This is a genomic window from Nakamurella sp. UYEF19 (assembly GCF_040546275.1).
Lineage (GTDB): Bacteria > Actinomycetota > Actinomycetes > Mycobacteriales > Nakamurellaceae > Nakamurella.
The window spans coordinates 1-56492 of record NZ_JBEPNO010000030.1; the positions used below are offsets into that span (position 1 = coordinate 1).

55 protein-coding genes and 1 pseudogene (1 of these 56 running past the window's edge) are annotated in these 56492 nt (G+C 65.8%); 28 read left to right on the top strand and 28 right to left on the bottom strand.

Annotation, left to right across the window (positions count from 1 at the left end):
- Positions 1-733: 733 nt before the first annotated feature.
- A complete protein-coding gene (locus tag ABIB25_RS25730) occupies positions 734-1318 on the top strand; it encodes a DUF1269 domain-containing protein (RefSeq protein WP_354531380.1) in 585 nt (194 codons plus the stop codon).
- Between the two features lie 152 nt (positions 1319-1470).
- Here ABIB25_RS25730 and ABIB25_RS25735 read toward each other — a convergent pair whose 3' ends face one another.
- Positions 1471-1998 carry a TetR/AcrR family transcriptional regulator gene (locus ABIB25_RS25735; protein ID WP_354531381.1) on the bottom strand — a complete coding sequence of 176 codons (528 nt, stop codon included), beginning with the start codon at positions 1996-1998 and terminating at the stop codon, positions 1471-1473.
- Positions 1999-2101: 103 nt separating this feature from the next.
- On the opposite strand from ABIB25_RS25735, the pseudogene ABIB25_RS25740 reads away from it, so the two are divergent.
- The 7 genes and pseudogenes from ABIB25_RS25740 to ABIB25_RS25770 form a co-directional block, all read left to right on the top strand.
- Positions 2102-2230: pseudogene (locus ABIB25_RS25740) on the top strand (SDR family oxidoreductase); the annotation flags it as partial.
- A gap of 17 nt (positions 2231-2247) precedes the next feature.
- A complete protein-coding gene (locus ABIB25_RS25745; RefSeq protein WP_354531382.1) occupies positions 2248-2985 on the top strand; it encodes an SDR family oxidoreductase in 738 nt (245 codons plus the stop codon).
- Positions 2986-3087: 102 nt separating this feature from the next.
- Positions 3088-4059, top strand: coding sequence for an SDR family NAD(P)-dependent oxidoreductase (locus tag ABIB25_RS25750; RefSeq protein ID WP_354531383.1), 972 nt, complete (start codon positions 3088-3090; stop codon positions 4057-4059).
- A 320-nt stretch (positions 4060-4379) separates the two neighbouring features.
- Complete coding sequence (locus ABIB25_RS25755; RefSeq protein ID WP_354531384.1) at positions 4380-5468, top strand: amidohydrolase family protein; 1089 nt, start codon at positions 4380-4382, stop codon at positions 5466-5468.
- 71 nt (positions 5469-5539) lie between these two features.
- On the top strand, positions 5540-6538 hold the full coding sequence (locus ABIB25_RS25760; RefSeq protein ID WP_354531385.1) for an alpha/beta fold hydrolase: 999 nt from the start codon (positions 5540-5542) through the stop codon (positions 6536-6538).
- Positions 6538-7665 (top strand): MBL fold metallo-hydrolase, encoded by a 1128-nt coding sequence (locus tag ABIB25_RS25765; RefSeq protein ID WP_354531386.1) that lies wholly within the window; start codon positions 6538-6540, stop codon positions 7663-7665. The genes ABIB25_RS25760 and ABIB25_RS25765 overlap by 1 nt, the downstream gene beginning before the upstream one ends.
- A 115-nt stretch (positions 7666-7780) precedes the next feature.
- A complete protein-coding gene (locus ABIB25_RS25770) occupies positions 7781-8194 on the top strand; it encodes a Dabb family protein (protein WP_354531387.1) in 414 nt (137 codons plus the stop codon).
- Between the two features lie 75 nt (positions 8195-8269).
- Here ABIB25_RS25770 and ABIB25_RS25775 read toward each other — a convergent pair whose 3' ends face one another.
- The 3 genes from ABIB25_RS25775 to ABIB25_RS25785 form a co-directional block, all read right to left on the bottom strand.
- Positions 8270-8575, bottom strand: a complete 306-nt coding sequence (locus ABIB25_RS25775) for a hypothetical protein (RefSeq protein ID WP_354531388.1) — start codon at positions 8573-8575, stop codon at positions 8270-8272.
- 216 nt (positions 8576-8791) lie between these two features.
- Entirely contained in the window at positions 8792-9253 is a 462-nt protein-coding gene (locus tag ABIB25_RS25780) for a hypothetical protein (RefSeq protein WP_354531389.1), read from the bottom strand.
- 274 nt (positions 9254-9527) lie between these two features.
- Positions 9528-10319, bottom strand: a complete 792-nt coding sequence (locus ABIB25_RS25785; RefSeq protein WP_502919904.1) for an ANTAR domain-containing protein — start codon at positions 10317-10319, stop codon at positions 9528-9530.
- 361 nt (positions 10320-10680) lie between these two features.
- On the opposite strand from ABIB25_RS25785, the gene ABIB25_RS25790 reads away from it, so the two are divergent.
- Positions 10681-11724 carry a DUF998 domain-containing protein gene (locus ABIB25_RS25790; protein WP_354531390.1) on the top strand — a complete coding sequence of 348 codons (1044 nt, stop codon included), beginning with the start codon at positions 10681-10683 and terminating at the stop codon, positions 11722-11724.
- 281 nt (positions 11725-12005) lie between these two features.
- On the opposite strand, the gene ABIB25_RS25795 is transcribed toward ABIB25_RS25790, so the two are convergent.
- From ABIB25_RS25795 to ABIB25_RS25810, 4 genes are all read right to left on the bottom strand, one after another.
- Positions 12006-12362, bottom strand: coding sequence for an NmrA family NAD(P)-binding protein (locus ABIB25_RS25795; RefSeq protein WP_354531391.1), 357 nt, complete (start codon positions 12360-12362; stop codon positions 12006-12008).
- 76 nt (positions 12363-12438) lie between these two features.
- Positions 12439-13098 (bottom strand): TetR/AcrR family transcriptional regulator, encoded by a 660-nt coding sequence (locus ABIB25_RS25800; RefSeq protein ID WP_354531392.1) that lies wholly within the window; start codon positions 13096-13098, stop codon positions 12439-12441.
- Positions 13099-13580: 482 nt separating this feature from the next.
- Complete coding sequence (locus ABIB25_RS25805) at positions 13581-14807, bottom strand: MFS transporter (RefSeq protein ID WP_354531393.1); 1227 nt, start codon at positions 14805-14807, stop codon at positions 13581-13583.
- Between the two features lie 237 nt (positions 14808-15044).
- Positions 15045-15989 (bottom strand): NAD-dependent epimerase/dehydratase family protein, encoded by a 945-nt coding sequence (locus tag ABIB25_RS25810; protein ID WP_354531394.1) that lies wholly within the window; start codon positions 15987-15989, stop codon positions 15045-15047.
- Between the two features lie 126 nt (positions 15990-16115).
- Between ABIB25_RS25810 and ABIB25_RS25815 the strand changes: the two genes are divergently transcribed.
- Positions 16116-17042, top strand: coding sequence for a LysR family transcriptional regulator (locus ABIB25_RS25815; RefSeq protein ID WP_354531395.1), 927 nt, complete (start codon positions 16116-16118; stop codon positions 17040-17042).
- Positions 17043-17281: 239 nt separating this feature from the next.
- Here ABIB25_RS25815 and ABIB25_RS25820 read toward each other — a convergent pair whose 3' ends face one another.
- From ABIB25_RS25820 to ABIB25_RS25835, 4 genes are all read right to left on the bottom strand, one after another.
- Positions 17282-18562: a DUF998 domain-containing protein gene (locus ABIB25_RS25820; RefSeq protein WP_354531396.1), complete on the bottom strand. Its 1281-nt coding sequence runs from the start codon at positions 18560-18562 to the stop codon at positions 17282-17284.
- A 34-nt stretch (positions 18563-18596) separates the two neighbouring features.
- Positions 18597-19628 (bottom strand): aldo/keto reductase, encoded by a 1032-nt coding sequence (locus tag ABIB25_RS25825; RefSeq protein WP_354531397.1) that lies wholly within the window; start codon positions 19626-19628, stop codon positions 18597-18599.
- Positions 19629-19715: 87 nt separating this feature from the next.
- Positions 19716-20723: an alpha/beta fold hydrolase gene (locus ABIB25_RS25830; RefSeq protein ID WP_354531398.1), complete on the bottom strand. Its 1008-nt coding sequence runs from the start codon at positions 20721-20723 to the stop codon at positions 19716-19718.
- A 77-nt stretch (positions 20724-20800) separates the two neighbouring features.
- A complete protein-coding gene (locus ABIB25_RS25835; RefSeq protein WP_354531399.1) occupies positions 20801-23038 on the bottom strand; it encodes an MMPL family transporter in 2238 nt (745 codons plus the stop codon).
- Between the two features lie 328 nt (positions 23039-23366).
- Here ABIB25_RS25835 and ABIB25_RS25840 point away from each other — a divergent pair, with 328 nt between their 5' ends.
- Entirely contained in the window at positions 23367-24098 is a 732-nt protein-coding gene (locus ABIB25_RS25840) for a TetR/AcrR family transcriptional regulator (protein WP_354531400.1), read from the top strand.
- A 347-nt stretch (positions 24099-24445) separates the two neighbouring features.
- Here the strand turns inward: ABIB25_RS25840 and ABIB25_RS25845 are convergent, their stop codons facing one another.
- Positions 24446-25402: a GlxA family transcriptional regulator gene (locus tag ABIB25_RS25845; RefSeq protein ID WP_354531401.1), complete on the bottom strand. Its 957-nt coding sequence runs from the start codon at positions 25400-25402 to the stop codon at positions 24446-24448.
- Positions 25403-25472: 70 nt separating this feature from the next.
- Here ABIB25_RS25845 and ABIB25_RS25850 point away from each other — a divergent pair, with 70 nt between their 5' ends.
- Positions 25473-26735 carry an MFS transporter gene (locus ABIB25_RS25850; RefSeq protein ID WP_354531402.1) on the top strand — a complete coding sequence of 421 codons (1263 nt, stop codon included), beginning with the start codon at positions 25473-25475 and terminating at the stop codon, positions 26733-26735.
- 539 nt (positions 26736-27274) lie between these two features.
- Here ABIB25_RS25850 and ABIB25_RS29255 read toward each other — a convergent pair.
- Positions 27275-27808, bottom strand: a complete 534-nt coding sequence (locus ABIB25_RS29255) for a hypothetical protein (protein WP_502919907.1) — start codon at positions 27806-27808, stop codon at positions 27275-27277.
- Between ABIB25_RS29255 and ABIB25_RS29260 the strand changes: the two genes are divergently transcribed.
- Positions 27701-28198 (top strand): hypothetical protein, encoded by a 498-nt coding sequence (locus ABIB25_RS29260; RefSeq protein ID WP_502919905.1) that lies wholly within the window; start codon positions 27701-27703, stop codon positions 28196-28198. The two genes, ABIB25_RS29255 and ABIB25_RS29260, sit on opposite strands and share 108 nt — an antisense overlap.
- Before the next feature lie 597 nt (positions 28199-28795).
- On the opposite strand, the gene ABIB25_RS25865 is transcribed toward ABIB25_RS29260, so the two are convergent.
- Complete coding sequence (locus ABIB25_RS25865; protein ID WP_354531404.1) at positions 28796-29956, bottom strand: ISAs1 family transposase; 1161 nt, start codon at positions 29954-29956, stop codon at positions 28796-28798.
- A gap of 199 nt (positions 29957-30155) precedes the next feature.
- Here ABIB25_RS25865 and ABIB25_RS25870 point away from each other — a divergent pair, with 199 nt between their 5' ends.
- The 8 genes from ABIB25_RS25870 (at position 30156) to ABIB25_RS25905 (ending at position 40154) form a co-directional block, all read left to right on the top strand.
- Positions 30156-30821 (top strand): hypothetical protein, encoded by a 666-nt coding sequence (locus ABIB25_RS25870; protein ID WP_354531405.1) that lies wholly within the window; start codon positions 30156-30158, stop codon positions 30819-30821.
- 177 nt (positions 30822-30998) lie between these two features.
- The gene (locus ABIB25_RS25875; protein WP_354531406.1) at positions 30999-32003 is read left to right on the top strand and encodes a LacI family DNA-binding transcriptional regulator; all 1005 of its coding nucleotides are present in this window, start codon (positions 30999-31001) and stop codon (positions 32001-32003) included.
- Between the two features lie 88 nt (positions 32004-32091).
- The gene (locus ABIB25_RS25880) at positions 32092-32979 is read left to right on the top strand and encodes an aldo/keto reductase (RefSeq protein ID WP_354531407.1); all 888 of its coding nucleotides are present in this window, start codon (positions 32092-32094) and stop codon (positions 32977-32979) included.
- A gap of 95 nt (positions 32980-33074) precedes the next feature.
- Positions 33075-34025: an NAD(P)-dependent oxidoreductase gene (locus ABIB25_RS25885; RefSeq protein ID WP_354531408.1), complete on the top strand. Its 951-nt coding sequence runs from the start codon at positions 33075-33077 to the stop codon at positions 34023-34025.
- Between the two features lie 124 nt (positions 34026-34149).
- Positions 34150-35334, top strand: a complete 1185-nt coding sequence (locus tag ABIB25_RS25890) for a serine hydrolase domain-containing protein (RefSeq protein WP_354531409.1) — start codon at positions 34150-34152, stop codon at positions 35332-35334.
- Between the two features lie 391 nt (positions 35335-35725).
- Positions 35726-38068, top strand: a complete 2343-nt coding sequence (locus ABIB25_RS25895) for a glycoside hydrolase family 2 TIM barrel-domain containing protein (RefSeq protein WP_354531410.1) — start codon at positions 35726-35728, stop codon at positions 38066-38068.
- A 12-nt stretch (positions 38069-38080) separates the two neighbouring features.
- Complete coding sequence (locus ABIB25_RS25900) at positions 38081-38458, top strand: tyrosine-type recombinase/integrase (RefSeq protein ID WP_354531411.1); 378 nt, start codon at positions 38081-38083, stop codon at positions 38456-38458.
- 313 nt (positions 38459-38771) lie between these two features.
- The gene (locus tag ABIB25_RS25905; protein WP_354531412.1) at positions 38772-40154 is read left to right on the top strand and encodes a purine-cytosine permease family protein; all 1383 of its coding nucleotides are present in this window, start codon (positions 38772-38774) and stop codon (positions 40152-40154) included.
- A gap of 210 nt (positions 40155-40364) precedes the next feature.
- On the opposite strand, the gene ABIB25_RS25910 is transcribed toward ABIB25_RS25905, so the two are convergent.
- The 5 genes from ABIB25_RS25910 to ABIB25_RS25930 all read right to left on the bottom strand — a co-directional run bounded on the left by ABIB25_RS25910 (position 40365) and on the right by ABIB25_RS25930 (position 43913).
- Positions 40365-41186 (bottom strand): multicopper oxidase family protein, encoded by an 822-nt coding sequence (locus ABIB25_RS25910; RefSeq protein WP_354531413.1) that lies wholly within the window; start codon positions 41184-41186, stop codon positions 40365-40367.
- Positions 41126-41572: a multicopper oxidase domain-containing protein gene (locus tag ABIB25_RS25915; RefSeq protein ID WP_354531414.1), complete on the bottom strand. Its 447-nt coding sequence runs from the start codon at positions 41570-41572 to the stop codon at positions 41126-41128. Before ABIB25_RS25915 ends, ABIB25_RS25910 begins: the two co-directional genes overlap by 61 nt.
- Before the next feature lie 115 nt (positions 41573-41687).
- Complete coding sequence (locus tag ABIB25_RS25920; protein ID WP_354531415.1) at positions 41688-42248, bottom strand: L,D-transpeptidase; 561 nt, start codon at positions 42246-42248, stop codon at positions 41688-41690.
- A gap of 357 nt (positions 42249-42605) precedes the next feature.
- On the bottom strand, positions 42606-43325 hold the full coding sequence (locus ABIB25_RS25925) for a DUF305 domain-containing protein (RefSeq protein ID WP_354531416.1): 720 nt from the start codon (positions 43323-43325) through the stop codon (positions 42606-42608).
- An 81-nt stretch (positions 43326-43406) separates the two neighbouring features.
- The gene (locus ABIB25_RS25930) at positions 43407-43913 is read right to left on the bottom strand and encodes a hypothetical protein (RefSeq protein WP_354531417.1); all 507 of its coding nucleotides are present in this window, start codon (positions 43911-43913) and stop codon (positions 43407-43409) included.
- A gap of 236 nt (positions 43914-44149) precedes the next feature.
- Here ABIB25_RS25930 and ABIB25_RS25935 point away from each other — a divergent pair, with 236 nt between their 5' ends.
- Positions 44150-44404, top strand: a complete 255-nt coding sequence (locus ABIB25_RS25935) for an SHOCT domain-containing protein (RefSeq protein WP_354531418.1) — start codon at positions 44150-44152, stop codon at positions 44402-44404.
- 387 nt (positions 44405-44791) lie between these two features.
- On the opposite strand, the gene ABIB25_RS25940 is transcribed toward ABIB25_RS25935, so the two are convergent.
- The 3 genes from ABIB25_RS25940 to ABIB25_RS25950 all read right to left on the bottom strand — a co-directional run bounded on the left by ABIB25_RS25940 (position 44792) and on the right by ABIB25_RS25950 (position 46744).
- The gene (locus tag ABIB25_RS25940) at positions 44792-44965 is read right to left on the bottom strand and encodes a hypothetical protein (RefSeq protein WP_354531419.1); all 174 of its coding nucleotides are present in this window, start codon (positions 44963-44965) and stop codon (positions 44792-44794) included.
- 43 nt (positions 44966-45008) lie between these two features.
- Positions 45009-46106: a sulfite oxidase gene (locus ABIB25_RS25945; RefSeq protein WP_354531420.1), complete on the bottom strand. Its 1098-nt coding sequence runs from the start codon at positions 46104-46106 to the stop codon at positions 45009-45011.
- 230 nt (positions 46107-46336) lie between these two features.
- Positions 46337-46744: a DUF302 domain-containing protein gene (locus tag ABIB25_RS25950; RefSeq protein ID WP_354531421.1), complete on the bottom strand. Its 408-nt coding sequence runs from the start codon at positions 46742-46744 to the stop codon at positions 46337-46339.
- 104 nt (positions 46745-46848) lie between these two features.
- Here ABIB25_RS25950 and ABIB25_RS29265 point away from each other — a divergent pair, with 104 nt between their 5' ends.
- Positions 46849-46998 (top strand): DUF8730 family Cys-rich protein, encoded by a 150-nt coding sequence (locus ABIB25_RS29265; RefSeq protein ID WP_502919906.1) that lies wholly within the window; start codon positions 46849-46851, stop codon positions 46996-46998.
- Between the two features lies 1 nt (position 46999).
- Here the strand turns inward: ABIB25_RS29265 and ABIB25_RS25955 are convergent, their stop codons facing one another.
- Positions 47000-48118, bottom strand: a complete 1119-nt coding sequence (locus ABIB25_RS25955) for a flavin-containing monooxygenase (RefSeq protein WP_354531422.1) — start codon at positions 48116-48118, stop codon at positions 47000-47002.
- A gap of 252 nt (positions 48119-48370) precedes the next feature.
- Here ABIB25_RS25955 and ABIB25_RS25960 point away from each other — a divergent pair, with 252 nt between their 5' ends.
- Positions 48371-49063, top strand: coding sequence for a haloacid dehalogenase type II (locus ABIB25_RS25960; RefSeq protein WP_354531423.1), 693 nt, complete (start codon positions 48371-48373; stop codon positions 49061-49063).
- 199 nt (positions 49064-49262) lie between these two features.
- The gene (locus ABIB25_RS25965) at positions 49263-49565 is read left to right on the top strand and encodes a DUF427 domain-containing protein (protein WP_354531424.1); all 303 of its coding nucleotides are present in this window, start codon (positions 49263-49265) and stop codon (positions 49563-49565) included.
- A 369-nt stretch (positions 49566-49934) separates the two neighbouring features.
- On the opposite strand, the gene ABIB25_RS25970 is transcribed toward ABIB25_RS25965, so the two are convergent.
- On the bottom strand, positions 49935-50516 hold the full coding sequence (locus ABIB25_RS25970) for an RNA polymerase sigma factor (protein WP_354531425.1): 582 nt from the start codon (positions 50514-50516) through the stop codon (positions 49935-49937).
- 105 nt (positions 50517-50621) lie between these two features.
- Here ABIB25_RS25970 and ABIB25_RS25975 point away from each other — a divergent pair, with 105 nt between their 5' ends.
- Both ABIB25_RS25975 and ABIB25_RS25980 read left to right on the top strand, forming a co-directional pair.
- Complete coding sequence (locus tag ABIB25_RS25975) at positions 50622-51998, top strand: permease (RefSeq protein WP_354531426.1); 1377 nt, start codon at positions 50622-50624, stop codon at positions 51996-51998.
- A complete protein-coding gene (locus tag ABIB25_RS25980) occupies positions 51985-52368 on the top strand; it encodes an ArsR/SmtB family transcription factor (protein WP_354531427.1) in 384 nt (127 codons plus the stop codon). The genes ABIB25_RS25975 and ABIB25_RS25980 overlap by 14 nt, the downstream gene beginning before the upstream one ends.
- Before the next feature lie 4 nt (positions 52369-52372).
- Here the strand turns inward: ABIB25_RS25980 and ABIB25_RS25985 are convergent, their stop codons facing one another.
- Complete coding sequence (locus ABIB25_RS25985) at positions 52373-53809, bottom strand: DUF2254 domain-containing protein (RefSeq protein ID WP_354531428.1); 1437 nt, start codon at positions 53807-53809, stop codon at positions 52373-52375.
- A 62-nt stretch (positions 53810-53871) separates the two neighbouring features.
- Complete coding sequence (locus ABIB25_RS25990) at positions 53872-54744, bottom strand: ROK family protein (RefSeq protein WP_354531429.1); 873 nt, start codon at positions 54742-54744, stop codon at positions 53872-53874.
- 173 nt (positions 54745-54917) lie between these two features.
- On the opposite strand from ABIB25_RS25990, the gene ABIB25_RS25995 reads away from it, so the two are divergent.
- Positions 54918-55925: a cytochrome c oxidase assembly protein gene (locus ABIB25_RS25995; protein ID WP_354531433.1), complete on the top strand. Its 1008-nt coding sequence runs from the start codon at positions 54918-54920 to the stop codon at positions 55923-55925.
- Here the strand turns inward: ABIB25_RS25995 and ABIB25_RS26000 are convergent.
- Positions 55917-56492 carry the 3' portion of a glycoside hydrolase family 76 protein gene (locus ABIB25_RS26000; RefSeq protein ID WP_354531430.1) on the bottom strand. It continues 519 nt past the right edge of the window, so 576 of the gene's 1095 nt are visible here — the last part of the coding sequence; its start codon lies off the right edge, out of view; it ends in the stop codon at positions 55917-55919. The two genes, ABIB25_RS25995 and ABIB25_RS26000, sit on opposite strands and share 9 nt — an antisense overlap.

Sequence of the window (56492 nt, forward strand, 5' to 3'; positions counted from 1 at the left end):
GCTTTGACGAACCCGCGTTGGGGCTCAACCCCGCGACACCACCAGATCTATCGCGCAGAGGGAAGGGCCAGCATCTCAAGAAAGATCGAGGTTAGCGGCTGCCTGTCGTGCTGTTCGCTCTGCTCCAGCTGCGCACAGCCCGGGTTCAGGGCCAGCGGGACTGCGGTCGAGTAAATTCCCGCAGCCGATGTCGCCGAAAAGGGCATTGTTGCCAGTTTTCCGGTTGGCGAACCTGGAGTCCTGGAGGTGAGCGTGACGCTCGACGAGGTAGCGGCTACTGCGCGGCGACCTCGGACCAGACCGGTTGTGTTCCCAACTTCGCAGAGTGCACCCGCTTCCGTGCCGCTTGTCAAGGCGGCGGCCCAACCTACCAATTTGACCTGTTGATACCGACCCGCTGCCGCCCGGTGTCAAGAGGCAACTGACCCGGAGTGGGCCGTTTTGGTCATCACCTATGGGTGGGGAACCAGAATGGATGCCGCAACCCGTACCTGTGCAGCGAGCGAGCTCTGAGCCTCCGGCAGCTTCAGCCGACTGGTGGTCAGCGTCATCAACACCGTGAGTTTTCGGCCCCATTTTGGTTCCCATTGCGGGCCGCAAGGGTGATTGCCGATGGTGGATGTGCTGGTGCCTTGTCGGTCGGGTTCGATCCTGTGCCCGGGCCCATCGACTTGAATTTGTTTCGGGACCATGCTTGAGGAGTCAAAGTTTCTCTATAGCAGGGAGTTCCACCGTGACGTACAACAGCACCGTACTCATTTTCAGCCTGAAGGATGCGAGCCGCTCGCCGCGTCTGCTGGCCGAGCTGCGCCGCGATTCAGATGTTCGACAGGCGCTCATCGTGGAGCGCAGAATGGATGGGCAATTGCATGTGAGAGATGTTGACATTCCCCGTGGAGCGGGCGTTCCGGTGGTCACCGGTGGTGCGATCGGCGCTCTGATCGGCGTCTTGGGTGGGCCGTTGGGGATGCTGCTCGGCTGGTCGGTCGGCGCCCTGGGCGGGCTGGCGTACAGCGCGGTCGATTCCGACGAGGACGAGGATGGTCTGCACATCCTGTCGGCGGGTATCGCCCCGGGCGGCAACGTGGTGTTGGCCGAGGTCATCAACGATGTGTACCCCGCCGAACAGCGGGCCAAGGAGTACGACGGCAGCGTCGTGCGGGTGCCAGGCGACCAGATCGCCTACGAGGTCGAATCGGCCCGGGTGGCAGCAGAACTGGCCGCGGACGCCGCACGAAAGGCTCGGCACGAAAGGAAGTCCGCCGACTTCAAAGCCGGCATGCACCGCCTGTTCCACCACGACAAGGCCGATGCCTGAACCGCACCGGGTCACCCTTCGCAACAGATCCCCGGGTGGTGCAGGCACCGGGCCCCGAGTGTGGTGACCCGGTGACTTCGGCTCCGAGCCTGCCGCGGGCGGCACCCGTCGGTGAGGTCCGGGCGCCCAGGATCGCCGCGATGTGCCGTGGGCTATGCGGGCATGCGCGGCGTGAGGCAGTCCATCACCAGGTCCAGTAGGTGGCGCGATCGTGCTTCCCACCGGTCATCGGTGTCCAGCCGCCAGAGAAAGCCGACCAGCAGCAGCATCTCTTCCGCGTCGATGTCGTGGCGCACGGTGCCGGTCGATTGTCCCGCGTCCAGCAGGGTGCTCATGGCCCCGATGATCGAGTCGTAGCCTTCGTCGGCCAATTTCTGCCGGATCACCAGGTCCAGCGCATCGGCAAGGCCGTGCTTGATGCGGCCGTAGGAAGCCAGCCGGTCCAGCCATTCACGGATGGCGACCGGGGCTGGAAGCGCGGCCGCCAGCTGGGGGGCAGCTTCGATCAGCTCCTGGACGTCCTTTCGATGCACCGCCAGCACCAACGCCTCTCGGGTCGCGAAGTGCCGGTACAACGTCCCCTGCCCCACCCCGGCAGACTTCGCGATCGACTGCAGGGAGGCTTCCCCTGAGTGGGCCAGGGCCTTTCTGGCCGCGACCAGGATGCGCTCGCGGTTCATGGCTGCATCCGCCCGCAGCCCATGCGACACCTCAGTGCTCGACTCCGGTGAAGCCATCACTGATTCAGCCTTCCGCCGACGTCACCCTTGCCCGGATGACGCACACGTTGCTAAGCGGACAGTCGGAAAGGTCGGCGAGATCGCGAAGGCCGTGGCGTTTTTGGCCTCCGATGACTCAAGTTTCATCCACGGTGTCGAGCTGTTCGCTGATGGCGGACTGGCTCAGGTCTGAGAACAGGGAAAACGAATATGAGTGGAATCAGCAACAAAGTGGTGGCCATCACCGGAGCAAGCAGCGGCATCGGCGAGGCCAGCGCACTGCTGCTGGCCGAGCGGGGCGCCAAACTTGTCCTGGGGGCCAGACGCACCGAACGCCTGGCCATCCTGGCCGACCAGATCAGGGCGGCCGGCGGCGAGGCGGTGTTCCTGGGCATCGACGTCACCCGCCGCGATGACCTGCTGGCCCTGGTGCGGCTCGCGGTCGACACCTTCGGCCATCTGGATGTCATGATCAACAACGCCGGGGTCATGCCGATCTCGCCGCTGGATGAGCTACGCGTCGAGGATTGGGAGGCGATGATCGATGTCAACATCAAGGGTGTCCTGAACGGCATCGCCGCAGCACTACCGGTGTTCCGGAGCCAGCACCACGGCCACATCATCAACACCTCCTCCACTGCCGCACTCAAGGTGGTCCCGAATATGTCGGTCTACTCCGGCACCAAGATGGCGGTCCGAGCCATCTCCGAGGGCCTGCGGCAGGAGGCCGGTCCCCACCTGCGCGTGACGGTGGTGCTGCCGGGCATGACCTCGACCGAGGGCGCCGGAGGTGTCACCAATCCTGAGATCCGAGCCGGCCTGCAAGCCTCGCTCGACAGCATGGCGATGCCTGCCTCGGCGGTCGCCCGCGCCATCGCGTTCGCGATCGAGCAACCAGAGGAGGTCGACGTCGGCGAGATCGTCGTCCGACCCACGGCGCAGGCGTGATGACCAATGGTTGGGCTAAATGCGCCCGGCTTTGAATTAGCTTGTCTTTTATCTGGCGCAGCTCTTCGCACACAATGAACGAGGAATGAGGGATATAGCGCGATGACGCAAGGACATCTGATCTCCACCCGTTTCACCGCCTCCAGCACCGCGGATGATGTGCTCGAGGGGGTTGACCTCGCCGGTCTGCGGGCCATCGTGACGGGCGGGTCCTCCGGGATCGGGGTCGAGACCGCCCGGGCACTGACGGCCCACGGGGCGGCGGTGGTCCTGGCGGTACGCAACCCGGCGGCGGGCGACGCGGTCGCGCAGATGATCAAGACCTCCACTGGGGCGATCCGCCCGGAGGTCCGGGAGCTGGACCTGGCCGACCCCATGAGCGTTTATCGGTTCGTGTACGAGTGGTCCGGCCCGCTGCACCTGCTGATCAACAATGCCGGACTGGTCACCGGTGGCCTGGAACGAACCCCGCAAGGGTGGGAGCTGCAGTTCGCCACCAACCATCTGGGTCACCTTGCGCTCGCCGTCGGGCTGCACTCCGCCCTGGCCCGTGGAGCCTCCGAACGCGACGGAGCACGGATCGTGTCCTTGAGCTCGACCGCGCACATGCGCGCCGACGTGGATTTTGACGACCTGCACTTCCAGCGCCGCGAGTACGACCCGCAGATCGCCTACGCCCAATCAAAGACGGCGAACTCACTGTTCGCGGTCGAAGCAACCCGCCGGTGGGCAGGTGAGGGCATCGTCGCCAACGCCGTCAACCCCGGTGGGGTGGCGACCGGGTTACAACGGAATTTCACCATCGAGCAGAAGACGTCGCTGGACGCGGCCGAAGCCGCCGGCGTTTTCGCCTACAAGAGCGTCGAACAGGGAGCCGCCACCAGCATCATCGCGGCCATAGCCCCCGAGTTCGCTCATACCGGCGGCCACTATCTCGACGACGGGCGGGAGGCCTACACCGTCCCCAACACCGCCCAGCTCGCGCAGCACCCGCACGGTGTGAAGGAATGGGCGCTGAATCCCGTCACCGCGCAGCGTCTGTGGACGGTCTCTACTGACCTGCTCGGAATCTGACCCAGCCATGCACCCCAGCCATGCACCGCCGCTCGCGGTCGCAGACAAGGCGCCAGCAAAACCTGGTCGAAACGGTCTACCGCCCTTCGGCCAGGCGGGGTATGACATGGAACTTTCGGGCCGCATCGGCTCCTGGTGTGCTCGTCGCCTCCAGCGGCGTGCCCTTCGGCACAGTCAACCCCACGACATCCCCAGGCTGACGGGACTTTCGACCCTGCCAATGGCGTAAATGGTGTGCTCCACTCATTGTGACAGTACCGAGCATCGAGGACGACGTCCTATAAAAAATGTGGGACGAACAAACCGTTGAAGGGATTCTCATGACGCAACCTACCGGAACGAAGTATCGGGCCATTGTCGACACGCACCGGCACCCGGTCGGACCCAAGCTGCGCGCCAAAATGGCCGCAGTCGGCCTGTACGACCCGAAGAAAGAATTTCCGCAGACCAACCCGCAAGACTTCATCTGCTACCGCGATTTCGTGGATCTGGATTATGCGATGCCCAAGCAGCGTGCGGGCGGGGTGACCATCAGCATCGCCAGCAACGGTGGCGAGATCGGCTGGATCGCCGGTGACCTGCTCAAGGTCAGCACTGGCGAGGCCCTGAAGTTCCTCAACGAGGAGTACCTGGAGATCAAAGACTCCTATCCCGGCGAGTTCGAGCTGATGGCCAACGCTCACGCTCTGCAGGAGAGTTGCCGGCCGATCGTCGAGGACATGATCCGCCAGGGTGATGCCAAGGCGATCGCGGTGGCCTCGAGCTACGGCGACGGTAGCGACCGGACGTTCCTGGACAGCCCCCAGGCCGAATGGCTGTGGGAGTTCGCCGAGGCCAACGACATCGTCGTCCACATCCACCCGCCGATGCTCTCGCTCGGAAACGAAGCGCTCATGCAGTACCGCCTCAACGAGGCCGTCGGGCGCCCCTTCGACTCGACCGTTACCGTCGCCCGGATGATCGGCTCCGGCGTGTTCGACCGTCACCCCAAGCTTCAGGTCCTGATCGTGCATATGGGCGGGGAACTGCCGTCGATTCTGGGACGCCTGGATTTCACCTGGCAGCTCAACTACCACGGCGTCAGCAACCCCCCGGCGGGGCGGCCCTACACCAACACCAAGGCCCCGTCGAGCTACTTCAAGACCAACATCCTGGTCGACTGCATGGGATTCAACCCCATCGGACTGCAGGCTGCGATCCAGATGTGCGGGGTGGATCGGGTCGTCTTCGGGACCGACTACGGCGCCGTGCCCTACGGAGTGAAAGAACACGTGGAGATCGTCGAGCAGGTCGTTGCCAGCCCCACCGAGCGTGACCTGGTGTTCTGGGAAACCAGCAACAAGATATTCCACCTCGGCCTGGATCAGGCCGGCACCTCCATTCCCCTCGTCGTCGGCGCTTCCGCCTAGCAAACAAGGGCAAATCTGCCCAAATTTGTCGATGACAACGCGATGCAGCCTCGACAAGGAAGGAACGCACCATGAGGTCCACGAAAACCCGCCATGGTTCGCAGACCGGCCGGCTGGACTACCACGATCGGTTGGTCGTCGCGGCGGAGCTGGCCGAGCGGGGGTTGTACGAGCACTACCAGCTCGAGCCGACCCACCACATGGTCGCGCTGTCACGACTGGACATCCAGGTGCGGGTGACCCAGATCGGTTCCGGGCCACCGGTCCTCATCGTTCCCGGGAACACTGGCGACGGGTTTCCCTTCGCGCCGTTGATCCCGCACCTGCCCGGTCGACGGGTCATCATCCTCAACCGTCCCGGTGGTGGCCTGAGCGAGGGGATGGATCACCGGAGCATCGGATTCCGGGATCTGGCCGGCTACACCCTGTCCACGGTTCTGGACAGCCTGGGCCTGGAGCAGGTGCCGATCATCGCGCACTCGATGGGTGGACATTGGAGCCAGTGGTTCGCGATGGACTATCCGCAACGCGTGTCGGCGCTGGCGTTGCTCGGGGTTCCGGGCAACGTGCTGACCACGCAGCCGCCGCTGACGCTGCGGCTGGCTTCGGTCCGCGGCCTGAACCGACTGGTCGTCCCAGCCACCATCCCGCGCACGGTCGACAAAGCGCTGAGCGGGATGCGGGTCGTCGGGCATTCGGCGCAGAACCTGGCGCGCCTACCGGCCGCGATGGGGGAGTGCTACTTCGCCTTCGACCGGCTCCCGCACTACCAGATGTCCACCCGGACGTTGATGGAGGTGACGAACCGGCTGCGCGGATCCAAACCCGACGTCAGGATCACGCAGGCGCAGTTGGAATCAATCCATACGCCGGCAACGCTGCTGTGGGGTCAGAACGATCCGTTCGGCGATGTGCAGACCGGGCGGCGGATCGCCGAGCTACTGGGTGGCCGGTTCACCGAGCTGCCCGGGGGCGGCCACCTGCCCTGGCTCGACGATGCGGAGACCGCCGGAGGACTGGTCATGGAGCTCCTCCATACCGCTGAGCGTTCCGCCCACGACGTGCCGTGATGGACCCCACGCCAACCATGCACAGCGAAGCTTCCGTCGCGGACGAGGAGTCTGTCGACGGGACCAGCGAAATCGTTGCGCAGCAGAAGAAGTCGCACCGTCACCTGAGCCGTCGTGGACTACTCACCGCGGCCGGCGGCACCGCGGTCGGAGCAGTGGCCGTGGGAGCCGTCTGGTACGCCACCCGGGCTCCGACGCCGCCGGCCCAGGTGGCCCGGCTGATGCCGAGCAACGGAATCGTGCAGGCCAGCACCTGGACCACGCTGGGCACCATGGGCGGTCCGATCGCCAGCGCTCATCGGTCGCAGCCGGCGAACCTGCTGATGCACAACGGATCCGACGCCATCCTGATCGACTCCGGCGACGGAGCCGTTGACCAGATCCAGAAGGCCGGCATCGATCTGGCCAAGGTCGGCACCGTGATTCTCAGTCACCTGCACCTGGACCACACCGCCGGCCTCTACGGCGTCATCGGGCGGCGACTGCAGCAGCACATTCCCGGCGAACTGCGCATCTATGGGCCGCCGGGCACCGGCCAGGTGGTCAAGGAGATCACCGCCTCCCAGCAGTACGTGGCTGACCTGCTGAACACCGACTCAGCGGCGAAAAACCTGACCCCGACGACCGTGAAAGTGACAGAAATCACCGACGGCGCGGTGTTCACCGCCGGAGCGGCGAAGGTCAGCGCCACGACCAACTCGCACTACGGATTCAAAGACGGCACCGCCGATGCCGCCCGCTTTCAATCACTGTCCTACCGCTTCGACCTGCCCGGCCGGTCCATCGTCTACACCGGCGACACCGGTCCCAGCGCGAACGTCGACCGGCTGGCCGCCGGGGCGGACCTGCTGGTCAGTGAAATCATCGACGCCGACCAGGCGCTGGCCGATCTGCGGGCATCCCGCGCAGACATCCCGGCTCTGGCCAGCCATGCCCTGCTCAACCACTTCGCCGAGCAGCACCTGACCGCCCAGGCAGTCGGGGACCTGGCCCGCCGCGCCGGGGTCAAAGCCGTGGTCCTGACCCACAACCCGATGAACGACACCAGCTTGCAGAAGGCGGGCGTCACCCTCGCCGGTCTCTATCAGGGTCCGGTCGCCTTCGCCGCCGACCTGGACACCTACTGATCGCCGGGCAATCCCGCAACCGCGGGCGCAACGGTGCCGGCCTGACCTCGTTCGCGGCCAAGGCGCGCCATTCGCGGCAACGGCACGAAACAACCGATCGCACAAGGAGACTGCAATGATCTTCCACATCAACCGCTTGACGTTCAAATCCGATCTGACCGACCAGCAGCGCCAAACCGGACTCGACCTGCTCCGCAACGCCGGCCAAGCCAATCCCGCGGTGCGGTCCTACATTGTCGGACCCGACATCGGGGGGGAATTCGAGTGGGGCGCGGTTTATGTGCTCGAGGGCCTCGATGGGTACTGGGACTACTTGACCCATCCAGCGCACGTCACATCGGAAATGAGTGGCATGGCACTGATCGAGAAGTTCGAGGCCTTCGATGTGACTGACTCCGACGACCCTGATTTCAGCGACAAAATAGCGGAGCTGCAGGCCCGCAACTATCAGGAACACCCTGAACTGGCCGGCCTCGTTGCCCAAGTACCGTCGTTCACCGTCCCGGTGGGCAGCAGCAACCAGCAGTAGCGGACACAGAGGGGAACGGTTCAAGTCGGGCGCGGGTGAGCACTCGCCGTTTCGTCACGGTTGACGTGGTGTCCGTCAGAGTTCGGACGACAGCCAGATCTGGCTACGGAGTCTGCCGATCTGGCCGATCAGATCCTGATCGACGGGCTCGTTGTCCTCCAGGGTCCGGGCATGCCAGTCCAAGGCCGTCAGTTCAGTAATCAGGGGCTGGCGGTTAGAAGTGGCGCGCCAATGAGCATCGATGTGTTCGATGGCCAGATCAATTCCGTGCCGGTTCATCTGGTGGCGACCGGGGTGACGGATCGGTTTCGTGCCAGCCCAGCTGCGGCATCCCGTAGCGTTGCGGCGCGCAACGGATGCTGCCGTCGTGACGAGAGCCAAATCTGGGGACTGTGGGAATGGTGGGACCGAAACATGGTGATCCTCCGCAACGGGATGTCACCGATGATGTCCGGTTGCGGGCGTTGCGCCCTCGAAGGCCAGTAAACGACCATCGTCCGAACTGGCTGTTGACTCAGCCACTAGCAGCAAGAATAGCCTCGTCAAAGGACTTTTGACCCTTCCACCCCAGGCTTTCGACTGTCGTCGCCTCCATGATCACCCCAGGCGGGTCAGTGTCTGACGCGCCGCCGCCGCTAGTGTCACGCCCCGATCGTCGGCCCGATGTTGCAGCACGGTGCGGGCCGCGGAGAGCAAATGCCCTTCAGCGATGAGCACTCCCAGGGCCTGGTTGATCTGGGACAATTCAGCGATCCTGAGGCTGTTGGTGGGGTAGAGCCGGTTGGTGGGCGGCGGCAGGTGGCCATCCACGATTACCTGACCAGCGTCGCCGAATACGGCGCGGCTATCGGCGGCCAGCTCGAGGAAGGCGCCCCGGTGACCGGCGTACAGCACCACCTCGCACGCCGGGCCACCACGCGGCGTCGCAACGGTGACCAGCAGGGACGTCTCGGCCGTCGGAGAGTCGAGCGTGCTGAGCGTGACCGCGTCGTCCCCGAGGAAGATGGTCACGATCAGGCCGAGGAACGAGGGCACCGTGGCCGTGATGTCGTCGGTCAACACGGTCAAAATGGCGTGCAGGTCCGTGTACGGGTCATCAAGGGCGTCACTGAGAGTGGCGAGCTGACCAACTAAATCTGAGGAAAATCCCACGGCTTGAACTCCGGGTACGTCCCGATGCGCTGCTCGGTGTCGCCTGGACCTGGCCGACGCAAGCTGCGCCACGGCCGGAATGCGCGCAGTCTCGGTCTAGGTTCGGGACCCCGCTCGAACGCTGCAGCACAATGAACCTTACGCCGCCAGGCTCCTGGCCAGTGCATCCAGTCGGGAAGTTTCAGGGTTGGTCGGTGCGGCGGACCCGGGCGCGGGCTGCCGCCTGTTCCACAATGGTGGTTGCGACCTGAGTCAGTTTGAGGTGCTGCGTCTGACTCAAGGTTGTGAGTCGGGCGAATGCTTGGTCGGCGGTGTCTCCGCTGCGGCTGCGCAGGATGCCGATCGCCTGATCAATCACCGGGCGGCTGGTCAGCGCGGCCTGCAGCTGGGTAGCCAACCGGCGGGCCTGGGACAGGATCTGCGCATTCAGCACCGAGATCGCCGCTGGCACCGCGAACAGCTCGCCCAATTCCTCCGCACGGGCGTCGAAGACGTTCTTTCCGTGGGCATACACATTCATCGCACCGTGCACCCCGGCCGGTGAAAGCAGCGGCAACGACAGGACACTGTGCACCCCCAGTCGGCCGGCGCGAGGCCCGAACCGCGGCCATCGGGCATCCCCACCCAATGAACCGGACCGTACGGTGCGGCCGGTAGCGGCGGCGCTGATGCAGGGGCCCTCACCGATGCTGTACTGGATGTCGTCAATCTGCCGGACGAATTCGGTGCTCTTGACGATCACATCCGCGTGATGGGGTTCCAGCAACGTCAAACCGGCGCCGTCGGCACCGGGTATTGCTGCCACCGCCATGCCGGCTACCCGGGTCAGCAGTTCCGTCAACCCGAATGCCCCGTTCGACAGCTGCGACAGCTCAGCCAGACTCGCCGCCAGATCAGCGTCCTGCCGCTGCCACAACGGTCCAGGCTCGTCAAGACCGGTTCCATCTTCACCGGATGATTCGGGATGCTCCACCAGCTGTCTCCTTCGCTGCGCAGACCCGTATGCGCATCAGGGGTACCGGACGTGACTGCCGACGATCAGCGTAAAGCCAGCTCACACATGTCACACCCCTGTGGGTCCGTGATGCATAGACAAACCGGCCCCAATGAACGAATTGATAGGGGCCACTGTGGGGGGCTAGAGCTACGAAACGGTCGGGTGTTACTTGGATGCAGCCGAACCCCAACAGCCTGCCTGGAGCCGACAGCAGCCGCGTCGAGGCCGCCGAAGCCGTGAGCATCGCTCACCTTCGAAAACCACATCCCTGCAGCCGCCGACACTGCCGGCGGTCGATAGGCTGGCACCCTGTCCGCGCTCGGGTATCGCCGACAGGGTGATCGTCGTCGTTCTTGCCCGCGTGCTGTTGGTCTCCGGCGGGCACGCACCGGGGATGATTCTCGGCCTTCACATGGTGGCGGCCGAGCCTTCCCCGGAGCCTGGGAGACCTCCGCGGGACCGGCGGACCTGTCGCGGTGTCGAGCGACCTAGGTGGTCGGGGCTTTCGTCTCTGGTGGCTGAGGTTGGGGGCGGCCAGGCTCACGGCATGACAAGCCTTGGCAGCCGCGGCCCGCGCGGCCGGCACCCGAATTCATCTGCGCCGGTTTCCGAACGGTCAGATCCGTTGCTGCAGTTCGCGGGTGCAGACGACGAGCCGGTGGCCGGCCGGTGGTTGCTGTTGTCGCTGGCCGGGTTCGGGCTTCTGGCCGTGGTAGGCGGTGTCGTGATGGTGGCCGGCGGCAGCCCGGTCAGCCCGGACCGGGGCCTCGGGGTGATCGCCGCGATCCTGGCCATGACCAGCCTGGCGGCGACGGTGGCCTATCTGGCCGTGTTCGCCAGCCTGCACGTGTTGCCGACCGGATTTAGCCCGGTCCGCCATGCGGTGAGCGACTACGCCGTCGGTAGATATGCGCCGCTGTTCCGGGCGGGGTTGTATGTCAGTTCCGTGGCGGTCCTGCTCCTGGCCTTCGCTTTGATCCGCGGTGTCGGATCACCGCCGTTGGCCTCGCGCGACGTGGTGTATCTGTTGCTCATCCCGGTGGCCCGCATCGGAATGACGCTCTTTCCCACCAGTTTGGAAGGTGAGCGTCTGACCAGATCCGCTGTCGTGCATTATTTATGCGCTATCGCTGCCTTCACCTTGACCTACTTGGTCATCTCCGAAATGACGGTAAACCTGCGCAACCTCGATCCCGCGTCGTGGCTGGACAACCCGCTGCGATGGACCGCGTGGGCCGTCGCCCCTGAGCTGGTCTTGGTGATGGTCACTATGCTGCGGCCCCTGCGGAGGATCTTCGGTGTGTTCGAGCGATTGTTCCTGTTGACGACCAATATCTGGTTCCTTCTCGTTGCCATGGTGGTCATCGACGTGGTGGGCTGACACCACTCGGCGTCCCCGCAGACAAACTGGCTTGGTGGCCCGCAGTGCGCCGCCCGGTCGCAGCAGACCGCTGTCCGGACCGTCCACCAACCCATGCTCGACTGGATGACCGCACTGCCCCGCCGGGCCGGCAGCGCGCCCCGCTAATCGATTTGCTCAGCCTGTCTCCCGGCGGTCCTGGCCGGTAGGAAAGCGACGGGGTCATCCTGGGCGATTGCCGGCCACCCGGGGTTGTCGCAGCAGCTCCAGTCTGCGGGAAGCGATCCGAGGACTCCGGACGATCAGCGCGGCGGGAGGATCCCCTGCAGCGCAGCGCCGAATTGCTCCGGCGGTGCATCGGAGAAGCTGATGGTGCGGCCCAACGCTGCGCTGAAGGCCTCGGCGATTTCCTGGTGGGTGATCGCGGCCGGCCCGGTCAGCGTGTAGGTGGCGCGCTGGTGCCCGTCTTCGACGAGCGCGGCGGCTGCGACCTCGGCGATGTCGCGGACGTCGATGGCGCTGACCGTCGCGGTGCCGATCGGTGCGAAGAACATGCCCTGTTCGGCGATCAGCGAGGCGAACGCCAGGAAGCCCTGGAAGAACAGATTAGAACGCAGGAAGGTGTAGTCGAGGCCGATGTCACGGACGTGCCATTCCACGGCGGCGTGGTAGCGAAGGAACCGGACTGGTGAGTTCGATCCACGTGCCTACCGGGGCAACAGCTTGCTGTGATCTTCAGGTGCCCGACGGGTCCGGGAGGAGGCCGTTCAGAAGCCATCGGATGCTGGCCTGGAGAGCGTCCTGGGGATCTGGTGTCGGTGTCGGTTGGTCGGTGTTGTGGTTTGCGCCGCGGCGGCGGGTGCCACTTCGCTGCGGTGGTGGGGCCAGGAACGCGTCGGCGCGGACCACGATGAACCCGATGAGCATTCCGATCAGGCCGCGGAAGGCGTGTGCCTGCTGATGCAGTGGGAGGCCGGATTGGTTCAGTAGCGCTTGTATTTGTCGATGGAACGTGGTGGTGGCCGCTCCGGTGTCGGCGTCAGCGGCTGGGATGTGATGTTCAGCCACAGATGCGGAGGCCAAGACTTCGAAGAGGGTGGGGTTTTTCGCGCCGGCTCGGTACGTGTTCATCAGCAATTCGGTGAGTTGGTCCTGCCATGGCTGGCCCGGGTCCGGCGGCGCCACCTGCGAGAGGGACCAGTCGGCCATCATGACCAGCAGTGTCGCCTTGCTGGGGATGTGGTGGTAGATCGACATGGCCTCGACGCCCAAGTCGGCGGCGATCCGTCTCATGGTGACGGAGTGAATGCCTTCGGCTCGGGCCAGGCCGACCGCGGTTTCCACGATGAGGTCCCGGGACAGTGCGACCCGGCCGCGAGGTGCCGGGTCCGGCATGTGTGCCGATGAGAGGACTGATCCGGTGGTATCCCGATCTTCCATGGGCGTGTGGTTCCCGCTCGCTGCTGTCCTACACGTCCAGGCCTGCTGAGGACACAACAGTGACGGAGCCTTCATATGGCCGTGATATCGGAACGTTGCATTTCTAAGTCAGTTGCAGATGCGCGTATGGATGCGCTCCGGTTCTGCAGCGTGCGGTGAACATGTGGAGCTCGCCGTGATGTCGGCCGCGAGGGGCTCACCCCGGCGGCCGGTGTCAATTCCCTGTAGGTGGGCGATGCCGACGACCACTGATCCAGGTTCGCCGGCGGCGGCGAGAATGGTGTTGATCCGGTTTAGTCTGGTACGGGCTGCTGCGGCGTCGATGCCCGGGATGGAGCCCGGGAATTCATCGCCGCTGTGCCTGATAACCAGGTCTTAGGCGCGCAGCACGGTAATGAAAGCGTCGGCCACGCGTCGCAGCAGTTGGTCACCTGCGTCTACCGAGCAACTTCTGGGACGACGGGCGCGGTTGGGTGCGTGCGGGTTCCCTGCGGGAAGGCGTGCTGTCGTCCCGCCACGACGGTCAAGATGGTGGGGATCATGATGGCCGCGGACGCCCAGGGGATGGACAGCACCCCGAACCCGGTGAGCAGGAGCGCCCCGAACATTCCTCCTGCCGCGATGCTCAGGTTGAACACGGTCACCACCAACGCCGTCACCCCGTCGGTGCCCGCCGCGCGGATTCCGGCGGTCACGAACAGGGTGGCCGAGCCGCCGAAACCCAGTCCCCATGCTGCGACACCCAGGTAGAAGATTGCGGGACTGACGAAGGCGAGCCCGAGAACGGCGGCGCTTGCGCCGAGCAGGCAGCTGCTGACGAGCATCAGCCGGCGGTGGTGTGGGTCGACGAATTGCCCGGTCACCCAGATGCTCAGCAGAGCCGCGATCCCGAATACGAGCAGCACCCATTCGATCTGTCCGGCGCCGGCTCGGCTGGCCAGCGGCTCGATGTAGGTATAGAGCAGGTTGTGGGCGGTGATGAAGCCGGCGATGACCCACAGGATGGTCTGGACGCCGGGGGCACGGAGAATGGACGGGAAAGACATGTGCGCGCTTGGTGGTTCGGCCGCCAGGTTCGGCACCGAGGCGAGGACCCAGCCGATCAGCGCCAAGGACAGCGCCGTTATCATCCCGAACGTTGCGTGCCAGCTGGTCGCGTCGCCCAGGACGGTTCCCGCGGGCAGTCCCAGGGATAGGGCCGCAGGCGTGCCCGCCAGGGCGATCGCGATGGCTTTGCCCCGTGCCTTTTCGGGGACCAGTCGCGCTGCGATTCCGCCGATGTTGGACCAGATCAGACCTGCGGCCACTCCGGCAGGGAACCGGGCGATGAGGATGATGGTGAAGTTGTTCTGAAAGGCGATGACCAGGTTGGCTGCTGCGAACACGCCCAGGGCCCAGACGAGCAGGGTGCGGCGGCCGATGTTCTTCAGAGCAGCGTTCAGCGGGATTGCCGTCAGGGCGGTCGCGAGGGCATAGACGGTGATGGTCTGACCGGTGACCGATGCTGGCAGGCCAAGACTTGCGGCCATTTTTGGTAGCAGGCCCGCGGGCACCGTTTCGTTCAGGATGGCCAGGAAGCCGGCGGTGAACAGGGCGAGCAGGCTAGGTAGCGGCAGCGTGCTCTTGGCTGTGGTTGGACCGCCGTCGTGCGCGAAAGTCAACATGGTGGTATTTCTCCTTGCGTGCGGAGGTGACACGGCGTGGCGTGGCGAGTCGGAGCCCGGTCGGTGCCGCCGTCGGTGGCAGAGGAGTTCAGCAGGTAGCTGAAGTCCCCTGCCACTGCCAGCCCGCGGCCCGGCAGGGCTACCAACGGCCCCGCGTCCGTGCAATCCGGAGATGACCCTTTATCCGACGATCTCGGTCCTCGGGGGTGTCGTTGCGTGAGCTCGGCCCTCTCGAGGTCAGCGGTGTGCGGATGTGGTCTCGAGCTGTCGGGATTGCCGCAGGGTGTTCAGGGCCGCGGTCCGGGAGATGACCGGCCGGTAGCCGAGGTCGGTGACGGCTTTGTCGGTGCGCAGGGTGCAGGTCTGCCCGATGAACCAGCGCGCCGGGACCGGAACGACTCGGTCCGCGGTGGCCAGGTCGATGTCGGGGATCGGGGTGTCGACGCCGTAGATGTCGAACACGGTCTGCATGAACTCGCGGAATTCCGCGGGCTCCTGGTCGGTGATGAAGTAGGCCTGGCCTGGCTTGCCGCGCCGCCAACCCAGGAGCAGGCCCTCGACGACGTTGTCGACGTAGGTGATGTCGGTCGTGTGGCGGCCGCCGCCGATCCAGGAGAACTGGCCCGCCTGTGCGAGGGCGGAGAAGATTTCGGTGACGGGGCTTCCGATGCCCCAGACAAATTTGGGGCGGATGGACACGGTGGTGAAACCGACGGTGTTGGCCTCCAGCACCAGCGCCTCCTGCTGCGCCTTGACTGCGCAGTAAGGTGCCGGCGAGTCCGGCCGAAGCGGCGCAGTCTCATCGATATCGATGAGCGGGTCGCCGGCCAGCAGCGCCGCCTCGCTGCCGCAGTTCACGAAGCGGGCCACCTTGGCATCGCGGGCGACTTGCAGTGCGGCCCGGGTCCCCTCGACCGTCACCAGCTGGTGCTGGGCGAGGTCGGCGTCCAGATCGGTCTCGGCCGCCAGGTGGAACAGCACCTCGCTGCCCGACACGCCGCCGCGCCACGTTCCAGGCTCGGTCAGCACCCCCGGCACCGGCGTCGCACCCAAAGCCGCGACCGTATCTGCTGACGTCGCGCTCCGGACCAGGGCTCGGACATCGTGCCCCTCGTCCACCAGCCGGCGGATCAATACCTGCCCGATGAACCCCGACCCGCCGGTGACAAAAACTGTGGCCATTTCGAATCTCCTGAGTTGTTGGTGTGGAGCACCCGATGCGGGCGCCCGAGGTATTCAGCAATCAGCGGCCGTCAGACGTTCCCATCGCGAGATTGATAGTTTTTAGCTTTGCCATAAGATCTGCGCATGACATCCCTTCGCGCGCTCGAATGTCTGGTCGCTGTTGCTGACTGCGGCTCGATCACCGAAGCCGCACGCCTGATCCATCTGACCCAACCTGCGGTCTCGCACCAGCTGGGCGAGCTGGAACGGGAAACGAACACCACGCTGCTCAACCGCCGTCCACGCGGGGTGAGCCTGACCCCCGCAGGCAACGCCGCCCTGCCGCATGCCCGTCGGGCCCTCGAGGCCGCCGCGTCGGCCATGCAGTCTGCTCGTGCGGTCGGCCAGGGCGCGGGTGGAACTCTGCGCGTGGTGTGCGCCCAGAGCCTCACCGTGCCCCTGGTCGCCCCGGTCCTGCGGGACTGGCACCGCAGACACCCGGACGTCGTCGTCAGCCTGCGGGAGTCGGCGGTGCTCGCCGAGCTGCTCGGCTTCATCGACACCGGGGCAGCGGACATCGTGCTGCTACCCGCCCCGGTCCCGCAGGGCTACGTGACCAGGATGATCGCCGAGGAGGAGATCGTGCTGACCGCACCCCTGGACCATCCTCTGGCCCGATCGGGCCCCGTCCATCTGCAGGAAATCGACGGCGTGGCGTTGGTGCATTTCGCGCCCGACAACGGACTGCGCGAGTGGTTGGACCGCTCCCTCGCCGAAGCCGGGGTGCGGCCAGAGCCGGTGATGAGTACCTCGATCACCTCGGCCGCGCCGCAACTGGCCGCCGCCGGAATGGGCGTCTCCATCACCCCGGTGAGCGCGGTGACTGCCGGCCTTCCCGCGACCATCCGGTCGTTCTCACCGAAGTGGGTCAGGCAACTGCTCGCGGTGACGCAGGCACAACCGGATCCGCTCTCCGCCCGCTTCATCACCGACCTCCACACCCGCGGCGTACGCGTCCCCCGGGACGTTCTCCGACAACTTGACGGCAGCGACCGCCGCGCCGGCGCCTGATCGAACCGGCGCACGAACAGAAATGCCCAATCTGGCACCGAGTTGACCTGTAGCCGACTGCGACGGCGCCAGCGGTCGCGTAGACCGGCTCAGGCAGGCTGGAAGCGGTCCCCTCCGGCGGGCCACATCCCGGGCAGACGAACCTCCATTCACCTCCGAGGTGGCGCCGCCGGGTAGTGGGAACCGGACGGCAGTTGATGAGCCAACCGACAGGGTGATCGTGCGTGATAGCTGAGCTGTCATCGGTGGCCTACAGCCGCCGGAACACGGCTGTTTCCCGTCGACCACGTGGAAGCGGTGACGGTGGTCCAGATCAACACAGAGGCGATGAAGATTCGCTCGAAAAGCCCGAACAGGTCAGTGGTCGCCGCGGCCGCGATGAACAGGACAAGGGTGGCGGCGGTGCTCACGGCAAGGATGCGCAGCACCTGAGGTTGACGGACGGTCCTGCTGATGGTGAGAACCGCGCCGGCCGCAGCACAGAGGAAGCCAACGAACGCAATGATCAGGTGAGCGGTGCCTGCCACAGTGGAATGGGTGGTGTCCAGCGACCCGGAGGACACATCGGTGTGGACTCCAGACAGAGCCGCCGACGAAGCCGCCCACACGACCAGGAATCTCACCCCCACCTTCTGGCGGCTGGTGGCGGCCGTGGCCGACAGCAGGACGGCCAGGGCGGCGCCGCCGATGCCCCGAATCACGAAGTTGATATTCATCAACACCGCGTACGGGCCAACGCCGAGATCGCTCTCCGGCTGGTGGAGGACGTTGTAGTGCGGGGGAAGTAGTTGCGCGACCACGTCCAGAACGACGTACAGCGCGACGCTGGTGAGAACAGTTGCGCGCAGGACGGTATCGCGGCGGCTCAGCTGGGTGATCATGGCGCTACCTTCATTCTGTGGGTGATCAGCGGGAGTTTTCCTGTTTGTTGTCGACGTCGCTGTCGGAGTCGATGCCGGAAGGAACGACCGGCAGATGCGGGCCGGGGTCTGGCCGCACCCGGGCACGGATCTCGTTTCCGAGCCGATCGAAGGACCGCCGACCATCTCCCACGCTCGGGCGACACCGACCAGGAAGCAGACGACGACAAGTACTGCGATCGTCCGTGCCGCCCCGCCGTCGTTGGGATCCGTAAGCAGCTGCGCTCCCATGATCAGTTGAATGACGAATATGGTGCCCAGCCCGGCCAGGAACAGAAGGTCTCGGGCGTCCGGCCAGCGGAGGGCCCGGACGCGGATCATGGACAGCAACGACCCGATGACGAAGGTCAATCCGAGTATTGAAACGGTCAGCGTGGCGGGGCCCAGCTTCTCATCTGGTATCAGCGCAAACAACGACACGGTCAGCGCGTTGGTGAATGATGTCAGCGACGCCGACGCCCGCACCCGATGCAGCTGGGTGTCACCGCGTTCGGACAGCCGCTCCTGCGATACCGATATAGCGACGAACAGCAGACCGATCAGTGCGCCGGCAACGCCGGCGCTGCCTTGGAAGAAAACCTTCACATCGTCTGGGGTCACTGGTGAATCCTTCGTCAGCTACCGGCACGGCAGATCAGCGTCGGCGCAGTGCTGGGTCGAGCAGGGCGGGCGGGGTGTCGTTCTTCTCCGCTGCGGCGAGATCGACGCCTGGGGCGACGATCGCATCGATCGCGTCGAGCACGTCGGCGGGCAGCGCGGTGTCGGCGGCGGCGAGTTGGGAGTGCAGGTGGTCGATGGTGCGGGGACCGATGATGGCGGCGGTGACCCCGGGGTGCGCGGTGACGAAGCCGAGGGCGAGTTGGATCATCGTCAGACCGGCGAGTTCGGCGACTTTCGCCAACTGCTCGACGGCGTCCAGCTTCGCCCGATTGGCCGGGATGGTGGTGTCGAAACGCTGCGGCATGAACGCCGAACGGCTGGTGGTGACCTCCCGCCCCTCGCGGACCGCACCGGACAACCAGCCTGAGGCCAACGGGCTCCAAGCCAGCACGCCGAGGCCGTACTCCTGGGTGACGGGAAGGACGTGGGTTTCGATGCCGCGCTGCAGGATCGAGTAGCTCGGCTGCTCGGTGACGTACCGGCCGAGGTGGTTCGCCCGGGCGGCCCACTGCGCCTGCACCACCCGGTAGGCCGGGAATGTCGAGGAGCCGAAGTAGCGGATCTTCCCGGCCCGCTGCAGGTCGGTCAGTGCTGAGAGGGTTTCCTCGTCGCTGGTGGCCGGGTCCCACCGATGGATCTGGTAGAGGTCGACGTGGTCGACGTCCAGGCGTCGCAGGCTGTTGTCGACCTCGGTCACCAACCAACGGCGGGAGCTGCCCTGCTGGTTGCGCTCGTCGCCCATCGGCATGTTCGCCTTGGTGGCCAGCACGATGTGGTCGCGGCGGCCGGGCGATCCCGACCTCAACGCCTTGCCGACCATTTCCTCGGACTGGCCTTGGCTGTACATGTCGGCGGTGTCGATGATGTTGATGCCGCCCTCCAACGCGGCATCAACGATGGCGGTGACCTCGTCCTGGGTGGTGCGACCGATCTTGCCGAAGTTCATGGCGCCCAGTGCGAGAGTGCTGACCTGGACGCCGGTGCGGCCCAGAGTGCGGTACTGCATGAAAGTTCCTCCTCGATTGATGAAGCGAGTTGTGTATCGGTTCCGGCCAGTGGTGAACCGGGTGACCGCCGATCAGCGGCGCCCGGTTCAGCCAGTGGTTGCGTGTTCGATCAGCTGGACCGTCAAACCCTGCTGGTCGAGGTAGATGTAGTGACCACTGTTGTGAGCCGTTGCCAGCGTGCTGCGGCTGGAGAGCTGCGCCAGCTGCTGCTGCCCGGTGGTCCAGATCTGCTGGAGTCGGGTGGCGTACTGCGGAAGCACGGAATAGATGGGCTGTCCGTGTTGTACGACCGTCATGCGCAGGCTCCCCAGCGACGAGATCGGCGCCCCGGAATACACCAGCTTCTCGGTGTTCATCGCTGCGGAGGACAGACCGCCCACCTCTGCCCGGGCTTCGCCCGCCGGACCGGTGGCCGTGGCCGGGATCAGCGATTCGATGGCGCCGCCCACTGACGGCGCACTGGCGTCCAGCAGCACCAGGGCCGCCAACCGCGGCAGGTATTGGTGCGCGAACTCGGTCGCGATGAGACCGCCGAGAGAATGCCCGACGAGCACCACCTTGCCGTCCACTCCGGCCGCTTCCAGCACGCCGTCAAGTAGCGCCGCGGCGCTTGACAGGGATTGCTGCGCAGCTGGTGCCGGGCTTGCCCCTTCACCCGGCCGGTCGTAGGAGCAGACTCTCATGGTCTTGCTCAAGGTGGTCTGCAGCGCGGTGAACTTCGTCAACGGATCCTGCTCGCCGGCCACCAGCACGATCGTCGGCTCCCTCGATGGCGCTCCCGTGCACAACACATTCACCCACTGCGACCCCACCCGCAACCGGCTGGCCACCCCAGGGAGCGATGCGGGATGCGGAGGCGACCCGGTGACCGGGCCCGAGTTCGGCGCCGCGTTGACCGACGGCGTGCCGGCACGAGCGCCGGCGGCGGTCGGCTCGGTCGACATCGGCGCCGAGGATGTCGGTGTCGTCGAGCTCTGCTGCGCCGAGGTCGAGGACGTCCCGCAGCCGGCGAGTCCGGCGAACAGCAGTGCGGCGGCGGTGAGAGCGAGGGCGGGGTGCCGCGCAATGCGACCTTTCTGACGGATCTGAATCATGACTGTTTCCGTTTCTGACGATATGTGAACTGAAGAGGGGCCCTTGATGACTGCGGGATGGCGGTCCGTTTCAAATTTCAGTGGCGACGGGCGCTCTCCAGTTCTGGTGGGGTGGCCGATATCATTTCGTCGGCTTCGATCGCCATTTGCGGAAGAATTTTGTCCAGTCGTTTCGGTAGGTTCCAGTTGGCCGGCCCGATGAGGTGCATGAGCGCCGGGACCAGCAGGCTCCGCACCAATGGCGCGTCGACCAGGACGGAGAACGCCAGACCGAACCCGAATTCTTGGAGTTGCCGTTCGCCGCCGAGCAGGAATGACCCGAAGACCAGGACCATGATGACTGCGGCCGCGGCGATCACCCGTCCGCTCTTGGCATGTCCAGTGCGAACGGCCAGGCCATTGAGTTGGTGTGGGCGGTGAGCCAGGTCCCGCATGTCGGGGCCGGTCGTCGGCTGTCCTGCCCGCCATTCCTCCCGCATCCGCGAGACGAGGTACACCTCGTAGTCCATGGACAGCCCGAACAGGACGGAGAACATCAACACCGGCAGGAACGAATCGATGGGTCCAGCGCCGGAGAGCCCGAGCAGCGATTGACCGAAGCCCCAGTTGAACACGGCGTTCATCGCCCCGAGGGCCGCGCCGATCGACAGCAGGTTCATCACCGAGGCAACCAGCGGGATCAGCAGGCTACGGAACACGATCATCAGCAGCAGGAAGGCCAGCAGCACGACGACGGCGACGAACAGCGGCAACTTGCCGGACAGGGTGCGCGAGAAGTCGATGTTGGAGGCGGTCTGTCCGCCGACGTGCACAGTGAGCCCGGTTCCGCGTTGTGCGGCGGGTATCAGGTCCTGACGTAGGTGCTCGACCAGATCCACGGTTTTCCTGTCCTGCGGGCCGGTGGACGGATACACGGTCGCCAGGGTCACCCGCCCGTTCGGACTCGGCGTCGGCGGCGTCACGGCGGTGACCCCCGCGGTGTGGGCGATACTCGCTAGCAGCGAATCGAAAGCCTGGGTGTCCGCCGGAGATCTGATGTCGGCGACGAGAGCGAGCGGTCCGTTCACGCCGGGGCCGAATCCCTGCGCGAGGGTGTCGTAGGCCTGTCGGGTGGTCGATCCGTGCGCGTCCGTTCCGGAGTCCGATGATCCGAGCCGCAAGGTCAGCACTGGCAGGGCGATCACCAGCACCGCGACCAACGATCCGACCGCGACGAGGACCTTGCGCCTTTCCACCAGTGCAGCCCAGCGGAGCCAGAAGCCGGTGCCCTCCTGCGGAACCGGACCTCCGGTGAGCTGGGTCCGTCGTTCGCGTCGGGACAGCACCTTCGGGCCCAGGAAGCCGAACATGGCGGGTAAGAAGGTGAGGGACGTGGCCATGGTCGACGCCACCGCGATTGCCGTGGCGATCGACATGCCGCCGAGAAAGCCGACCCCCAAGGTCAATTGGCCCAGTAGGGCGATGCACACCGTGATGCCCGCGAACAGCACGGTCCGCCCCGACGTCGACACGGCCTTCACCGCGGCGTCGTGGTAGGAGGCGCCTGCCTTGACCGCTGTGCGGTGCCGCGAAATGATGAACAACCCGTAGTCGACACCGACCCCCAGCCCGATGAGAACGGCCAGATCAGTGGCGATGGAGGGGATCTTGAGCAGATGGGTCAGCACGGCGGTGACCGACAGGCTGATCACCAGCGCCAGGCCGGTGGCCAGAAGTGGCAGCAGGGAAGGGAACACCGCCCCCCCGAAGACCAGCAGCAGAACGACCAGGGCGGCGATCACACCGACGGAGACGGACAGGCCGGCGCCGTCGTCCTCTGTGTTGCCGATGGCACTGCCACTGAGCGAGACCTCGATGGTGGGTGTGCTGGCTGAATTCGCGGCCGCGATCAACGCGGTCACGTCAGCAACCGCAGGTGTCGCGCTGTTCCAGGTGACCGTGGCGAAGGCGGTGGCGCCGTCGGCGCTGATCTGCCCCGCCCCACCGGCGGCGTAGGGCGAATCGATCGCGGTCACGCCTGGTACGCCTGCCATCTCGGTCAGCGCATGGGTGACGGCGCCCCGCGTCTGCGCGGAGCTGACAGTCGCGCCGCCGATGGTGTGAATGACCATCTCGTCGCCTTCCCCGGCCGCGGCGGGAAAGTTCGCATCCAGCAGGTTGTAAGCCAGCTGACTATCGGTACCGGGCAGGGTGCTGTCGAGGTCGAACTTGCTGCCGACGGCGGTGGACACCGCGAACATGGCGACGAGGGCGAGCAGCCATCCGGCGACGACCCGCCTGCGGTGCTCGAAACACCAGTGAGCCAAACGGGACATGAGGTTCCCTCCAGGGTGCGGTCAGGGTGCGGTCAGGGTGCCGTCGTCGCATCCGCGGCTAGGACTCGTCCGCCTTCTCGGCCGGCAGCGTAGGACTGCAGGCTCGTTCTGCGGTAACGCTTTTCGGTGCACCGGCACCCGGATCGACCATCCCGGAGCACCGGTAGGTGTAGGCACATTGAGCTGACCTCGCCGTGCGCGATGAATGCGGTACGACGGTCCTACGCATCCCCGGGCCAACGTGCCGGGCGTATCGCGGTTTTCGCTCTACCGAAACGACGATAACACGTCCGTAACTGCGATACAAGTTTCGGGTATCATGGTTTCCATGACCGATGCACGCACACGACTGCTCGACGCGGCCGAACAGTTACTCACCGCCTCGCCCGACAGTGACATCGCGATCCGCGACGTCTGCCGGATCGCGGGCGTCGGGCTCCCAGTGCTCTACCGGCAGTTCGGCGACAAGGCCGGCCTGCTCAAAGCGGTCGTCGACCACGGCTTCGACCGCTATCTGGAGGTGAAACGCCATGCCAAGCCTTCGGCGAACCCGGTCGAAGACCTGCTCGCCGGCTGGGACAGTCACATCGAATTCGCCGTCAGTCACCCCGCGGTCTACCGGTTGATGCTGTCGCCCACTTTCGACCAGGTCCCCCGCGCAGCCAGCGAGTTGATGCGCATCCTGCGAGCCGCCCTGGAGCGCGCAGCCGCAGCCGGCCTGCTCGTCGTCGACATCGACCTGGCAACCCAACAGATCATGAGCGCCGCCATCGGCGTCTCCCTCGGGCTCGTCGTGCAACCGGAAAACTTCCGCGATCCGACGTTGTCACGTCAGGTGCGGGATGCCATCCACCGTGACTTGTTCATTCCCGGCGCATTCTCGCACAGCCCGCGCGCGCCTGCCACGATTGCCTCCGCGGCAAACCAGCTCGGGGCACTCATTGGCGAGCAAGCGTCCCTGCCCCTGACTGATCCCGAGCAGGCGCTCCTGCGCCAATGGTTGCGTACCCTAGCCGGCGACAGCCCGACAAAGCTCATGTCTGGCGATGCACACTTGTGAGCGAGTCGGCGGGAGGGTTTTCACGTCAAGCGGGATCTGAGTGAACAATGCGAGAGCGTTATTCACCACTGATTGAATGGTATCGCCCCGGCGTGCCTTCGGGTGCATCGGTCCCCGTTTTGGAAGGAATGAATTTTCTGAGGCGTCTTATTCTTTGCAAATGGTGCGGACCGATGCGTTACGGAGTGTACTGCGGGTCTTCCCGACAAGCATTTCGAGGAACTTCAGGAAAGGATCAGACAGGTGGTGGTCGGTCGAGGTTTCCGGGGGTGGACGCCCGACCATACTCGGATGCATCGCGCACCACCCCCGTCGATTGGAACCGTAGTCGAGTCCTACGATCATGCCTAGTTGATGGCAGAGGAATCGCGGTGGGTGAATGTGCGGCGGTAGGCGGTGGGAGTGGTGTGCAGCGTCCGCCGGAAGTGCAGCCGCAGGTTGGCGGCCGTGCCCAGCCCGCAGTTGCGGGCCACGTGGTCGACCGGAAGGTCGGTGGTTTCCAGGAGTTCCCTGGCCCGGTTCAGGCGTGCACCGGCCAGCCATTGCAAGGGGGTGGTGCCTGTCTCGGCGGTGAACCGGCGCATGAAGGAGCGCTGGGACATGCCGGCGTGGCGGGTGAGCTCGATGAGGGAAAGAGGCTGCTCCACACGCTCCAGCGCCCAGGCACGGGTGTCGGCGAGCGAAGTGTCGCCGGTGGCCGGCACCAGTGCGGGCACGTACTGCGCCTGGCCACCATCGCGGTGAGGCGGGGCCACGAGACGCCGCGCGACCTGGTTGGCCGCGGCCGCGCCGACATCGCTGCGGACGATGTGCAGGCACAGGTCGATGCCGCAGCACACCCCGCCCGAGGTGAGAATATTACCCTCGTCGACGTACAACACATCCCGATCCACCTCAACGGCCGGGAAGTCTTTTTCGAGTTCGTCGATGTTCTCCCAGTGTGTGGTGGCGTGGAGCCCGTCCAGCACACCGGCTGCGGCCAACGCGAACGCGCCGTTGCAGATCGACACCACCCGCCGTCCCCGATCACCCACTTCGGCCAACGTGTCCAGCACAGCTGCGGGCAGAGGCCGGCTGGTCATATCCAGGCCGGGCACGATCACGGTGTCCGCCGCGCGGACATCAGCGAGCCCGCCGTCGACCACCACGGTGAGACCGCCCATGGTGACCACCTGGCTGGCCAGACCGCACACCGTCAGGCGGTACGGCGTCTCCGGCCGGGGGCTGAAGATCTGCGCCGGGATCGCCAGGGCCATGGGGGTGACGCCATCCAGTGCCAGTACAGCTACCCGATGAAAAGACATGGCAATAATTTAGCGTAAAGAGGCAATCTTGCCACTCGCGAGGCGGTCGTCCTGCGCAGAAACTGGGTACATGAGCAAATCAGTTACCCTGCAGCGCACCGAGCCGCTAGCGGCGGATCAGACGAGAGCCTCGGCCGCTGCCGGTGTTCAGCCCTCGGGCTTCCTGCGCCTGGCGCTGCCGGCGTCGATGGTCATGTCTTTCCTGGCAGCCTCCAGCGTGCCCACTCCGCTGTACGCCACCTACGCACGCGAGTGGCATTTCTCGCCTATCACCACCACTGCCGTTTTCGGTGCGTACGCGATCGCCGTCCTGCTCGCTCTGCTCGTCCTCGGACGGGTGTCCGACCACATCGGCCGTCGGCCGGTACTGCTGGCCGCCCTCGCCGTGCAGACCGCCGCCGCGGCCCTCTTGACCACCGCGGGCGGCGTCGATGCCCTGCTCGCCGGGAGGGTGCTGCAGGGCCTTGCCACCGGCGCGGCCGTCGGCGCGCTGGGAGCAGCCATGCTCGACCTGGACCCCGAACGCGGCACCCTGGCGAATGCAACCGCCCCCGGCGTGGGCACCGGTGTCGGCGCACTTATATCGGGAGTGCTGGTCCAATATGTCCCGGCGCCCACGCACATCGTGTACTTGGTGCTCATAGGAATCTTCATGCTGCAGGCCATCGGCGTCGTGGTGTCGCCGGAAAGGACTGCCCGGAGGCCGGGGCTGCGTGCTGCGCTCGTCCCGGAGCTTGCCGTGCCGCGCGCTACGCGCGGCGCAGTGCTCGTGGCGGCACCGATTCTGTTTGCCGTGTGGGCGCTCTCGGGGCTCTACGGCTCACTCGGCCCGGCCCTGGCCCGACAGCTATCGGGGTCCGCGTCGGCAGTCGTCGGCGGACTTCCCTTTTTCGTGCTGGCCATCGTCTCGTCCATCAGCGCGGTGGCACTGAGCCGCCTAGCGCCTCATACCGTGATGCTGTGCAGTATCGCCGCCACTTTCACAGCCGCGGGCGGCACACTGGTTGCCGTGGAGGAGTCCTCGACGGCTGGATTCTTAGCCACCACCGTGCTGGCGGGCGTCGGATTCGGCGCCGGACTCCAGGGCGCCTTTCGCACCGTCATTCCGCTGGCCCCGCCGCGTGACCGGGCCGGTGTCCTGTCGGTCCTGTACATCATCTCCTATTGCGGCATGGGCGTACCAGCAATCAGCGCCGGGATTCTCGTCATACACGGTGGCGGACTGATCAGTTCCGCACGCGACTATGCCCTGTTTCTGATCGTGCTCGCCGCCGCGGCCTTGGCGGCACTGCTGTTGACAAACCATTCCAAACGTCCGCTCAATGGGCACTGATCCAGATGCCTGAACGAACTAAAACAATTTGTAACGTGGCGGTTCCGCGGGTTGGCGGGTGTGGAGCCGGTGGCGTACCCGGTGACGTCAGCCGCGGTGGTACCAGCCGTGGATGTGAACGAGAGCTTGCGAGCTCTCGGCCGTTCCTGGCGACTGATTGATCGCATGACCGTCGGCGGCCCCGCACTGGGACATGATTGGGGGGTAGAAGGGGAGCAGGAGGTCACCAACCACGGACCCGGTAGCCGGGCGTTGTCACCGTTGCGGAGCGGCGCGGCGATCGGCCGCGCCCTTGAGGGCGCGGCGTGAAGATGTACAGCCTGGCAAACGACTCGCCAACCAACCTTGCAGCGCCCTTGGGGGATCCGGTGAATACTTTGCGAAATTGCAACACGGCGATCACCGGGGCCCGGCACTCACTGGGGTCTCTACAGAAGCGGCGTACCCAGCGGTGGCAGTTCTGGGCACGTCACTGCTTGGCGCGTCCGCACCGTTATCCGCCAAGCGTCGGAGAGCCCTCACCAGCCCCAACCGGGCCGTCAAAAGATGCAGTCACTCGACTTACCTAGTGGCCCAGTCGAACAGGGTGAACTGCTCGAACGCCGTGTCGTTGTCGGTGTTGAGCGCCGGTCGGACAGAGGAGATGACAGGTAACAGCGAGACCGCCGCTGATCGCTGCTTGAGAGGTACGTCGACGTAGATGGCGGTGGTGGCCAGGGATTCGTGGCCCATGAGTTCTTTGATGACCAGGGAGTCGACGCCGGCTTCGCGGAGGGCGGTGCCGAACCAGTGGCGGAGGGCGTGGGGGGTGCCGGGGATGCCGGCGCGGTCCATGACGTTGGAGATGCTGGAGCTGACGGAGTTGCCGAGCATGGTCCGCCGGCGAGGTGTTTCGTGTTCCCGACGTAGGTGGGGAACCACCAACCCCGGCGGGGCATGACTGCGGCGAGGTCCTTGAGGATGGGGTGCAGTGGTATCTGGCGTTCCTTGTCGCCCTTGCCGATGACGGTGATGGTGTTGATGACGGTGTCGACGTCATCGCCCTTGATGGCGGCGATCTCGCTGACCCGCAGGCCGGCGTAGGCCGCGAGCAGGATCATCGCCCTGGTTCGCCGGTACATACGGGTGTCGAGCAGGATCTCCAGGTGTTCGTCGGCGACGGGCCGGGGCCGGCCCTTCTTCACCTTGGGGGTGGTGGCGATCAGGGTCGGGTCATCGGCACGCTGGCCGGTGATGATGAGCCATTTGCACCAGGCGCGGATGGCGCCGTGGTAGTTGGCCCGGGTGGCCTTGGCCCAGGCAGTGGAGGTCAGGAACCGGTCGACGCCTTGCGGGGTAATGGTGGCGGCTTCGGGAATGCGGCGGATGATGGTCAGCCGGTCGGTGATGGTCTTGTCGGACATGCCGCGGCCGCGCTGCCACAGTACCCAGTCCTGCAGCAGTTGCTCCTGGGCATCTATTAGAGGGACAATATCGTTGTGCAGCAATGCGTATCGGCTAGCCATGAGCAAAGTCGCCGGTTGGCCCGTTCGCGTGAGGCGAACGAGAATGGAAGGGGTATGGGTAGGTTGACTGTGCAGGCGAATGGTTCCGTGCCCGCCTCAATAGGTGCCGCTTTGGCTCGTCAGTGGGAGGTCGGCGGGCGCGGCAGCAGCATATGCGCGAATGGATTTCGGAGGTCGAGGTTCGAATGGCAGGACAGTCGTACTACTACTGCTATGAAGGCGTTGACCTGAGGCAACTGTCAACCTATGATGGGTGAGAAGTGTTACGCTGCAATCACTTACCCGCTTTCATCAGAAGGTTGGGGGTTCGAATCCCTCCAGGCGCACCACCAAAACCAATGTACCGCAGCCTGTTTCGCGCTGCTAGTCGTCGGCATCCAAGATCGCATCCCAACAACTATCCCAATACCATCCCCACCGTTGTTGGGATGGGGCAATGCTCGGACCGTCAACCGTTCCGCGGACCGGATGGGGGCTCGGCCGCGGCCATTGCCCTGCCGTGTTGGGACCCCAGGGCCCCGGCAAAGTCACCCTGGGGCGAGGTTGGTGACGGTTTCAGCTGGTCAGCAGGAGTTTGAGGGGTCGGTTGGTGTCTCGGGCGTGGTGTCGGACGGCTTGGGCGATGTTGGTGGCGCCGGCTATTCGTAGGATTCCGATGGCCAGGTTCCGCAGGGTGGCCATGACTTGTGGTCCGCTGCCGGTGCGGACTTGGGACAGGTCTTCGCCGAAGGTGACGTCGCGGACCCAGTGCAGCCGATTTTCGATGGACCAGTGGCCGCGGAGCCAGCTGGCGAGCTGTTGCCCGTGGGCTTGTAGCGCGGTGAGGTCGGTGACGGCGTAGACCGTTTCTGTCCGCCATTTCCCGGATGTGAGTCGGCGAGTTTTCCGGGTGATCTGGATTGCTTGGGCGGCGTAGGGAAACAGGATCCCGGCGTCGATGCTCACCACTTTGATGCTCCGTTTCTCGACCCTTCCGTGACCGCGGTCGTTCTGGGTGTCGGCGATGTGGACCTGGTCCCATGGGAGTTGTGCCAGCTGCCGGCGCAGGGCCGGTTGGTTACCCTTCACGGTCAGCAGGTAGTGCGCTCCGCGTTGTTCGACCAGGTAGTCGGCATGAATTCTCTGGCAGTGCAGCGCATCGGCGGTGACCAGCCTGCCGAGTAGTTCGATGTTGTCCAGAAGCTTGGCGAACAAGGGGATCTCGTTGGTTTTGACGTCGACATCGAGCTGGGCCAGGACCAGGCCGTCGGTGTGTGTCAACGCTGAGAGCAGGTGCCGGCACCGGCCGCCGCCGACGGCGGAGCCCCGGGCCGATTTGCCGTCGACGGCGATCACCTGCACACGCTGCGAGGTGGTGGCGACCAGGGCGGCCCAGGCGCCGACGATGACGTCCAGGCCGTCCGCGTCGAGCCTGTTCAACGTCCGCCGGATCGTTGACTCGCACGGTTTTTCGCCGGTCACTCCGAGCTTGGTCAACGCCGCCGGGGTAGCCGCCTGCGCCCATTCGGCGATCGCAACAAATGAGCGGGCTCCGGCGATGACGGCGCACGCCGCGACCGCCAAGATGGTGGACAGCTGGTGCCGACGTCCGCGTGGTTTGCGTGGGTCCGGCACTGTTCGCAACGCACGCAGCAGGGCTGCCGGCGCGGCCGGGACGTCGGGGAACTCGTCGGCGTCGAATGGGTCAACAACGGTCAAGATCGGAGATGATGTCATCGGGCGTGGTCCTTGGCTGTAAGTGAGCGGCCTGAAGAACCTTCATGATCATCACCACGGGCCACGCCCACCCGCAAACCACCACTCACGGCGTGTCGCCGCACATCACCGCATGTCAGAAAATCCAATCACGACTTTGCCGGGGCCCTGGTTGGGACCCAGAGCGGACCTGAGGCAGCGCAGGCACGCTAGTCGGCGGGTGGTGGCGCTGAGCCCGGCGGTGCTGCGGGCGGCGTGCCAGATGTGGCGGGAGGAAGGGTGGAAGGACCCGACGAACTGGGCCAGGGTCAGAATGCTCCGCTCGGCCGTGGGTTGGGCCTACTGCGAGCGGATCGTCGAGGTGGACCCGCTGGACGGGATGCGGAACCCACCGCATGCAGCTGTTCGGCTGCACGCGTCCGTTGATCAGGTCCGGGAGATCCTTCACTACGCGCAGCTCGATCTCGACGCGGCGCAGGCCGATGTCGAAAGCACCGCCCCGGCGGTGGCGCGTCTGCACCGGGCGGAGCAGGTGCTGCTGCTGGCGCACCTGGCCGCCAGTTCCGGTGCCCGGCGGGGCGAGTTGGCCTCGCTGCAACTGGGTGATCTGGACGGCGACATTCTGACCATCTCGCGAAGTACGTCCAACGAGATCCTGGGTTGCACCAAAAGCGGCCGGATCCGCCGCATGACGTTGGGCCACGAAACGGCCGAGCTGTGGCGGCAGATGGCGAAACGCTGGCAGCAGCGAATCGTCGGTCAACCGTTCGGGCCGTGGCTGTTCGCCGCCGAGCCCCGCCACCAGGTCCGGTTGACGACGAGATGCCTGGGGTACTGGTTCGGCGCTCTAGGCGCCGTACGGGTCTACCAAACATTGACGATGTAGGCACACATACAACGATGAGCTCGGGGGCGGTTGGCATCTGCGCCGGCTTCTGTGCATCATGACTGCGACCTGCCCGGGCAAGCCGGCCCGTGTTCGGCCCGGACAGGGGACGGGATCAGGAGGCCGGATCTCGGTGGACGACGTTCTGGAGTCGGAGTTGATGTGGGCGAAGTGAGCATGCGTGACGTTGCGGACCTGGCGGGTGTCTCCGTCAAGACCGTGTCGAACGTGGTGCGTGACTGGCCCTACGTCGCGCCCGAAACCAGACGGCGTGTCCAGGAGGCATTGGACAGCCTCGGATATCGGCTCAACCTCTCCGCCCGCACCCTGCGGAGCGGCCGGTCCGGGATCATCGCGGTAGCCATGCCCTTGCTGGATTCGCCCTACTTCGCCGAGCTGACCGCCGAGTTCGTGCGCCAGGCCGCGGATCTCGGCTGGGCAATCCTGGTGGACCAGACGGATGCCGACCGGGACCGCGAGCGTCGTGTCGTCGAAGGGCTTAGTGGTCGCCTGATCGATGGCCTCGTCTACAGCCCGTCAGCCCTGTCTGCCGACGACATCCTCGACTTGCGACCGGCAAGAACCCCGATGATCCTGCTCGGTGAGCACATTCCGGATCTCACCGGTGACTCGGTGGCCATCGACTACGAGGCGGCCTCGCGCCAGATGACCGATCACCTGCTCTCCATCGACCGCAAGATCGCAGCGATCGGCATCAGGGAGAACCTGGCCGTCGACGCATCGCGGCTGCGCGCAGCGGGCTTCGACGCGGCCCTGACCAGCGCAGGTATTGATCCCGGCAGCATCCCCCACCTGCAGGTGGACGCCTTTTCCCGGGCCGAGGGCGCCAGGGCCATGGGCCTGCTCCTCGCCCTCCCGGAGCGCCCGAAGGTGGTGTTCTGCTTCAGCGATCTGCTGGCGCTGGGAGCCATCCACGAGGCCCGCCGGCAGGGTTTCCGTATTCCGCAGGACATCGCCGTGGCCGGCTTCGACGACATCGAAGAGGGTCGGTTCGCCTTTCCGCCCCTTACCACCGTGAGGCCCGACAAGCCAGGCATCGTCACGGCCGCCCTGCAACTGCTACAGCAGCGGATCAGCGAGCAGGATGTCGGCAGCCCTGGCGAATCACGAAGGGCCACACTCGGTTTCGAACTCCTGGTGCGGTCGAGCACCCAACCCTGATCGGGCGCCAGACGGCCCGCGGATGCATCCGGCCATCGCACCCTCGGCCGGTTGTACATCGATGTACACACCGATGTACAGTCAAGCAATGCACACACGCCACATTGGAAATGACACGGTCGGACGGCTCGAGGTGGGCGCCATCGGCCTCGGGTTGATGACTTTCGACCAGACCGGGACGCAGCCCCGCGAGCAGCTCATCGGTACCGTGACAGCCGCCCTGGAGGCAGGCGTCACCCTCTTCGATACCGCAGACGCCTACGGGCCGGGCGAGGAACTGGGCGCAGACACCCAGGGCGCCAACGAGAAGCTGATCGCGGGACTTCTGGACGAACTAGGAGTGCGGGACCAGGTCGTTCTGGCCACCAAAGGTGGGCATACCCGCATCGCGGGCGGCGAATGGGGAATCGACGGATCCCATGATCATCTGATCAGCGCCGTGGACGACAGCCTGCGCCGGCTGGGCGTCGGGCAGATCACCTTGTGGCAACACCACCGCCCCGATCCGGACGTCGCTTTCGAAGAAATTCTGCAGACACTGGGCGAGATTCATGCGTCCGGCAAAGTCCGCATGCTCGGATTGTCCAACGTGGATCCCACCCAGATCCGGCAGGCTCACGCCATTCTCGGAGATGCGTTGGTGAGCGTCCAGAACCAGTTCTCGCCCAAATTCCGCAGCAGCCGACCAGAAATCGACGTCTGCGAAGAATTGGGTCTTGCATTCCTGCCGTGGAGCCCGCTCGGGGGACTCGGTGACGCCAAGGAATTGGCCGCCAAGCATCCGGCATTCGCCGAAGTGGCGAAGGAACTCTCCGTCAGCTCCCAGCAGGTCGCATTGGCCTGGGAATTGGCGCAGTCGCCCGTGGTGATCCCGATCCCAGGCGCGAAGCGCGCATCCTCGGTCAGCGACTCGGCAGCCGCCAGCGACATCGCACTGACGCAGGCCCAGCTCGACCGGCTCGACGCAGACCAGTAGCAGAACGGACGCGGCGGTGGATCCGGTCTGCGGGTTGGCGGCGGGGTTGTCCACAACGGTGAGTAGGACCGTCAACATGGTGGAAGAGGCATGCAGTGAAGGATGAACGCGCGTCGACGCGGGTGGCCCTGCTGGGTCTGGGCGCCATGGGACTACCCATGGCGACCTGGCTCGCGCAGCATTTCGAGGTCGACGTGTACGACCCCGATCCCAGCCGCATCGAACTCGCCGCCAAGGCCGGGGTCCATCCGGCCGACACTGCCGCTGCGGCCTGCCGACATGCCGACGTGGCCGTCATCAGCGTCCGGACTGCCGACCAGATGCAGCACGTGCTGTTCGGTGCCGGGGAGGTGCAGGGGATCGCTCAAGCCCTTCGTCCTGGGGCGGCCGTCGTGATGACCTCGACGGTCGGTGCTGACGCGGTCCGTCACGCGGCTGAGGAACTCCGGCCGTTCTCCATCGGACTGGTCGATGCGCCGGTGAGCGGTGGCAGCGTGCGAGCGGCGAGCGGCGACCTGTTGGTGATGGTCGGAGCCAGTCGGGAGCACCTCGAGGTCACCCGGCCGGTGCTGGATCTGCTGGGGTCGACCGTCTACGTCGTCGGTTCCGAACCCGGCGACGGTCAGACCATGAAGACGGTCAACCAGCTGCTCTGCGGGGTGCACACGGCGGCTGCCGCCGAGGCACTGGCGCTGGCCCATTCGTTGGGACTCGACCTCGAGCGCTGCTTGCAGATACTGCAATCGGGAGCTGCGGCGTCCTTCATGCTGGCCGACCGTGGGCCCCGGATGATCGCGCAACTCCGTTCCGAGCCGGTGGAACTCCGCTCCCGCACGGACGTCATGGCCAAGGACATGGGCATCGTCCAAGGTCTCTGCCAGACTTCGGGTGTGCTCTCGCCCGTCGCGGAAGCGGCCTACGGCAAATTCCGGGCGGCTGTGCGGGCCGGTATGGCCGAGCAGGACGATTCGTCGATCACCATCATGCAAGCCCCGATCACCACACCGACGGGCGGCCCCTCACCAGACGACGCGACTCCGACTTGAACTTGAACTTGAACCGAGCAGGGGACTTCCGCTGCAGAATAGTGGCACGTCAGATGACCTGACCTCGATGTCGGCCCTCATGATTCGTAGCCCGCGTGATACTTCGTAGAAAGGCGAACTACTGATGACAATTGCTTTTGATCCCCACCGCCTTGCCCAGATCAGCCGCTGCTTCCGCCGGGCCGTCGATCATGGGCTATTACCCGGATTCGACGTACGCGTGAACATAGGTCAGTCCACGGTGCTGGAGGACCACTACGGCCAGCGGGATCTGGAACGCTCGCTCCCCGTTGAGGCCGACACGATCTACCGCGTCGTATCCATGACCAAGCCGATGACGTCGGTGGCGACCCTCATGCTGTACGAGCGGGGGCTACTCGATGTCCGGGCTCCGCTGTCGGAGTACATCCCCGAGTTCGCGGCAACTTCAGTCTGCCGAACCGTTGCGCACGATCCTGATGACGTGGAGCCGCTGCAGGCACCCTTGACCGCATGGCATCTTCTCACGCACACGTCGGGGTTGACCTACAACTGGGCGGGCGAGAACGGTGTGAACCGCTTATACCAGCAATTCGGGATCGCCGAGGCCTACGGGAAGACAGACCTCGCGACCAACGTGACCCACTTGGCTGGTCTTCCGCTGCTCTTCCAACCGGGAACAGCCTGGAACTACTCGGTGTCCAACGATGTCTTGGGCCGACTCGTGGAGATCGTTTCCGGCAGCTCGCTGGACCAGTTCTTCCAGTCCGAGTTGCTCGACCCACTCAATATGTCTCAGAGCGGCTTCTCGGTCCCGATGCCCGAACGTCACCGGATTGCCCAGTTCTACGGCGGTCAGCCCGGCGGGACCACGTTCTTGCCCATGCCGGCCACCGCAGATCCAGGTGCGGAGCCGGTACTGCTCTCCGGCGGTGGAGGCCTGTTCAGCACGATGGATGACTACCAACGGTTCGTTCTCGCGCTAGCGGCCGGCGGCGGGGGATTGATCAGCCCAGAAACGCTGAAATTCGCCACCTCCAATCATCTTCCTGGTGGCGCCGACATTGCCTCGTTCCAGCGCCACGGACTCGAGGACGACCTATCGGGACTAGGTTTCGGGCTAGGCTTTGCAGTGGTGACCGACCCCATCGCGCGCAGAATTCTCACCAGGAAGGGGGTCTACTACTGGAACGGCGCCGGCGGCACCGCATTTTTCGTCGACCCAGCGTCGAAGATCTCCGCAACGTTCATGATGCAGGTGCGTAGCGCCTCCAACACCAGTTGGGAAGCATTGCTGCACCGACTGGTGTTCGCCGCCCTGGCCGATTGATCATCCGTTCTCACCTCGCATCCGCCGAACAGTTTCACCAATGACCCGGAAATTCCGCAATCCTGGAGAGGGCCTCGTTCGCAGCTGTCATATGGCCGTTCATATTGTAAGACGGCACGGTGATCAGCGTGGCTACTCACCTTCAATTTAGTTTTCAGGCACGACAAGGACCCGTCATCAGTTCGGCGTTCACCAGCCGATGGTTGCGACTGCGCTGCAGGCCCCCAGGTTACGCTCATCCCTTTGAAAGAGGCTACATATGCCAGTGGAATACTTCGAAGGCCGCCCGGGTCTATCCGAGTACGATCTCGAGGTCATGACGTCGACGACCGGACCCCAGCCTCAGCACACCGAAACAGGAAAGCGTATCGACCCGGAGGAGGTCGCTTCGGTGGAGAGCGTTCTGCCTGGAGCTGGCCGACTCGCTCCACGGTCCTGGTGGGAATCCGATGCTCCGTCGCTGCTCCTGGACGGCGACTGGAGGTTCCACTTCAGTCCGGACGAGGCGGGCCTTGCGGTCGACTTCCAGGAACCCGACCACGACGACTCGATGTGGGATCTGCTCCGGGTGCCGTCTGTCTGGCAGCTGGCCGGTCTGCCCGAGAAGCCTTGCTACAGCCCGCCTGCCTACACGAACGTCATCTACCCCTTCCCGGTCGATCCGCCGCACGTCCCGGACGCGAATCCGACGGGGGAGTACCGGGTGACCCTCACCGTCCCGGAGAGCTGGCCCGCCGGTCGGCGGGTACTGCGATTCGAAGGAGTCGATTCGCATGCCACGGTCTGGCTCAACGGCGTCATGCTGGGCTGGTCGACCGGTAGCCGGCTGGCCGCGGAGTTCGACGCCACCGATGCGCTGCGTCCGGGGACGAACGTGCTTGCCGTCCGGGTGCGACAGTGGTCGGCCGCGTCCTACCTCGAGGACCAGGACATGTGGTGGGTCTCCGGCATCTTCCGATCCGTCCTCTTGCTGTGCCGACCGACCGGCGCGCCGTCAGATGTGTTCGTGCACGCGGACTTCGACGCCGCCACCGGAACCGGCACCCTCACGGTGGACGCCACCGACGCCTCCGGCGCACCCATCGCAGGACGGCTGGACTTCCCCGGCCTCGGGCTGGTCGGGGTGGACGCAGCGATGGTCCACAGTCTGCCGGGCGTCAGCCCCTGGACCGCCGAGGCCCCCGTCCTGCACGACGGAACCCTGACGACCGACGCCGAGGTGATCCCCCTGCGGGTCGGGTTCCGCCGGGTCGAACTGCGAGATGGCCTGCTGCAGGTGAACGGGGCGCCGCTGCTGCTGCGCGGTGTGAACCGTCACGAGTGGCACCCGGAGACCGGCCGGACAATCAGCGTCGAGACCATGCGTCAGGATATCGCGTTGATGAAGCAGCACAACATCAATGCCGTCCGTACCAGTCACTATCCGCCGGACCGGCGGTTCCTGGACCTGTGCGACGAGTGGGGCCTGTGGGTCGTCGACGAGTGCGATCTGGAGACCCATGGGTTCTCCTTCTGCGACTGGCGCGGGAACCCCAGCGACGAACCGATGTGGGAACCCGCGTTGCTGGACCGGATGCAGCGGACCGTCGAGCGCGACAAGAACCATCCCAGCATCATCCTGTGGTCGCTCGGCAACGAATCCGGGGTCGGCCGGAACCTCGCGGCGATGGCCAGGTGGGTCAAGTCGCGGGACTCCTCCCGGCTCGTGCACTACGAAGGTGACTTCGACAGCGGATACGTCGACGTCTACAGCCGGATGTACGCCGATGTCCCCGAGGTGCAGCAGATCGGGTTGTTGACCGAGACTGCCGCCGGCACCGACGAACTCGACGCCCACCGACGATCGCTCCCCTTCCTGCTGTGCGAATACGCGCACGCGATGGGCAACGGTCCCGGCGGACTGACCGAATACCAGGATCTCTTCGATACCCACCCCCGGCTGCAGGGCGGTTTCGTCTGGGAATGGCTGGACCAGGCCATCACTGCCCGTAACGCCGACGGAGACGACTACTTCGCCTACGGCGGCGATTTCGGTGAACCCGTGCACGACGGCAACTTCATCACCGATGGCCTGCTGTTCCCCGACCGCACGCCGTCACCGGGCCTGCTGGAGTACAAGAAGGTCATCGCCCCGGTGAAGCTGACGATCGATCCGCAGGCCCGGACCGTGCTCGTCGACAACGGGTACGACTTCCTCGACACCTCAGGGCTCACCCTGACCTGGCTGGTCCAGGACAGCGGTATCGAGGTGGGCGGCGGGGCGCTGACGATGCCTCTGGCGGCCGCCGGTGCATCGGCGGCGATCGGGTGGCCGGCGGAACTCGTTGCAGCAGCCGAGCTCCCGTCAACAGGCCGGACGGTTCCAGGTGCCGACGTCGAACGGTGGGTCACCATCACCGCAAGCCTGGCCGCCGATCAGGTCTGGGCCGCTAACGGCCACGAGATCGCCTGGCAGCAGACACAACTGGATCTGCCGGCCCGAACGCAGGACCGGCCCTCGCCGCCGGGTGGCCGTAACGGTTCGCCCGGCACCATCGGCCCCGTCACCATCGACACCGGGACCGGATTGCTCGCCGCGATCGGTGACCTCGCCGTGCACGACGCGAGGGCATCCTGGATGTGTTTCCGTTGGACGGGATGCACGGTCCACCGCACGCCGGGGTGCGTCTGCACGCCCCGGTCGATCAGGTCCTGGCGATCCTGGACTGTGCCCGCAACGATGTCGACGAACTAGAAACTGCGACTGGTGCGTCGTTGCCGAGCCTGCATCGGGCCCAGCAGATGTTGCTGCTGGCCCGGTTGGCCGCCGACTCGGGAGCTCGCCGACGAGGGGTTCGGGCCGTGGCTGTTCTCCGCCCGCCAGGATCACAGCACCCGACTGACCACGTCGTGTCTGGCCCACTGGTCCGGGGCGCTGTGCGCCGAGGCCGGCCATCCTGATGTCACGCTCCACCGGTTGCGGCATTCGGTGGTCACGGCGTTGGTGTCCCGCGGCGACATCCTGCAGGCCCAGTACCGGCTCGGACACCGCGACGCAGCGACGACACTTCGGACCCACAGCCACGTCCTGCCGCTGACCGATGCCGACGCGCCTGCCACCTCGGACCACCTGTATCAAGAGTGAACGGTCCGGCAGTTGCGACGACCAGTGGAACATCTTGACGCTGCACGTCCTGCTGTCCTTCCTCTTCGGTCTGGTGGCCGGATGCAGTGGCCAAACGTCGGTGTGTCCGGTGGTGGCGGTGCCTGCCCGCTGGACCGATGAGCCGCGTGTCCGGAGGCACAGCCAGCGGGAACGTGCCTGGCAACAGCCGGGTGGCGCCGTCGGCATCGCCCGACAGCAAGCACAAGGCCCGGTACGGTCGTGGCTGAGTGGAGCGACCATTTCCTTCGACGCCGACCGGCGTAGAGGCGCAATGCAGATCCGGCGGAGTGATGTGACTACTGAGGCAGCAGCGGCGCGGCCGGGCAGGCGGTCGGCGCGCATCGAGGTCCGCTCGATCGATCAGATCCCCCTGGCCGAGCGGCACGGGCGGGTCCGTGACCAGTTCACCCTGTGGTTCGGGCTGAACGCGAACATCTTCGTCGTCGTGCTCGGCGGCGTGACGGTCTTTCTTGGCCTGGACCTGCTGTGGGCCGGCATCGCCATCGTCGTCGGGACGCTGGCTGGGTTGGCCCTCGTCGGATTCCATGCGATCCAGGGACCGAAGCTCGGTGTGCCGCAGATGATTCAGAGTCGCGGCCAGTTCGGGTTCTACGGGGCGGTGCTGATCTTCGCCGCGTCGATCGTGCTGGACATCGGGTTCCTCGCCGCGCAACTGGTCATCCAGGCCGACGCCATGAACCTGCTGGTGGGCGGCATCAGCATCCCGGCGTGGATCGCGATCCTGGTGGTGCCGGTGGTGGTACTGACCGTGTTCGGCTATGACTGGATCCACCGTTTCCAGAAGATCATGACCCCGATCCTGGCGGTGACATTCGTCGTCGTGCTGATCCAGGCGGTCGGCCACGGGGCGCCCACCGGGGCCGCCGCGTCGACGTCGCCACCGTCGTTTGCCGCGTTCATGGCTGGGACCGGGCTGTTCGTGGTGACCGTGCTCAGTTGGGCGCCGTACGTCTCGGACTACTCCCGTTACCTCCCGCCGACGGTGGACCTGCGCCGGACTTTCGCGGCGGTGGCGCTGGGCATCGGTGTACCGACGGTCCTGTGTGCCTTCGTCGGGGCGTACCTCACGAGTTTGCTGCCGGATGCCTCATCGACCATCGCCGCGATCGGCGAGGTCTGCGGCCAGTGGGTGCTGCCGGTCATGGCGGTCAGCCTGATCGGCTCGGACGTGGTGAATTCCTACACCGGGATGCTGGCCGTGGCCGGCATCCTGAGCTGCTTCCGCACCGTGCGGCGCTCGGTCGTGGTGCGGGTGGTCGGGTCACTGGTGATCATCGCCGCCGGCACCGTCTGTGCGTTGTTGGGTTACCGGGCGTTCGTCGGGAACCTGTCCAACTTCTTGGGCGTGCTCCTCTACGTCCTGATCCCTTGGAGCGCAATCAATCTGACGGACTACTACTTCATCCGGCGCGGCGACTACGACGTCCCGTCGTTCTTCACCCCTGCCGGTCGCTACCGCGGATTTCTGTGGCCCGGTCTGGTCGCCTACCTGTTGGCCGTCGCCGCGCAGGTGCCGTTCATCGCGCAGACCTTCTACACCGGGACGCTCGTGGCCCAGCTGGGCGGCGTCGACATCTCGTGGATCGTCGGCGGGGTGGCGGGCGTGATCTTCTACCTGCTCGCTCTCCGGTTGACCCGAGCAGCAACCCGGTAGCGGACCAACTGTGGGCCGGACCCCACAAACTCCCGCCGACGGTGGTCGGTGAGACACGCGGCGACGGTCAACGATGTCCAGGAGATGTGCCCGCCGCCGAATCCGTGGTGTGTCGAACCCGGGTGTCGGCGGGCTGTGCTGCCGATGCCGCCTTCGACGTCATGAGAAGGTCTTGCCGGCAACATCTCGTCAGGAGGTCACCTGGCTGAGCTAGAGGCTGTACTCCAGTCGCGTCATCATTCCGGATTCACTGTGATATCGGTTGTGACAGTGCAGCATCCACACCCCTGGGTTGTCGGCCAGCAGATCGACGGCCATCGTCGTGCGCGGCTTGACGATCACGGTGTCCTTGCGTAACCCCGGTCGCCCATCGGGCCGCACCAGCGCGAAGGTGTGGCTGTGCAAGTGCATCGGGTGCCACATGTCGGTCTGGTTGTTCAGGGTGAGCCGTGGCCGCTGGCCTTGCCGTACCTGCAGCGGCACGGTCTGGTCGTAGCCGCGTCCGTTGATCGTCCACGGGTAGGTCATCATCCCGCCGCCCAGGGTCGCGGTCAGCTGCGCATCGGGGGTGCCGGCCGGCAACGCTGCGTCCGGGGCCGGCAGCAAGGCGGTGGCCAGGCCGATGCGGCCCTGCAACTGGGCTGGTTGCACGCCGGCAGCGGGCACCTGACCTGATCCGGTGCGGATCAACGCGCGGGCCAGGCCGCCTTTGCCCTCGGCCAAGGCCACCAGAGGGAACACTCCGTCTTCGAGGGTGACGACCACGTCGTAGCGTTCGGCCATGCCGATCAACAGCGCGTCGACGTCCTGCCGGACGACGGGGTAGCCGTCGGTGTGCGTCACGGTCATCACGTGCCCACCCAGGGCGACCCGGAAGGCGGTGTCGGCCTCGGCGTTGATGATCCGCATCCGGACCCGCTGCCCAGCCTTGGCGGTGAAGGTGACCGGAGCGGCGGGGATCCGCCCGTTGATCAGGTAGTGCGGGTACTTGACGTCGCCGGCGTCGCCGCCCAGCAGGGCGCTCGTGCCCACCCCATGCCGCCCATCGCCATCCCGCCGGAGCTGGCGGTCGTGGTGGCCGGGCTACTGCCCATGTTCATCCCCAGCATTCCCGCCGCCGGCGGGGTCGTCGATGACCCCATGCTCATGCCACTGCTGCCGGCCTGCAGGTCGGCAAGTTCCTGGGTTGGGCTCTTGCCTACTCCGTCGGTCCAGTCGTCCAGGACGACGATCCATTCGGTGTCGTAGGCGACCTTTTCGTTCGGGTCGTCGAAGACGATGGGTGCGTAGAGGCCGAAGTCGGTCTGGATGCCGACATGCGGGTGACTCCAGTAGGTTCCGGCGTAGGGCACGGTGTAGGTGTAGGTGAACTGCCCACCGGCGGCGATGTCCTGTCGCGCGGGATGATTGTCGGTCATGGTCTTCCTTCGTGCTCGCTGAGCATTGATAGTTCTCGGAGTAAATCCTTGTGTTTGCCGGGAACGATCCCAGCTGCGACCGCTCGAAGGGCGAACGTCGGCTGCGGGGGGGCGCCTACAGGGCTGACCCCTGCAGCCACGTGGCCCAGGGGATGTTCCAGTCGCCGAATCCGTCGGTGGGGGCCAGCTTGGTCGAGGTACCGGTGACCTGGACGATGTCGCCGTAGCTGAAGGTGTTGTAGAACCACTGGGCCGCGGCAGGGTTGATGTTGATGCAGCCGTGGGAGACGTTGCGGATGCCCTGGTCGGCGACCGACCACGGGGCGGAGTGGATGAAGATGCCGCCATTGGAAAGCCGGACGGCCAGCGGGATCTTGGAGTCATAGCCCAGGTCGTAACTCGTGGGCAGGCCGTAGGTGGCTGAACTCATCTGCCGAACGGCATATTTTTCCTGGGTGACGTAGATGCCCGACGGGGTGACCAGCGAGATCTTCTTGCCATTCACGTCCAGAGTCTGGTTGCGGCCCAACGACACCGGTACGGTGCGGACCAGCTTGTTGTCGATGAACACCTGCATCTTCTTGGTGGGGTCATCGATCTTGGCTACCTTGGCCGGCCCCACGGTGACGTTCAGGGTGCGGTCGATCTCGCCGTACATCCCACCGCCGAAGTTCACTCCGTAGACCTTGGCCGAGACGGTGATCTTCGTGCCCGGTGCAGGCGGTCAGGACAATCGCCCCGACGACCAGGAACGCGGCGATCTGCGCACTGCGGGATTGGTTGGTCATGGTGATGATGGGCCCTTCGGTGGTCGAGAGATCGCTACCAGGAGCGAGAGGATGCGCGTCCGAGATGTGTCTCTCCCGGTCTGGGCGCTCCTAGGTTGTGCGTCGCTGGTGGTCTCGAGACGGGTCAGGGCGTCGGAGTACCCGGGTTGCTTCATGGGCAACGGCATGTGGATCTGTGGGGCCGCAGAACCGGCACGGTCCGGCTATCGGGGAAGCGTCCCGTGCCGGTCCTACGACGGCTGGGGCTACAGGGCCTTGAGAAGGTCCTGCATGGTGGTGATCTCCGCGCTCTGGCCGGAAATGATGGAGTCGGCCAGCGCCAGGGCAGCGGTGTTTCCGCCGGTGGCCTTCTCCGTCTTCGCCATCGTCAGTGCACCCTGGTGGTGCACGATCATCAGCTGCAGGAACAGTTTGTCGAACTGCGCTCCGGTGGCCGCGGTGAGCTGACTCATCTGAGCGTCGGTCATCATGCCGGGCATGGCAGCTGAGGATGATCCGGTGTCGGAGCCCATGCCGGCCATGCCGCCCATCGCACCGGACGAGCTCGATATGCCGGTCATCGCCGGGTGCGGCGCCCAGACTGCAAGCCACCCGGTCATTTCCCGGATTTCCGGGGTTTGCTCGGCCTTGATCTGGGCGGCGAGCGCCTTGACCTTGGCGTTGGCGGCGCGGGTCGGGGCCAGGTCAGCCATGGCGACTGCTCCCTGGTGATGGACCAGCATCTGCTGGGCGAAGGTGACGTCCGATGCTTTGAAGGGACCGTCGGCTCCTGGCTGCATCGCCGTTGAACCAGCGGTCGGTGACATGGCCGCGGTGCTCGATGCGGCTGGCGCTGCTGTGCTGTTCTCGGTTGATGTGTTCGCCGCGGTTGCGGCGGTCGTGCCGGTGGTGCCGCACGCTGCGAGGACGACCGACAGGGCCGCGGCAGCGATGAGGGCACCCAAACGGGTACGGGTCTGCTTCATGGTGATCTCCTGCAATGGTGGGGGTGAAAAGGGGACACGCCAAACGCACCATCGAACTGATATTCGAGGTGCGAGGGAGTCCTACACCCGCAAAATGCACAGAGAATGAGGCAGGGGCAGTGACAGTGGTGGTGGTCCTCTGCGGCTGAAACTCCACCCCGGGTTGAGCCGCACGGCGACATCGCCGGACCTACGCCGGGCTCGGTGGGCCAGCAACATCAGGGCAATCGCGATCGCGCCCGCGGTCAGGAACAGCAGGCACATGGCCATCGAGCCTGACCAGCCCGGGTTGGCAGGAGCTCCAAGGACCGTTGAAGTGTCGGGCGCTGAATTGAAGGCGGCGACTGAGGGCCCGGTCGGGCCCATATGCATGTCCATGGCCTGATGGTCACGGGCGGCCGATGCCGGCTGCGCCATGGAAGCTGCGGGAATCGTGGCGTCCATGACCATGCCGTGACCGCCGCCGGGGCCGTGCTCGCTCAGCACGTGCATGCCGATCACTCCGGCGCCGACCAGGGCGAGAAGCAACAACCGCACCAGTCGGTACATCGGCGCATGCTCGCGCTCAGATGCCATCGACAGGTTCACGTGTTCATTGTGCACGCGGCTCGGACGCACCACCGGTACTCCAGCATGTGAGATCCACGAGACAGCGTCTCACCTTGGACGGCGCCGGACCACTCGAAAGACCCGGTCTACGTGGGACGAAAGGCTCTGTACTGCAACGGCTGGAGCGGCGATTGTGAGCTTGGGAGTCAAGGTCCGGCGTGCTCGGGTGCGGGCTGAAGTCAGCTGGCCCTGCAGAGTGGAAGGGTTGGGACATCATGTTCTGGTACGGCAACGGCATGAGCGGTTGGGGTTACGGCCTGATGGGCTTCGGGATGATCGTGTTCTGGGTCCTGTTGATCGCGCTGCTGGTGGGTGTGTTCCGGCACAATTGGAGCCACCATGAATTCTCAGAGCGCCGGCCCGGGTCGTTGACTGCCGACCAGTTGCTGGCCGAGCGGTTCGCCCGTGGCGAGATCGATCAACAGGAGTACACGGACCGACAGGCGGTGCTCCGAGCTCACGTCCGGTAGGTGCAAAAGGGCTTGACTTTTCGCTGGTCGGGGTGCAACCCGTGATGCATGACCGTGGGTAGGGGGTCGGTGCGAAGCAACCTTGTTGATCTGCGTGCCCCCGCCATCAGTCGAAGGGTGAGAGCTGAATGCGGTCATGGTTTGAGCTGGGACGGGCCCAAGCTGAGCTCACGAGAGGAAGCGAGTCCACGGCCGCGGATCGTTGCTTGAGGGGTCCGTCGACGTAGATGGCGATGGTGGCCGGTCCCTGCCCACCAATCGGGTCCTCAGGCCGACGAGTCGTCGTCGGCGGTGTCGGTGAGGGTGACCAGCTGCCGCAGGCAGGTGTCTTTCAGTGGTTGCGGGAAGTGGTGGACCAGTTGGTTGTAGACGACGCGGCCGCGAGGGCTAGGTCTCCGACGCAGAGTTCTTCGGCGACGTCCAGCGCATGCTCAGGACGGTGGTGTAGTTCCACTGTAATCCGGTCACGATCATCGTCGGTCGGGCCGGTACGGGGATCCGGATGGCTTTGAACAGGTACTCCACCGCCAGACCGGCGGTGCTCATGACGACCCAGAACACGCCCAGGATGCGCAGGGTGATCCTTGGGCGAGCGCATTCCGGGTCAGCTGCCGAGTTCTCCAGTCAGGCTCACCCGCGGCCACGCATTGTTCATGTAGCCCTTCGGATTCCAGAGGTGGGCGGGTGATTCCGGCTGGGTTCCCGCGCTGCTGTCGAACGCCCTGGCCACGACGGTGACCGGCCCTGCTGGCAGGTCGACGGTGGCGCTCCACAGCACCCACGCCCAGGGACTGACTTGTTCTCCGAGATCAGCCTGGATCCAGTGCTCGCCTCCGTCGGTGGACACCTCGACCCTGGCGATCGAGCGGCCGCCACCACTGAATGCGTAGCCGGCGACCCTCTGCCGCCCCGCGGTGAAAGTGGATCGGTCCGCAGGTTGCAGGATGGCTGAATTGATCGACAGCACCGAGAGGGGAAGGCCCACACCGGGTCCGGCACTGTCCGGGTCGGCATCTGCCGGTAGGAGCCGGTAGGCGGTGGCTTGGAAGTGGTTGTCCGACGGCTTGTCCTGAGCGGTGATCCGGTTGATCCACTTGACGCTGCGGGCGCCGATGTAGCCGGGCACCACGACGCGGACTGGGCCGCCGTGCAGTCGAGGCAGCGGGCGGCCGTCCATCTCCCACACCAGCAGGACCTCGTCGGCGCCCGCCTTGGCCACCGAGATGGAACTTCCGTAGGGCTGCGGCGGGTCGGCGAGTTGCGAGACATCCGGCGCATCAAAAGCGATATCGGTCGCGCGGGGGTCCAGGTCTGCCGCGGCCAGCAGATCGGCCAACCGGACGCCGGTCCAGGTCGCGGTGGAGATCGCGGCCGGTCCCCAGGGGTCCTCGCCGGGGATGGGCTTCACAGCCACCAGGTCGGCGCGCCGGTTGCCGGCGCACTGCAGCGTCGCAGTCACCTCGTGGCGCGCAAAGCTGGATTGCAGGTCGGCGAGAGTCAGTGAGAGCGGGGCGCCCACCAGCCCGTCGACGGTCAGAGACCAGGCCTGGGCGTTGATGTCGGGGATCGGACCATGGTTGCGGCTGTAGAACCGGTCGAGTTCGGTGAGATAGCTCTCGGCGAGCACGGCGGGGTCGGACTCCGCGTTGTACGGCTCGGCCTCGTGGACCACCATGTCCGGACGTTTGTCCCAGCGTGTCATCTGTCGCGCCTCCCCAACATCGATCGGGCTCTGCCGGCAGATCTTCGTCGGTCTGCCCGGCTGCATTTTCTTTCCGATCGCCCAATTACCCCGCAACCTGGGTTACCCCGCAACCCGGGCCGTGCTGGGTGTTTCAGGCCAGGGACAGGAACATCTTCTTCATCGCGGCTGTGTCCAGCGTGTCCTGTCCGTCGGATTCCCGTCGAGCCCTGCCTGCCGGGTGGGGTCGGTCAGTGGTCGATCGACTCGGACTCGAGCGTATCCAGGGCGGCTCGCAGTCGGGCTCCGGCATCGGAGGCGACGTCGGCCAGGCTTGCGTTCCCGGTCACGCCGACCATCATCTGCGGGTCGAGCGCCTCGATGGCCGTCGAGGTGGCGCTCAGCGCACGGACGACGACGTTGCACGGGAGCAGAAGCCCGATAGACGGTTCGGCCTGCAGGGCCGCGTAGGCCAGCGGTGGCCGGCAGGCACCGAGGATGACCTGTGCCGGGATGTCGACGTCCAGCTTCATCTTGAGGGTCTGCTGGATGTCGATCTCGGTCAGAACTCCGAAGCCCACATCCGCCAGTACCTTCCGGGTCTGCTGCAGGACAGCGGCGAACGGTCGGGGAACTGTGGTGGTGATGGCGTAGGCCATGGTTGCTCCTGGATGTCGATGATGTGGTTGCTCCACTCCCTCCGACTATACCCCTGGGGGTATAGTCGGAGGCTCCGAGTGATTTGATCCAAGGGCTAAATCAGATGTGCAGAGCAGTGACATATCAGCATTGCGGGAAGACGACGTGGGCCGGTTGTGGGCAGCACGTGGAGTCGGTGATGGCTGGGGCTCCTCGGGCTGATCGGCTGCACGTGCCATGCCAGGCCTGGGCCGCCGCCACCGTGGCGGGGTAGCTCAGTCCATGCACGCGAGCGCCCGGATCCGTTTGGCGGTGGCGTGGGCGTCGCGGTTGACGCCGTCGATGATGGAGGAGTTGAGTCGGCTCTGCCATGGCAGGCCCATCCAGTGCAGACCGGCCACGGGGCTGGCCCCGCGTACGTGGACCGGCTCACCCCGCTCATCCAGCGCGCCGGGGAGATCGATCCAGTCCAGACCTGGTCGATAGCCAGTGCACCACAACACATTGTGGGCGCGGACGTGTGAACTGTCGGCAAGGGTCAGATCTTTCCCGCTGGCGCCGATGACCCGTCCGGTGATCAGTCGGATGCGGCCGGACTGCACCTCACGTCGGAGTTCGGTTCCGATGATGGAATCCCCGCGGCCTCGCACGTATCGCGACACCGACGTCGACGCGCCGGCGTTGAGCGTCCGGGTCAGGTACAGCCACCAGTACAGGTCGACGCCCAGCAGCGTGGTCGGCAGGTACCAGGGCTTTCGCGGGCTGATCACCGTCACCTGGTGCGTCGGTGCCAGTTCCACCGACAACTGAGCTGCCGAATTTCCGCCGCCGACGACGATCACGTCATCTCCGGGGATGTCCCCGGGGCGACCGTAGGCCGCGGAATGCAGCTGGAACACCTCGGCATCGAGCGCGTCGGCCGCCGGCGGTAGGTAGGGCCGGGAAAACGGTCCGGCCGCTACGACAACGTGTCGCGCCCGGAATTCGGCACGGTCGGTTCGAGCATGGAACAACTCACCGGATTGCCACAGATGGCTCACCTGGTGACCGGCCTCCACCGGTAGCGCGAAACGCTCGGCGTAGCCGCGCAGGTACTCGGCGACGTCGCGCTTGTCGGGGAATCGCGCGCCCGGAGGGAACCGCATGCCCGGCAGCCCACTGAAGCGGCGCGGTGTGAACAGGCGCAGGCTGTCCCACCGTGCGAGCCAACTGCCACCGATGGTGTTCTGCTCGATGACCTGAACGTCCAGGCCGGTGATTCGCTGCAGCCAAAACGCCGCGCCCAAACCGGCCTGGCCCGCGCCGACGATCAACACGTCCACCGATTGCACCGGGACTTGGGCGCCTCGTGCCCGGGCAGCATCATCCAGCGGGTGCTCTGTCGGCTGGGACATGCTGTGGTGTCGCCCTTCTTGCCGCGCGGTGAGTTGGCTGGTCGGTCCCGACGGTGCCGGCCCCATACTGGCCGAGGGTAGGCCGCCCGAGGTGCGGTGACGACCGACCCCGATCAATCAGTGCTCCGGGCGGCAAAGGACGGATATACCCACCGGGTTTACCTCTCCGGTACCCGGACTTCCAGTCGCGAAGGACTCACCTATGTCTGACATTCCCGTCCGGCCCCGTAAGACCGTTCCGGCGCCGGCGTCGTGAACAGCTCCGTCCGGGTGCGCCCCGACGTGGTTGTTTTCGACGTCGTCGAGACGCTGGCCAATCTGGAGGCCGTTCGGACCCGCCTGTCCGAGGTGGGCCTACCACCGGAGGTGATGCCGACCTGGTTCACCCGGATCCTGCGCGATGCGATGGCATTGACCCTGGCCGGGGATTACGCCGGATTCGCCGATATCGCTGCGTCTTCGTTGTACGCGCAAACCCGCGGTGAGCTCAGCGATGCGCAGGTCCAGGCGGTCGTCGCCGGATTCGGGTGTTTGACACCGCAACCCGACGCCGTCGCGGCCGTGCGGGCTGCGAGGCAGGCGGGGGCGCGGGTGTTCACGTTGTCCAACGGCGCCGCTTCCACGACCCGGGCCTTCCTGGACCGGGCCGGCCTCACCGCGTCGGTGGAGCGGGTGCTGTCGATCGACGAGGTGAGGGCGTGGAAGCCGGCTCGCGGCCCGTACGACCTGGCGGTGCACGCGGCGGGCGTGCGGGCCGAGCGGGTCGCGCTCGTGGCCGTCCACTCCTGGGACATCCACGGCGCGCGTGCCGCCGGACTGACCACCGGGTGGTGCCCGCGCCTGGAAGGCGAGCCGACCCCGGTTTTCACACCCGCGGATGTCAGGGCCCCTACCTTGGACGGTGTCATCGATGCGCTGATGGCCCTGCCGGCACCCGATGCCTGACATCCGCAGATGCCGGTGCAGGTGATGTCGTGCCGGACTGTCCGAACGGTGGTCCCGGCGCGGTGGCGGTGATGCGCAATCCCGGACAAGTCGGGAGCGACTTCGCCGGGGTGGGAAGGTTGCCGCACGGCCGCCGGGTTTCCTGTTCAGAGTCGGGCGGCGTCCGCATGCCCGGCCGCGCCGACGTACTGGAGTGAGCATGGTCGAGGCAGTTCCCCGGGGCCGGGTCATCGCGCCTAGAGATGACACCGTCGTGGTCGAGGGCAACCAATACTTCCCGCCGGGCTCGGGCGATGAGCAGTACCTGCAGGCCAGCCGGACGAAGTCGTCGTGCCCGTGGCAGGGTGTGGCGTTCTACGACCCCGTGCAGGTCGACCGATCGGTCGGCCGGACCGGCGCCTGGACCTACCGGCACCCCTCACCGCTGGCCCGCCGGATCAGGAACCACGTCGCGTTCTGGGGTGACGTCACGGTTCAGGACACCGGAGCCGGGACCCGATGAGGTTGTCGGAACGCTTGCAGGAGCTGGAGCTGCGTACCCGTCCCGTCGACGCGGAAACCAAGGCGGCTCTGGCCACCCGTTGGCAGGCTTTGCCCGAGCACGTTCGGACGCCGGCGCAGACCCTCGGTCAGCACGCGGTGGGCTGCGAGGGTACCCACGGGGTGTTCCCGAAGTGCGATCTGGCCTGCACGCCGTGCTATCACTCCCGGGACGCGAACCGGGTCGCGATCAGCGGTAGCCACACCGTCGCGCAGGTGCGGGCGCAGATGGGGCTACTGCGTCGACGGCGTGGCCCGCGGGCGCATGCGCAGCTGATCGGCGGCGAGGTGTCGCTGCTGCCGCCGGATGACCACGCGGGGGCGCTGCTGATCATGCGTGAGCACGGCCGGGAGCCGATGAGCATGAGTCACGGCGATTTCGACTACGACTACCTGGTGTCCCTCGCCGTCGGACCCGACGGCGTTCGACGGTTGGAGCGGAGGTTGGTACGGACCCGTCGGCGTAGGTCAGCCGGTCGACGTCGATCAGCAGTAGAACGGTCCGGAACTTCGGGCCCAACGCAGCAAGTGCGGTCTTGATCGTGTCATCCAGAAACCGCTCGGTCACAGTCTGCTCCGGGCCGCCCGCGTTCTCTGCGCCGAACGCCGGTCGGTGACCGTCCAGGTCGCTGATCTCCGGCGTCAGGTCAGGACGTTGTCGGCGGTGCGAGTTGAGGTTGGTGTTGCGCAGGATCGTCAGCAGCCACGCCCGCGGATGTGCACCGCCGAAACCCTCGATCGCCCGGCAAGCCCGGATCAGGGTGGCCTCGACGAGGTCCTCCGAGTCCGCCCACGACCCGGTCAGGGTCCGTGCCACGTTCCGTTTCGCCACCCTCCTCGGCCCCAGGAGCACCCGACGACCCCGCAACCGAGCCAAGGCGGTTGATCTTGAGGTGAGCCAGTGCCGGTCCACACGGACAATAACCGCACGGACGTACGGACTTGCGGAAGTGGGGAGGGAGGCGTAGACCGGACAGGGTCATCCGTGGACCCACGCGGATATGAGAAGGCGGGCGAGATGAATTTCTTCGGCGGTGTGTGGCACGGGCTGGATGAGGCGTTCTTCATGTTCTGGGAGACGCTGTGGGCCTTGGTGCTCGGGTTTGCTCTCTCGGGCGCGGTGCAGGCCTTCGTGTCCCGCACCGAGATGCAGCAGGCGTTGGGCGATCACTCACCCCGCACGTTGGGCAAGTCCTCGTTCTTCGGGATGATTTCTTCGTCCTGCTCCTACGCCTCCTCGGCGCTGGCCAAGAGCCTGTTCTCCCGGGGCGCGGACTTCACCGCCGCACTGGTCTTCATGGTCGCCTCGACCAATCTGGTCGTCGAGTTGGGCATCGTGCTGTGGTTGCTGATCGGGTGGCAGTTCGCGCTGGCCGAGTTCGTCGGCGGAGCCATCATGATCATCCTGCTCGGTCTGGTCGTGCCCCGCGTCATCCCCACCGCGTGGATCGAACGAGCCCGCGACAACCTGAATCGCGACGACGCTCACGGGCAGGCCGACCCGGGCCAGCACCCCGGCCACGAGCACCACACCGACGGCGAGGCAACGGAACTCGAGAGCGAGCCGCTGACCAGAAGACTCCGCAGTCGCCGCGGCTGGGGCGATGCCTCCGGCTACACGATCAGCGACCTGTCGATGCTGCGCAAGGAACTGCTCATCGGGTTCGTGGTCGCCGGGTTCCTGGCCGCACTGGTGCCCACCTGGTTCTGGCAGTCGATCTTCCTCACCGGACACGGGTTCGCCTCGTCGCTGGAGAACGTGATCATCGGCCCGTTCCTGGCCATCATCAGCTTCGTCTGCTCCGTCGGCAACGTCCCCCTCGCAGCGGCGCTGTGGCAGGGCGGCATCAGCTTCGGCGGCGTCGTGTCGTTCGTGTTCGCCGACCTGATCACGCTGCCGCTGCTCTCGATCTACCGCAAGTACTACGGCACCGCGATCACCCTGCGCATCCTGGGCGTGTTCTGGGTCGTCATGAGCACCGCCGGTCTGGCGGTGGAGTACCTGTTCAAAGCCATCCGGATCCCCGTACCGGCCCGACCGACGATGATCGTGCACACCGGATTCCAGTGGAACTACACCACCGTCCTGAACATCCTGGCCCTGGCCGGCTTCGCGGTCATCTACTGGCTCTACCGCCACCGCGACACCAGCGGACCGCAGCAGTACGCCAAAGACCCGACCTGCGGGATGCAGGTGGAGATCGCCCACGCACCGGCCACCCGGACACGCGACGGGCAGAAGTTCTACTTCTGCTCCGACCACTGCGCGCACCGCTTCGACGCGGACACCTCCCCCACACCTGATGCCCAGAGCGACATCTCGTGCCCGGCCGACGACGTCGCCAGCACCACCACAACCCGGCAGAGGGGAGCAGATCACCATGGCAGTCACTGACCACGAGCACCCGATCGACCCGGAGCGGGTCGCCCACGCCCGCAGCCGCATCCCCAGCGCCGACGACGTCGCCCGGCTGACCGGGCTGCTGTCGATGATGGCCGACCCGGTGCGGCTCCGCCTGATCTACGCGCTGGACGTCGCCGAAGAACTCTGCGTCGGAGACCTGGCCCTCGCGCTGGACGTCAGCGAGGACTCCGCCTCCTACGCACTACGACTACTGCGCAGCGCCGGCCTGGTCACCACCCGCAAACAAGGCCGCGTCGTCTACAACCAACTGGCCCACAACTTCCCGCAACCACTGAAGGACACCTGCCTGCGGCAGCTGGTCACCCTCACCCACACCACCGACAACGAACCACCGGCCTAGGGTTTCATGTTCCTGTCTCGTTCTCGGCTCGGCATGTCGATGGTGCTGGGGGGCTCGGGTCATGTTGTCCGGGCGGAGATGGCGGCGGCCCCAGATCCTTCGCCATCACCGGCACGTGGGGAATGCGGAGCCGAGATTCGACAAGCGCTGCCCGGTTTCGCAGCTGGCGAGTCTCTTCGGCGTCGAAGTCCTGGGCGGCGACGGTTGAGCGGAGCCGGGCCAGCTGGCTCCGCACGACGGGGTGCTCCTCGGGCGGGAATCGCCAGGCCAGCTCCCCGAGGAGGTCGAACATCCGGCCCATCACAGCGGGGTCGGCCGCGCCGTACCGGCGGGGTTGGGTCAATGCGGTGTCGACCAGTTCGCCCAGCCCGGGCCGTTGCAGAATGGCGCGAACGTGGCCGACGTCGTCATGCAGCACCACCGGTTGCAGATCGCGGTCGCCGAGCTCGCACAGCAGTGCCGAGATGTGGCCGAGGGCATGGACTGCGGTGGTCGGGTCGTTGATCCCCGGTGAGAGTGCCTTGTTGGCCACGTCGGTGAGTTGTCGCAGTCCGTACCCGACGTCCTGCGCGGAAGTCCGTTCGTACCCGGTCCGGACGGCCCGGGCAACCCGACCGTGCAATCGGTCCCATACCTCCGACGGAAAGGGCCCGTCGGGCGACCAAGCATGGCCGAGGGGAGTGTCCTGTACCAGGGATGCACCGGGGTGAGCCCCGATGATCAGGACAGCATTCGCGTCGATGGCCGCGGCCAACAGTTCTCCCTCGTCCAGACGGAGGACAAATCCCGAACCTGCGGCCAGGACGACGTCGGCCCGGTCCGGAATCGTCGGCAGATCAGCCCGGAGTGCTGGATCGCGCCGCGCGGACAGCACCGCATCCACAACTGCCGAGCTGTCCCGATGCACGTCCCGCAGCATCGTCTCGACCCGGATCTGACGGGCCAGATGGGCAAGGAACACCACCAGTCCGATCACGCTGGCCACAGCCAGCCCGAACGACGTGGTCACCGAGATCCGGGGCACGAAAGGTATCTGACCGTCCGAACCATTGCGGACCGACCGCAGTACGGTCAACGAGTAGGTGAAAGTGGCCAGGAACAAACCGAGCGTGGCCTGGACGAAGATGTCACTGGTGAATGTGCGCAGCAGCCGCGGAGAGAACTGGCTGCTCGCCAGCTGCAGCGTCACCACCGTCAGCGAGAACGTCAGCGACGTCACGGTGATCAGCGAGCTGGACACCGCCGACAACACCGTCCGGGCCGCATCAGCATCGCCTCCGAACAACACGGCAGCCAACCACGCCGGCATCGAGGCGTCCGCGACGGCATCGAGGCGGGGAAGCAGGACCCCGACGAGAGCGGCCAGCACCACCGCCAGGACGGGAACCGGCCACAACTGGGTCCGCACAGCGTCCCGTACCGAGAACAGCAGTTGTCGCACCGGATTCCTCCACGTTGTGCTGTGCGTCTGCCCCGCGAACCAGACGACCACCGGGTTGCGGCTCAGGCGGTGATGACCAATGCCCGGCCGAGAGCAGCCGCACCGACAACACCCGCGTCGTCGCCCAGCTCCGAGACGACAAATTTCAGCTCCGGGTTTGGTTGCAGCATCCAGGGAGCGGCGGCCTCGGCTATCCGATCGGCCAGCTTCGAGCCCAACTTCTCGGCAAGTCCGCCGCCGATCACGACCATCTCGAGATCGAGCAGGTTGACGACCGAACCCACTGCCACACCTAGGGTCTCGATCGCGGTGTCGAACAACTCCCCGGCCAGCTCGTCGCCCTCGTCCAGCGCACGGGCCCAGACCTTGGAGGTCAAGGTCTCCTTCTGCTCGTCGTCGCGGATCTGCAGCAACGACGTCTCTCGACCGGCATCCACCATGGCCGTGACGATGCCCCTCATCGACCGGCGTCCGGCGTATGCCTCGGCGCAACCGCGTCGCCCGCAGGTGCACAAGGCTCCACCCTGCCGGATGATCACATGCCGCTCACTTTCGGTCCTGAACCACGTGCAGTCCACCTCGATCTCTCGGGCCGCCACGACAACCATGGACATGATGAGCTCCAGGGTGCGGCCTGTCGTTCGGACGTTACCCGGTGCGCAATCCCGTCTGCGAAGGACCTCGAGGCAACCTCCCGACCGATTGCGGGGTGGTGGGAGGTCGCGCAAGGTCCGCGGGCCGCGCATCCACCCTCGACTGATCGGTGGTGAGCTGACCGACTGCCGGCGGGGCCCACCGCAGGTCGCGGCGGCATCGAGCGACCGGATGACAGAGCGCTCCCGGCAAGCCGTGCAGTGTGCAACCATTGCTGTCAGCAAGTACGAGTGGACTTTCCGGTACGGAAGTCCGGCGATGGGTGTCGGGGTTGACCACATCGGCTCGAAGATGGCGTCCGGCCGCACGCGCAAGCAGGAGGGGCAAGCGCTCACGGCAGAGCTCGAGATATCGCGGATCGTGATCGGCCCGGGACGCCGATAGGCGATCTCCCGAAGCCGACATCGCAATGATGAATCCGATGGATTCGTAGGAGGTACAGATCGCCGTGGACATGGTCATCGATTCTCCGGTCGACCTGTCAGGAGTGCTCGCGTCCTGGACTTGGGCGCCCGGCTGGGACCTGCTGGTCCTGCTAGCCGTCTCGGCCTATGCCGTACTCGCCGGGCGTAGCGTCCGACGCGGAGCGCGATGGCCGGTCGGGCGGTCGGCTGCGGCCGGTTCTGCGGCTCTGGCCCTTGTCCTGACCATGAACGGACCTCTTGCGGTGTTCGCGCCCGCACTGTTCTGGGTGCACATGCTCCAGCACCTCATGTTGATCATGGTGGTACCCGTCCTGGTCGTCTATGCGCAGCCGTTGCGGCTGTGGAGGACGGTTTCTGCTCCTCGGGCGACGGCCCGAGGCCGATGGTTCCAGCGGCCGGTGACCTCTCCGATGGCCACGATTCCGCTGTACGCAGCCGTCCTCGCCGGAACGCATCTGACCGGCTTCCAAGAGGTCATGCTCGGCCACATGTGGGTGCACGAATTCGAGTCCGCGCTGTATCTGGTGACCGGGTACCTGCTTTTCGGTGGACTCGTCGGTGCTGATCTCTGGCCATGGCGCCTGCCGTACCTGGTCCGCTTCGCGACACTCGGACTCACGATGGGAATCGACGCCTTCGTCGGCGTCGTGCTGATGCTGACGAGTGATCCGATCGCGCCGGCGTTTGCTTCGCGCCATCCGGGCTGGGGGCCTGGCGCACTTGCTGATCAGAGCGCCGCGGGAGCTGTGATGTGGTTCGGCGGCGACGGCTTGATGATGATCCTCATGATCGCGACCGCCATCGAATGGGGCCGAGCCGGTGCCAAGGAGCAGTCGCTGGGGAGTTGGTTGGAGGGTATCCGCAGCCGCGAGTTGCTCGGGCACCTCGACGTCGGAGAATATGTCGCTCTCGGAGATGTCGATGACGACGACGACGACCGCGCCCTGCGGACCTACAACGCGATGCTGGCTCGATTGCATGGATCCGGAGATGCCGGGCCACAACCCCGTACCCAGGATGAAGCGCCGTCACGGTGACGATCCCGAACTCTGGGTCGCGTCTGCGGTGTCTTCCACCGGCTGCGCGGCGACCAGGAGGTCCACGGCGCTCTGTTGGCTTGCGGCGCTGACGTACGCCACGGGCCCGGCCCAGTGCAGCCCGTACTGGTCGTCGGTGTTGCGGTCGTGTTCGTGGGCGATGTTGGCCTGCCCCAACAGGTAGTCGCTGTAGGGATGGTCGTCCAGGGCGAGGTTGAGTTCGCCGAGATTGCGGACGTAGATGCCCTTGAACGATGGCCCGTTGATGTCGCAGCCGTCCTTCTCGCAGGACTCGGTGAGGACGCCGTCGATGTGCAGTTCCTCGGATCTGGTGGACGCGTCGGCGAAAGTCCTTGCGCGGTCGAGATAGTTGCCGTCGCCGGTGGCCTTCGCGAGGTCGACCAGGGCCCCCAGCACCACGCCCTGGTTGTAGGTCCACACCGGTCCGCTGCTGGTGCAGGACATCCGGTCCAGCCCGTCGCCGACGAGTTGTCCGGCATTGGTCATGCCGGATCGATCGAACCACTCCCACACCGAGAGAGCCTGCTGCAGATAGGGCTTTCCGGC

Excerpts from the sequence above, each read along its gene's own strand:
- ABIB25_RS25735 (WP_354531381.1), bottom strand. The coding sequence starts at position 1,998 with ATGAACCGCGAGCGCATCCTGGTCGCGGCCAGAAAGGCCCTGGCCCAC.
- ABIB25_RS25745 (WP_354531382.1), top strand. The coding sequence starts at position 2,248 with ATGAGTGGAATCAGCAACAAAGTGGTGGCCATCACCGGAGCAAGCAGC.
- ABIB25_RS25750 (WP_354531383.1), top strand. The coding sequence starts at position 3,088 with ATGACGCAAGGACATCTGATCTCCACCCGTTTCACCGCCTCCAGCACC.
- ABIB25_RS25755 (WP_354531384.1), top strand. The coding sequence starts at position 4,380 with ATGACGCAACCTACCGGAACGAAGTATCGGGCCATTGTCGACACGCAC.
- ABIB25_RS25760 (WP_354531385.1), top strand. The coding sequence starts at position 5,540 with ATGAGGTCCACGAAAACCCGCCATGGTTCGCAGACCGGCCGGCTGGAC.
- ABIB25_RS25765 (WP_354531386.1), top strand. The coding sequence starts at position 6,538 with ATGGACCCCACGCCAACCATGCACAGCGAAGCTTCCGTCGCGGACGAG.
- ABIB25_RS25770 (WP_354531387.1), top strand. The coding sequence starts at position 7,781 with ATGATCTTCCACATCAACCGCTTGACGTTCAAATCCGATCTGACCGAC.
- ABIB25_RS25800 (WP_354531392.1), bottom strand. The coding sequence starts at position 13,098 with ATGCCGGACCCGGCACCTCGCGGCCGGGTCGCACTGTCCCGGGACCTC.
- ABIB25_RS25805 (WP_354531393.1), bottom strand. The coding sequence starts at position 14,807 with ATGTTGACTTTCGCGCACGACGGCGGTCCAACCACAGCCAAGAGCACG.
- ABIB25_RS25810 (WP_354531394.1), bottom strand. The coding sequence starts at position 15,989 with ATGGCCACAGTTTTTGTCACCGGCGGGTCGGGGTTCATCGGGCAGGTA.
- ABIB25_RS25815 (WP_354531395.1), top strand. The coding sequence starts at position 16,116 with ATGACATCCCTTCGCGCGCTCGAATGTCTGGTCGCTGTTGCTGACTGC.
- ABIB25_RS25825 (WP_354531397.1), bottom strand. The coding sequence starts at position 19,628 with ATGCAGTACCGCACTCTGGGCCGCACCGGCGTCCAGGTCAGCACTCTC.
- ABIB25_RS25830 (WP_354531398.1), bottom strand. The coding sequence starts at position 20,723 with ATGATTCAGATCCGTCAGAAAGGTCGCATTGCGCGGCACCCCGCCCTC.
- ABIB25_RS25835 (WP_354531399.1), bottom strand. The coding sequence starts at position 23,038 with ATGTCCCGTTTGGCTCACTGGTGTTTCGAGCACCGCAGGCGGGTCGTC.
- ABIB25_RS25840 (WP_354531400.1), top strand. The coding sequence starts at position 23,367 with ATGACCGATGCACGCACACGACTGCTCGACGCGGCCGAACAGTTACTC.
- ABIB25_RS25845 (WP_354531401.1), bottom strand. The coding sequence starts at position 25,402 with ATGTCTTTTCATCGGGTAGCTGTACTGGCACTGGATGGCGTCACCCCC.
- ABIB25_RS25850 (WP_354531402.1), top strand. The coding sequence starts at position 25,473 with ATGAGCAAATCAGTTACCCTGCAGCGCACCGAGCCGCTAGCGGCGGAT.
- ABIB25_RS25865 (WP_354531404.1), bottom strand. The coding sequence starts at position 29,956 with ATGACATCATCTCCGATCTTGACCGTTGTTGACCCATTCGACGCCGAC.
- ABIB25_RS25875 (WP_354531406.1), top strand. The coding sequence starts at position 30,999 with ATGCGTGACGTTGCGGACCTGGCGGGTGTCTCCGTCAAGACCGTGTCG.
- ABIB25_RS25880 (WP_354531407.1), top strand. The coding sequence starts at position 32,092 with ATGCACACACGCCACATTGGAAATGACACGGTCGGACGGCTCGAGGTG.
- ABIB25_RS25890 (WP_354531409.1), top strand. The coding sequence starts at position 34,150 with ATGACAATTGCTTTTGATCCCCACCGCCTTGCCCAGATCAGCCGCTGC.
- ABIB25_RS25915 (WP_354531414.1), bottom strand. The coding sequence starts at position 41,572 with ATGACCGACAATCATCCCGCGCGACAGGACATCGCCGCCGGTGGGCAG.
- ABIB25_RS25925 (WP_354531416.1), bottom strand. The coding sequence starts at position 43,325 with ATGAAGCAGACCCGTACCCGTTTGGGTGCCCTCATCGCTGCCGCGGCC.
- ABIB25_RS25935 (WP_354531418.1), top strand. The coding sequence starts at position 44,150 with ATGTTCTGGTACGGCAACGGCATGAGCGGTTGGGGTTACGGCCTGATG.
- ABIB25_RS25945 (WP_354531420.1), bottom strand. The coding sequence starts at position 46,106 with ATGACACGCTGGGACAAACGTCCGGACATGGTGGTCCACGAGGCCGAG.
- ABIB25_RS25950 (WP_354531421.1), bottom strand. The coding sequence starts at position 46,744 with ATGGCCTACGCCATCACCACCACAGTTCCCCGACCGTTCGCCGCTGTC.
- ABIB25_RS29265 (WP_502919906.1), top strand. The coding sequence starts at position 46,849 with ATGTGCAGAGCAGTGACATATCAGCATTGCGGGAAGACGACGTGGGCC.
- ABIB25_RS25955 (WP_354531422.1), bottom strand. The coding sequence starts at position 48,118 with ATGTCCCAGCCGACAGAGCACCCGCTGGATGATGCTGCCCGGGCACGA.
- ABIB25_RS25965 (WP_354531424.1), top strand. The coding sequence starts at position 49,263 with ATGGTCGAGGCAGTTCCCCGGGGCCGGGTCATCGCGCCTAGAGATGAC.
- ABIB25_RS25975 (WP_354531426.1), top strand. The coding sequence starts at position 50,622 with ATGAATTTCTTCGGCGGTGTGTGGCACGGGCTGGATGAGGCGTTCTTC.
- ABIB25_RS25980 (WP_354531427.1), top strand. The coding sequence starts at position 51,985 with ATGGCAGTCACTGACCACGAGCACCCGATCGACCCGGAGCGGGTCGCC.
- ABIB25_RS25990 (WP_354531429.1), bottom strand. The coding sequence starts at position 54,744 with ATGTGGTCAACCCCGACACCCATCGCCGGACTTCCGTACCGGAAAGTC.
- ABIB25_RS25995 (WP_354531433.1), top strand. The coding sequence starts at position 54,918 with ATGGTCATCGATTCTCCGGTCGACCTGTCAGGAGTGCTCGCGTCCTGG.